The organism is Pseudomonas sp. SHLD1 (assembly GCF_028640935.1).
GTDB lineage: Bacteria > Pseudomonadota > Gammaproteobacteria > Pseudomonadales > Pseudomonadaceae > Chryseomonas > Chryseomonas aestiva.
Genome location: NZ_JAQZAD010000035.1, coordinates 224707 through 280533 on the forward strand (window position 1 = coordinate 224707; position 55827 = coordinate 280533).

A 55827-nucleotide genomic window follows, 5' to 3' on the forward strand; every position below is an offset into this window, starting at 1 on the left:
AGCGCGGTCGGCACATTGAAGCTGCTGGCGACCAGCGCGCAGAGTCGATCAAATTCCTCCGCCGGCGCCGAATCGAGCAGCTCCAGGGCGTGCAGGGCGTTGAGGCGGTCATCTTCGTACTTCAGTGAATCGGCCATCAGGCTATCTCGGGAATATCGATGAGCCTTGTGCGAGCAACAAGCACATCGTGGAAGAACTGCCGCCACCCGAGCCAGGCGGGCGCAGCAAACGAGAGGCAGGTCTGTGGAGGTATCGGCAAGAAATCGTAATACTTTAGCCGTTTCGTCTCGCCTGCCAGTCTGGAACCTTAGCGCGGCTGCACGTCGGGTGCGAGCCCTGGTCGAAAGGTATCCCTGCCGAGTAGCGACCATGACCCTGACCTGCCTGTTCGACATCAACGAAACCGTGCTCGACCTGTCCGCGCTGGACGGCCTGTTCACCGAGCTGTTCGGTGACCCCCAGAGCCGCACGCTGTGGTTCGCCCAGACCCTGCAGAACGCCATGACTGCGGAACTCTGTGGCCGGCACACGCCCTTCGAGGCCCAGGGCCAGGCGGCGCTGGAGATGATCGGCGCACGACTCGGACGGACGCTGACGACCGCTGGCAGACAGCGTGTGGCCAAGGCCCTGCAGGAGCTGCCCGCCCATGCCGATGTCCGAGCCGGGCTCGATTTCGCCCGGGCGCAAGGGGTGCGCTGCATCGCCTTTTCCAACAACGCGCGCGCCGCTACCCAGGCGCAGCTGGCGTACGCCGGCCTGAGCGACGCCTTCGCCGGCATCCTCTCGGCCGAAGACGCCGGTGCCAGCAAACCCGCCACGGCGGCCTATCGCCAGGCCGCCGCCAGCCTTGATCAGCCGGCCGAACAGTTGTGGCTGGTCGCCGTCCATGCCTGGGACATCGCCGGCGCCCAGGCGGCCGGCTTCAAGGGTGCCCTGCTGCAGCGGCAGGCCGAGCAGGTGGCCAATCCCCTGGCGCCGCCCGCGGTGACCGCCGGCACGCTGCAAGAGGCAGTGGCGCGCATTCTGGCGCACGAGGGCCGCAGCCAGCGGCCCGGCGTGCTAACGTCCGCGCCATCACCGGCGGGTGCCGGGTTTTCAAGACAGTGAGAGTCGCTTTCCCATGACGGATACCCTTGCCCGGCTGCGCGCCGGCGAACTGGCCGGGGCCACGCGCCTGACCCTGCGTGCCGACCTGACCGAATTCCCCGAAGAGATCTTTGGCCTGGCCGACAGCCTGGAAATCCTCGACCTGTCGGGCAATCGGCTGACCCGCCTGCCCGCCGACCTGGGCCGCTTGCACCAGCTGCGCATCCTCTTCTGCTCGGGCAATCCCTTCACCGAATTGCCCGAGGTGCTCGGCACGCTACCCAGGCTGGAAATGATCGGCTTCAAGGCCTGCCAGCTGGAGCGGGTGAGCGCTGCGGCCCTGCCGCCGCACCTGCGCTGGCTGATCCTCACCGACAACCGCATCGCCGAATTGCCTGCCGCCCTTGGCGAGCGGCCCGCCCTGCAAAAGCTGATGCTGGCCGGCAACCATCTGCAGAGCCTGCCGGCGTCCATGGCCGACCTGCACCAGCTGGAGCTGCTGCGGCTGTCGGCGAATCGCTTCGCGGCGCTGCCCCCGGCCGTCCTCGAGCTGCCGCGGCTGACCTGGCTGGCCTATGGCGACAATCCCCTGGGGGCCGAGCGCGAGCGTGCGGTGCGCACCCAGGCGGCGCGGCAACAACGCATCGCCTGGAGCGACCTGGTGCTGGGCGAGCGGCTGGGGGAGGGCGCCTCCGGCATCATCCACCAGGCGCGCTGGCAGTCGCCCACGGGGCCGCGCGAGGTCGCCGTCAAGCTGTTCAAGGGCAGCATGACCAGCGATGGCACCCCGGAAAGCGAAAGCGCCGCCAGCCTCAGCGCCGGCACCCATCCCTGGCTGATCGGCGCCCTCGGCGATCTGGCCGAGCATCCGGAGCAGCGCAGTGGCCTGGTCTTGGAGCTGGTGGAGCCGGCCTTCGGCAACCTGGCCGGTCCGCCGAGCTTCAGCACCTGCAGTCGCGACGTCTATCCCGAGGACACCCGCTTCACCGCTAGCGCCGTGCGCACCATGGCGGGCGGCATGGCCAGCGCCCTGGCGCACCTGCACGGGCATGGCCTGGTCCACGGCGACTTCTATGCCCACAACATCCTCTGGGACGGGGGCGCGCGCTGCCTGCTGGGCGACTTCGGCGGCGCCTCGCTGCTGCCCGAGGACCGGGCCCAGGCCGCGCGGCTGCAACGCTTCGAAAGTCGCGCCTTCGGCATCCTGCTGGAAGAATGGCTGACGCGTTGCAGCGAGCCCGTGGATCCGGCCCTGGCGGCCCTGGCCGCGCAGTGCCGGCAGCCCGCGCTCGATGCGCGCCCGCTGCTGGCCGAGGTGGCGCAACGGCTGCAGGGCTAGCCCTGAGCTTCGTCCAGCGCCCAGTCCACGGCGGCCAGGGCATGCAGTCGCGTGGTGTCGAACAGCGGCACCGCGCTGTCGCCCTGGTCCACCAGCAGCATGATCTCGGTGCAGCCGAGCACGATGCCCTCGGCGCCCTGGGCGACCAGCTCGGCGATGATCGCGCGATAGGCTGCCCGCGACTCGGGGCGCACCTCGCCACGTACCAGCTCGTCATAGATGATGCGGTGCACGATCTGGCGCGCGGCTGCGTCGGGCACCACCACTTCCAGACCGAAGCGGTCGTTCAGCCGCTCGCGATAGAAGGCCTGCTCCATGGTGAAGGCGGTGCCCAGCAGGCCGACGGTCCGCAGGCCCCGGGCGCGGATCGCCGCACCCGTGGGGTCGGCGATGTGCAGCAGCGGCAAGGTCGTGGCCGCCTCGATCTCCGCCGCCAGGCGGTGCATGGTGTTGGTACAGAGGACCAGCGCCTCGGCACCACCGGCGGCCAGTTGCCGCGCATGGTCTTGCAGACGCCGACCCAGCGCCGTCCAGTCGCCGGCATGCTGCAGCGCGGCGATCTCGGCGAAATCCACCGACAGCAGCAGGCAGGCTGCCGAATGACTGCCGCCCAGCCGGCACCGGACCTCTTCGTTGAGGATGCGATAGTAGTGAGCCGAGCTTTCCCAGCTCATGCCGCCCAGCAGGCCCAGGGTGCGCATGGAGTGTCTCCCCCTTGATTGCAAAGGCCTAGCTTGCCTGGCCGGCGCTGGCCTGGAGAGAGGCAGTCACGAGCGGATCGAGGGATACAGTGGAGCCGATCAGGGCGCTGGCGTAACGGGTGGCGGCTGCGCTGGCCTCCGCTATGCTTGCCAAAGGCCACTCCCGGCCCTTGGAGGTGCTCGCCATGCTCAAAGCTCTGTTCGCCGCGGTAGCCCTGACCCTCTTCGCATCCGCCAGCGTCCAGGCGGCACCCTGCCGGGATGCCCACGGCAAGTTCGTCAAATGCGACACGGCCAAGACCAAGGCCGCGCAATGCAAGGATGCCAAGGGCAAGTTCGCCAAGTGCGGTACGCCCGGGGCCACGCCGGTCAATTAGAGGCGGCCAGCCGGACGTCAGGCAGGGTCCTGGTCAAGACGCCTCGCCTGACGTCGCCACCTGCGCCTGCCAGCGCCCCGGCGCAAGGGCCGCTAGTCCTTTTCCGCCGACCCCGGCTCCGACCAGGCGCGATGACGCTCGGCCTTCTGGGCTTCGCTTTCCACCCGATTGAGCACCTCGCCCTCGTGCTGAACCTCCGGGCCGCCACCATAGACATGGTCCAGTCCCTCCATCAGCGCGGCGTAGCCTTGCGCGGCCACCTGCACCGGATCGTTCTTGGGCCCGGCGCCGACGCTGGTGTCGTCCTCGCCGGCGCGGTGGAAGAAGTTGGTGTCGGTCTGGCCGGGCATGAGCACCGTGAAGGTCACGCCACTGTCCTTGAGTTCATTGCGCAGGGCGAAGGCGAAGGAGTTGATGAAGGCCTTGGAGGCACCGTAGACGGCCTCGAAGGGAATCGGCGCCGTGGCCGAGATGGACGACGTGAAGAGCACCCGGCCACGGCCGGCGGCGACCATCTCCGGCAACACCAGCTTGGCCAGGTGCACGGTGGACATGACATTGAGCTGGATCAGCGCCATCTCGTCTTCCAGCCGCGTCTGGCCGACAAAGGCGCCGCCCAGGCCGACTCCGGCGTTGAGTACCACGACGTCCAGCGGCCGCCCTTGGCGGCGCAGGAATCTATAGGTCTCTTCCACGCCCACGGCGGTGCGCAGGTCGGCGGCATGACTCCAGACCTTGACCCCCAGGGCGCGCAATTCGCGCTCGGCGGCGTCAAGGCCGTCGCCGCGGGAAACCAGCAGCAGATCATGGCCATGGCGGGCCAGCTGCTTGGCCAGTTCGAAGCCGATGCCGCTGGAGGCACCGGTAACGGCGGCCAGTGGCCGGGTAACATTGCTCATGCTGAAATCCTCTGCAGACCTGGTGTAGCTGGGATCGTCGCGGAGGGCTGGTGCTCCCCGCGGCCGACGGTTGACCCCTGACGGCATGGCATAATCGCCAGGCCGTGTAGAGGAGACAAGCGATGCAACCCGCGGATCTGGACGCCCTGGTGACCTGGACCATGCCCTATGGCAAGTACGCCGGCCGCCTGCTGGCCGACCTGCCGGGCCACTACCTCAACTGGTTCGCCCGCAGCGGCTTTCCACCTGGCGAGCTGGGCCGGTTGCTGGCGCTGATGCAGGAGATCGACCACAACGGCCTCAAGCCGCTGCTCGATCCGCTGCGCCGCCGGCGCTAGTCCGCCAGGCGGCGCATGTCGATATGGGGAATCCCGTCCTCGTCGTACACCGCTGAGCAGGGCGTGAAGCCATAGCGGCCATAGTAGGCCTGCAGATGGGCCTGGGCGGAGAGGAACAGCGGGCGCCCGGGCCAGCGCTCGGCGCAGACGCGCAGGGCTTCCGCCAGCAGCAGATGCCCCAGGCCGCTGCCGCGGCCCTCGGGGGCGACGATCACCCGGCCGATCACCACGTCCTCGCGTACCGCCCCGAGCAGGCGGAGGTAGGCATGCAACTGGTCGTCACGCCAGCCGAACAGGTGCCAGACATCCGCTGCCAGATCCAGGCCATCGGCGTCGGGATAGATGCACTGCTGCTCCACCACGAACACCCGGGCGCGCAGCACCAGGGCGGCATAGAGCTCGGCGATGGTCAGCGCTGGCGCGGCACGGCAGCTCCACTGGAGGGTCATGGTTAGTCCTTGCGCCGGCCGGACAGCATGCGGAAGCGGTTGCGGTTGAGCAGCACGTAGCCGGTCAGCTGCAATCCGGCCGCGAACAGCAGGCTGCGCATGGTACCGGGTTCGGTGGGCCGCGGACCCTGGTAGAGGCCGTAGAGGGCGAAGGCCACGCCCAGCAGGCCAAGGATGAAGAAGACCAGGCCGATCTTGGTCAGGCGGGGGAGGTTGCGCAGATTCATGGGCATGTCGTCAGAGGCGAAGGCCGCCACGCTAACCGTCCGCGCCGGGCTTGTCGAGCCGATAGGCAGGCGTGGCGGACTGGTCTAACGTGGCCTGATGGCCCTGCCAGCGGGAGAGAATCCATGTTCAGCCATGTACAGCTAGGCGCGCGCGACCTGGAGCGCCTGACCGAATTCTACGACAGCGTCTTGCACGAACTCGGGCTGGTGCGCATGCCGGCGGAAGACGACGGCGGCCCGCCCGGCTGTGGCTGGCAGCGCCCGGGGCGGGCGTGGCCGCAATTCTATGTGCAGCTGCCCTTCAACGGCCTGCCGGCCTCCTGGGGCAATGGCGTCCAGGTGAGCTTTGCCGCGCCTAGCCCCGCGGCCGTGGAGGCGGCCTGGCATCGCGCCCTGCAACTGGGCGGCAGCGACGAGGGTGCGCCGGGCATACGACCGGGCTACGGACCGGACTTTTATGCCGCCTATTGCCGGGATCCGGAAGGCAACAAGCTGTGCTTCGTCCACGCCGAGGGCCTGGCCGCCGCCTGCGACTAGCGCGTGTTCCGGCGGTCCGGCGGTCCGGCGCTCAGACGTTGGCCGCCAGGGCGACCGCATCGGTGCGGGCGGCCATGATGAAGTCGTTGCGGTGCAGGCCGCCGATGTTGTGCGTCCACCAGCTCACCGTCACCGCGCCCCATTCGGTGAGCAGGGCCGGGTGATGGTCCTCGTCCTGGGCCTCGCGGCCGACGCGGTTGGTGAAGTCCAGGGCCTCGAGGAAGTTGCCGAAGGCATAGCGGCGTTCCAGCCGCGCAATCCCTCGCGTTCCACCAGTGTCCAGCCGGGGACGGCCTTGAGCAATTCGCTGCTGGCGGCCGCGCTCAGGGCCGGCTCGCTGGAGCGGCAGGGGACGCAATGGGAGTGGGCGAGATCGGCCATGGGGCGCTCCTTGGGGAAAGACAGTCACGAAAGGGCAAGGGTAACAGACCCGCGGTCAGCTCCCGGCGCCCCGTCCGACCATGGTCGAATGGTCCGAAACCGGTGCGCGCCGTACAACGGAAGGCAACAAGAACAACAGTTTCCCGCCGAGGAGATCATCCCATGAGTGCCGCCTTTTACCCGGTCCGCGCGGAAGTCGCTTCCCGGACCCTGACCGATGAAGTCACCTATCGCCGGCTGTACCAGCAGTCCATCCTCAACCCCGATGGCTTCTGGCGCGAGCAGGCCCAGCGCCTGGACTGGATCAAGCCCTTCAGCCGGGTCAAGCAGACCTCCTTCGACGATCATCGCGTCGACATCCAGTGGTTCGCCGATGGCACCCTGAACGCCTCCTACAACTGCCTGGATCGCCACCTGGAAACCCGCGGCGACCAGACCGCCATCATCTGGGAAGGCGACGATCCGGCCGACAGCCGCCACATCACCTACCGCGAACTGCATCGCGAGGTCTGCCAGCTGGCCAACGCCCTGCGCGGCCAGGACATCCACCGCGGCGACGTGGTGACCATCTACATGCCGATGATCCCCGAGGCCGTGGTGGCCATGCTGGCCTGTGCCCGCATCGGCGCGGTGCACTCGGTGGTATTCGGCGGCTTCTCCCCCGAATCCCTGGCCGGCCGCATCAGCGACTGCCAGTCCAAGCTGGTCATCACCGCCGACGAAGGCGTGCGCGGCGGGCGCAAGATCCCGCTCAAGGCCAACGTCGACGAAGCGCTGACCAATCCGGCCACCCATTCGGTGCACAAGGTGATCGTCTGCAAGCGCACCGGCGCCGACATCGCCTGGCACCGCCACCGCGACGTCTGGTACGAAGACATCACCTCGGTGGCTCCGGAACATTGCGAGCCCAAGGAGATGTCCGCCGAGGCACCGCTGTTCATCCTCTATACCTCCGGCTCCACCGGCAAGCCCAAGGGCATCCTGCACACCACCGGCGGCTACCTGACCTATGCCGCCCTGACCCACGAGCGGGTCTTCGACTATCGCCCCGGCGAGGTCTACTGGTGCACCGCCGACGTCGGCTGGATCACCGGCCACAGCTACATCGTCTACGGTCCCCTGGCCAATGGCGCCACCACCCTGCTGTTCGAGGGCGTGCCCAACTACCCGGACGTCACCCGCATGGGCCAGGTGGTGGACAAGCACCAGGTCAACGTCCTCTACACCGCCCCCACCGCCATCCGCGCCATGATGGCCCAGGGCGAGGCGGCCATGCGCGGTGTCGACGGCAGCAGCCTGCGCCTGCTCGGTTCGGTGGGCGAGCCGATCAACCCCGAGGCCTGGCACTGGTACTACAAGACTGTGGGCCAGGAGCGCTGCCCCATCGTCGACACCTGGTGGCAGACCGAGACCGGCGGCATCCTCATCAGCCCGCTGCCGGGCGCCATCGGCCAGAAGCCCGGTTCGGCGACCCGTCCCTTCTTCGGCATCCAGCCGGCGCTGGTGGATAACGAAGGCAACCTGCTCGACGGCGCCGTGGAAGGCAACCTGGTGATCCTCGATTCCTGGCCGGGCCAGTCGCGCTCCATCTATGGCGATCACGATCGCTTCGTCGACACCTACTTCAAGACCTTCAAGGGCATGTACTTCACCGGTGACGGCGCCCGCCGCGACGAGGATGGCTACTACTGGATCACCGGTCGCGTCGACGACGTGCTCAACGTCTCCGGCCACCGCATGGGCACCGCCGAGATCGAGAGCGCCCTGGTGGCCCATCCCAAGGTGGCCGAGGCCGCGGTGGTGGGCATGCCCCACGACCTCAAGGGCCAGGGCATCTATGTCTACGTCACCCTCAACCAGGGCGAGGAGGGCAACGAAGCCCTGCGCCAGGAGCTCAAGCAGTGGGTGCGCAAGGAGATCGGCCCCATCGCCACCCCCGACGTCATCCAGTGGGCGCCGGGTCTGCCCAAGACCCGCTCCGGCAAGATCATGCGGCGCATCCTGCGCAAGATCGCCGTGGGTGAATACGACTCGCTCGGTGACATCTCCACCCTGGCCGATCCGGGCGTGGTGCAGCATCTGGTCGGGACCCACCAGCAGATGAGCCAGGCCGTCGCCTGATCCAGCGCCCTCATCGACCGCCCGCTATCGTCCAGGTAGCGGGCGGTTTCTTTTTGGCGGTCCTGTAAGGACGTGTCGCCAGGCTAAAAGCCGCCGCCGTTGCGCTGGCGCTAGAATCGCGCCAGCCGGCGGGCCGCACGGCACTCCGGTCCGCTACCCGGGCAAAGGCCGGGACAGGGGCAGCGCTCCGGCGTACCATGCGTGCCACCCCACAAGGGTTTCATGGCGCGCGGGCCCCGGATCGGTCGCCCCCGCCGCTCTCGACAGGAAGCCAGACGTTAGATGACCATCCGCATCGCCTTTCTGCTGTGGCCCGACGTTCGTCCGCTGACCGTGGGCCTGGTCGAGGAAGCGCTGGAACTCGCCTCTCGCCATTCGAGCGATACGCCCTACGAGGTGCGCTTTCTGCAGGCCGGCAGCGAGTTTCAGCCGCGACTGCCGGGTGGCCATTGGGAAGGGCAGCTGGAACGCCTGGATCGGCTCTTCGTGCTGGCCGACGAACCCTCGCCGACGCTGCCGCCGCCGCTGGTCGCGGCCCTGCGCCAGACCGCCCGGGCCGGCGTGGTGATGGGAGGCTTTTCCGCCGGGGTGCACATCCTCGCCCAGCTCGGTCTGCTCGACGGTCATCGCGCCGCCGTGCACTGGCGCTGGCTGGAGGAATTCAGCGAGCAATTCCCCAAGGTCATCGCCACCCACCACCTCTACGAGTGGGACCGCGATCGCCTGACCGCCTGTGGCGGCCTGGCCATCCTCGATCTGCTGCTGGCCATGATCGGCCGCGACCGCGACGCCGAGCAGGCCGGCACCATCGCCGAGGAGCTGATCGTCGAGCGCCTGCGCGAAGGCAGCGAGCGGCAGCGCATTCCACTGAAGAATCGGCTGGGGTCGAGTCATCCCAAGTTGACCCAGGCGGTGATGCTGATGGAAGCCAACATCGAAGAGCCCCTCACCACCGACGAGATCGCCCAGCACGTCTGCGTTTCCCGCCGGCAGCTGGAGCGGATCTTCAAGCAATACCTGGCGCGGGTGCCCAGCCAGTACTACCTGGAACTGCGGCTGAACCGGGCGCGCAAGATGCTCACCCAGACCAGCAAGTCCATCATCCAGATCGGCCTGTCCTGCGGCTTCTCGTCGGGGCCGCACTTCTCCAGCGCCTATCGCAACTTCTTCGGCGTCACCCCCCGCGACGACCGCAACCAGCGGCGGGGTGCGGCGGGCGAGGGCAGCATGGTGGCCGAGCGCTAGGCGCCGAGGCCCTGCCGATTCAGCTCAGCGACTCGGCCGCCCGCTCGTCCAGCCAGGCGCCCAGCTGGTCGGCCGGCAGGGGCGCGCCGCAATGGAAGCCCTGGATCTCGTCCGCCGGCAGGTGCTGCAGCTGGCGCAGGTGCTCGGCGTCTTCCACCCCCTTGAGGGTTACCGTCAGCCCCAGCGAGCGGCCGAGATCGATCATGGCCCGCACCAGGGCGCTGTCTTCCGGCGCCTGATGGTGTCGGGCGATGAGGCTGCGATCCAGGCGGATGCCGTCCAGCGGATAGCGGCGCAGATAGGCCAGGGAGCAGAGGCCGGAACCGAAGTCGTCCAGGCACAGGCGTACGCCCAGGCCCTTGAGCGCGCCCAGGGTGTTGGCCACGTCGGCGGCCGGGTCCAGCAGGGTGCGTTCGGTGAGTTCCAGCTCCAGCCGCGACGCCGCCAGGCCGCTCTGGTAGAGGGCCTCGGCCACGGTCTGCACCGGGTCTTCGTTGGCGTGGAATTGCTGCGGCGACAGATTGACCGACACCGAGAGTCGTTCCGGCCAGCCCTGGGCATCGTGGCAGGCGGTCTCCAGCACCCAGCGCCCCAGGCGCTGGCCGAGGCCGGCGTCCTCAGCCAGGGTCAGGAAGTCCAGCGGCTCCAGCAGCCCCTGGGTCGGGTGCTCCCAGCGCACCAGCGCCTCGAAGCCACGCAGGCTGCCATCGGCCAGGCAACGGCGCGGCTGGTAGTAGAGGCTGAGACGGTCATCGCGCAGGGCCTGGCGCAGGTCCTGCTCCAGCTGCCGGCGCAACAGCACCTGCTCGTTCATGGCCGGCTCGTGAAAGCGCCAGGTGCTGCGGCCAGCGGCTTTGGCCTGGTAGAGGGCGATATCGGCCAGGCGCAGCAGTTCCGCCGGGATGCCGGTATCCCGCGGTGCCAGGGCCACGCCCAGGCTGCTGCCGATGAAGACCCGCTGCTCGCCGAGGCGGAAGGGTTGGCGCAACTGCTCCACCAGCCGTCGGCAGAGGTCGGCGATGGCGCCCGGGTCGCGGTCGCCGCTGAGCACCACGCAGAATTCATCGCCGCCCAGGCGCGCCACCAGGTCGGTGGCGGTCACGTTCTGCCGCAGACGCTGCGCCGCTTCCTGCAGGACCTGATCGCCGGCGGCATGGCCGAGGGCATCGTTGACCGTCTTGAATCTATCCAGGTCCAGGCTGATCAGCGCCAGGGGCCGCGGCTCCGGGCCTTCCAGGTGGGTGGCGAGGAACTGGTGCAGGCGATGGCGGTTGGGCAGGCCGGTCAGGGGGTCGTGCCAGGACAGGTGCTGGACCTGGGCCAGGGCCTCGATCTCGTCGGTGAGATCGGTGACGGTACCGCGATAGCCACCCTCGGGAATGGCCCGGGCGGCGACCCGGCAGGTGCGTTCGCGGCCGTTGCCGTCCAGGTAGTGACAGACCAGCGGCGGTCGCGGCTTGTGGTCGTGCGCCTGGCCGGCTAGCCAGTGCGCCAGGGTGTCTGCATGGGGCGTCAGGAGTTCGTTGAGCGGCCGCCCCAGCCAGCGGTTGGTGGCTTCCCCGGTGACTTCGGCGAAGCGATCCGAGACATAGACCAGGCGCAGGGTGGCGTCGACCTCCCACAGCCAGTCCGAGGTGGCCTCGGCGATGTCGCGGAAGCGTCGCTCGCCGATGGCCAGTTCGCTGCGACTGGCCAGCAGGTCATCGTACTGGGCATCCAGCTGGCGCATCGACAGCAGCGCCTGGCGAAACAGCCAGATCAGCCCCAGCAGCAGGATCAGCACCCCACCGCCGAACAGCGGCAGGGTCTGCTGCATCAGCCACAATCCCGGTCGCGGCGGGCGCCAGGTCAGCTGATAGCCGGAGCCCGGCAGTTGCCAGCTGGCGCGGCTGCCGGCCGGGTCGGTGGTGATGCTCAGCGGCGGCAGGTTGTTGGCTTCGCTCAGGGCGGCCAGTCGGGCGGGACTCAGCACATTGACGAAGACCAGTACCGAGGCAGGCGCCTCCTGGGGACGGACGCCGGCATGATCGCCCGGGGTGATGGCGGCGGCGGCCACCAGCGCCGGCATCCCGGCCACGGTCAGCACACCGGACACGCTGCCGGCGCGGGCGTCGGCGCTGCGTGCCGCGGCCAGCAGGCCGGCGATGTCGCCCTGCAGCCAGGGCGTAGCGGGATCGGCCCGCTGGCCATCGAGCAGGCGATAGCGGGGGCGGTCCTGGCCGTTGAATACCAGCACCCCTTCGTAGCCATAGACGCGGTACAGCGATTCGCCGAGGTTGCCCTGGTCGTAGGCCCAGTCGGAGTCCAGTTCCTGATGGAGGCGGCGATAGGCCTCGTCCCATTTGCTGTAGTCGATCAGGTTGCGGGCGACCTCTTCGTCGAGGCGGGTAAAGGTGCGACCGATGGCGCGCTCGGTGTGCTGGGCGACGGTGGCATCCTGGCGCACGGCATTGTCGACCAGCAGATAGCAACCCAGGCCGATAAGGCCGAGGAGCAGCACGCAGAGCGCCGGGAACAGCCGCAGGAGGACGGTATGGCCCCGCCGACGCGGTAAGGCGCTGCGGGACGCGGGAGATGTTGGCATGCCTGGACCCTGGCTGGATGAGCGTTCCTGTGGCTTCGCCCGGCGCGACCCGGAGGTGGCCAAGCGAAGCGGATGAAGCCTTGCCGTCGCTAGACTAGCCCCTGGGGGCGCGCGACGCTAAACGTAAAGCGGAAGATGCCAAGGGGATCGCGCTAAGCATCGCGCGAACGCCCGGGTTAGGTGGGGTTGCCGGCACCACCGTAGAAGGCGCAGCCCTGCCAGGTCTGGCCATTGATGCGCAGTTCGGCCTGCAGCGACTGCACGGTGCCGGTCCGGCCATCCACGCAGCGCCGGGGATTGATCCACAACTCGACCTTCTCGCCATTGGCCTCGGTGGACAGGGCGCGCATGCCGCCGGGCAATTCCTCCTGCACGAAGGGCAGGGCGCGGCGCTGTTGGCCGGCGGTACTGACCAGCATGCCCTGGTTGCTGACCTGGACGCTCCAGTCCGGTCCATGGCCACCGGCATTCATGGCGGTACGCTTGAAGTTCGGATCGCTGCAACCCGGACCGCTGTACTGCACGCGGTAGACGTCGGTGACGGCGAATACGCCCTGGGCGCCATCGCGGCCCCCGGACTTGAGCTTGCCGCGCAGATCGGCGAACAGCGAAGCGGCACCGCTGTCGGCGGCCAGTTCGTGGGCATCGCGCAGGATGGCGGTGTTGTTGGCGTCGGTGACGTCGAAGAAACGCTGTTCCTGGCAGGGGCGGAACAGCAGCTGGTCACCGCTCCAGCGCAGATCGCCCTGCAGGCGCTCGCCGCCCGGTGCACGCGGGGTGTCGTCGCTCTGGAACAGGCTGCAGCCGCCGAGGAGGCCGAGCAGGGCAAGGGGAAAGATGGCACGCGGCGCTGGCATCGCAGGACTCCGACTGAGGTGGGCACACGTTACTCAGACAGCGCCGCGAGCTCAAGGACTTACCAGACGCGATAAGTCTTGCCGGTTTCCCGCCCTTCCACGCTGCGTTCGTAGGCCAGGGCCGCCTCGGCACCCGATACCGCCTTGAAGCCGCGGAAGAAATCGCCGTAGTGTCCCAGCGATTCCTCCAGCACCGTCGGACTCACCGCGTTGAGCCGCTGACCCCGTGGCAACTCGATGGCCGCGCCGCGGACGAAGCCTTCCAGCGCCGCGTTGACCATGGCCGCCGAGCTGCCCTGCGCGATGGGCTGTTCGCTGAGGATGCCGGTGGAGAGGGTAAAGGAGGCGCCCTCGGCGGCCTGCGCCTGGCCCAGCAGCACCAGGTTGACCTGGCCCATCAGCTTGTCCTGCAGGCCTTTCCCGTAGGCTTCGGGCGTCATCTCGGTGAAGGGGGCGAAGGTCACCGAACCCACCGCGCTGACCAGGGCATCGAAACGACCCACCTGGGCGAACAGGGCACGGATGGACTCCGGTTGGGTGATGTCGACCTGCAGGTCGCCGGATTGGCGGCCGACGCGGATCAGCTCGTGGCGGCTGCCCAGGCGTTCGGCGATGGCGCTGCCCAGGGTACCGCTGGCACCGACGAGGATGATTTTCATGATGCGACTCCGTGAAGGGAAGGGAGTCTCCAGCCTAGAATGGCGCATTGCCCTGATAAATCACCTGAATGGCAATCCAGTGTTTCCTGGAGGAAACGATGCAGGACGATTTCGCTGATCTTGCGGCCTTCGCCATCCTCTGTGAAAGCGGCAGCTTCACCCGTGCAGCCGAGCGCCTGGGCTGCAGCAAGGGGCAACTGTCGAAGCGCATCCGGGCGCTGGAGGTGCGACTGGAGACCCGCCTGCTGCACCGCACCACCCGCCGTCTCGCTCCCACCGCCGCCGGGCGCACCCTGCTGCCCGAGGCCCAGGCCCTGGTGCGCCAGCGTGAGCGGGCCCTGCAGAGCGTGGCCCGCCTGCAGGAGGAGGCAGCCGGGCCGGTGCGCCTGACCGTTCCGGTATCCCTGGGCTACACCTTTTTCGAGGTACTGCTGGCCTGTCGCGCCACCCACCCCGCCATCCAGCTGGACCTGGTGCTGGACAACGGCTATCGCGACCTGGTCGCCGAGGGGTTCGACCTGGCGATTCGCGCCCGACTGGAGCCGGACGAGCGCCTGGTCGCGCGACCGCTGTTCGCCATGCAGGAGGTGACCTGCGCGGCACCCGCCTATCTGGCCGGGCACGAGGTCCCGCAGGCACCCGAGGCGCTGCTCGGCCACCGCTGCCTGGTCAACAGCCACTATGCCGAGGGCGAGGTCTGGCTCTATCACCGCGAGCACCGACTCGACCGCGTGCAGGTAACCCCCAGCCTGGCCTGCAATCACTACAGCCTGCTCAAGCAGGCGGCCCTGGCCGGGCAGGGCATCGCCCGGCTGCCCTCATTCATGGTGCACGAGGAGCTGGCCAGTGGTGCCCTGGTCTGGCTGCTCCGGGAATGGCGCACGCCCAGCCAGCCGCTGTTTCTGGTGCATCCCTACCAGGGTGGGTTGCCGAAGCGGACAAGGGTGGTGGCGGAAGCCCTGAGCGACTGGTTCGAGCGCAGTCGGCAGCGCCTGGAGGCGTTGGGGTAGCGGGGCCGATGGAGCTGGAGGCCTGCGGGGACAGTCCCTTCTCGCTGCGGGAGAGGGCTGGGGTGAGGGCACCCTTCGCCGGGAAGCCCCAGTGGAAAAGGCTGCGCCGTTTTCCACGCTACGGCACTGTTGGGCTTCGACGGTGGAGCCGTCTCGACCCGAAGCACGTGCTATCGCGGCCATGGGCCGCTCCTACGGGTGCCTGTAGGAGCGGCCCATGGCCGCGATAGGATCCACAGCAAAAGCGGTCGCATCGGCGAACCGACATCGTCGCGATAGAATAAACGGCTCAACCGCCCAGATAGGCCTTGCGCACGTCCGGGTTGGCCAGCAGTTCGGCGCCGCTGTCCTGCATGACGATGCGGCCGTTCTCCAGCACGTAGCCGCGGTCGGCCAGCTTGAGCGCCTGGTTGGCGTTCTGCTCGACCAGGAACACCGTCACCCCATCCTGGCGCAGCTGTTCGATGATCTCGAAGATCTGCTGGATGATGATGGGCGCAAGTCCCAGCGACGGCTCGTCGAGCAGCAGCAGGCGCGGCTCGCTCATCATCGCCCGGCCGATGGCGAGCATCTGTTGTTCGCCACCGGACATGGTACCGGCGCGCTGGGCATAGCGCTCCTTGAGGCGTGGAAAGAGGCCGAGAACCTTCTCCAGCTGGCGGTCGTAGGCCTGCTTGTCGGTGAAGAAGCCGCCCATGGCCAGGTTCTCTTCCACGGTCAGGCGGGCGAACACCCGGCGACCTTCCGGCACCACGGCGATGCCCTTGCGCATGATCTGCGCGGTTTCCTGGCCGACCAGCTCCTCGCCTTCATAGCGGATGCTGCCGCCGTGGGCCTGCGGGGTACCGCAGAGGGTCATCAGCAGGGTGGACTTGCCGGCCCCGTTGGCGCCGATCAGGGTGACGATCTCGCCCCGGTTCACCTGCACGCTGACGCCATGCAGCGCCTGGATCTTGCCGTAGAAGGTGGAGACGTTGTCGAACTGCAGCATGGTGGTCTCCATCAGGATTCGCCCAGGTAGGCCTTGATCACGTCGGGGTTGTTGCGGATCTGCTCCGGCGTCCCGTCGGCCAGGGGGGTGCCCTGGTTGATCACCACGATGTGGTCGGAAATGCTCATCACCAGGTGCATGTCGTGCTCGATCAGGAGCACGGTCACGCCGTGCTCGGCGCGCAGCAGGGCGATGAGCGCCTTGAGGTCCTCGGTCTCGCGCGGGTTGAGACCGGCGGCCGGCTCGTCGAGCATGAGGATCTGCGGGCGGGTCATCATGCAGCGAGCGATTTCCAGGCGGCGCTGCTGGCCGTAGGCAAGGTTGCCGGCGTTACGGTTGGCGAATTCGGTGAGGTTGACCTGCTCCAGCCAGAAGCGCGCATAGTCCATGGCCTCGGCCTCGCTCTTGCGAAAGGCCGGGGTCTTGAACAGCCCGGCCAGGAAGCCGGTGTTGAGGTGGCGGTGCTGGGCCACCAGCAGGTTCTCCACCGCGGTCATTTCCTTGAACAGGCGAACGTTCTGGAAGGTGCGCACCACGCCCTTGCGGGCGATCTTGTGGCCGGGCAGCCCCTGGATGGCTTCGCCATTGAGCAGGATCTCGCCGCCGCTGGGTCGGTAGAAGCCGGTCAGGCAGTTGAACACCGTGGTCTTGCCGGCGCCGTTGGGACCGATCAGCGAGACCACCTGGCCCTGTTCCACGCGGATGTTGACGCCGTTGACGGCCAGCAGGCCGCCGAACCTCATGGACAGGCCGGAGACATCGAGAAGGGCTTGGCTCATTTGCGCAACTCCAGGTGCGGGCGTTGCATCGGGAGCAGGCCTTGCGGACGCCAGATCATCATCACGACCATCAGCAGGCCGAACATCAACATGCGGTATTCGCTGAATTCGCGCATCAGCTCCGGCAGCAGGATCATCACGATGGCCGCGAGGATCACGCCGAGCTGGGAGCCCATGCCGCCCAGCACCACGATGGCCAGGATGATGGCCGATTCGATGAAGGTGAAGGATTCCGGCGACACCAGGCCCTGGCGAGCGGCGAAGAAGCTGCCGGCGAAACCGGCGAAGCAGGCGCCCAGGGTAAAGGCCGAGAGCTTGATCAGCGTGGGATTCAGGCCCAGGGCGCGGCAGGCGATCTCGTCTTCGCGCAGGGCTTCCCAGGCGCGGCCGATGGGCATGCGCAAGAGGCGGTTGATCACGAACAGGGTCAGCAGCACCAGCAACAGGGCGATCAGGTAGAGGAAGATCACCTTGTATTCGGAGTTGTAGGGGATGCCGAAATACTCGTGGAAGGGCGTCATGCCCTCGGGGGCCCGGCGTTCGAAGGTCAGGCCGAACAGGGTCGGTTTTTCGATGCCGCTGATGCCGTTGGGGCCGCCGGTCCACTGGGTGAGGTTGCGCAAGAGGATGCGGATGATCTCGCCGAAGCCCAGGGTGACGATGGCCAGGTAGTCGCCGCGCAGGCGCAGCACCGGGAAACCGAGCAGGAAGCCGAACAGCGCCGCCATCAGCCCCGCCAGCGGCAGGCAGACCCAGAAGCCCAGGCCGTAGTAGTGGGAGAGCATAGCGTAGGTGTAGGCGCCGACGGCATAGAAGCCGACGTAGCCCAGGTCGAGCAGACCGGCCAGACCCACCACGATGTTCAGGCCGAGGCCGAGCATCACGTAGATGAGGATCAGGGTGGCGATGTCCACCGCGCCGCGCGAGCCGTAGAAGGGCCATACCAGGGCGACCAGCACCAGGCCCAGGATCACCCAGCGCTGGGTCCTGGGTTCGGTGAGCTTGGTGCCCAGGCCGGTGGCCGGCAGGTGCAGGCCGCCACCGCGGCGCCAGCCGGCGGTGAGCGGGTCTCGCACCAGTTGCCAGACGAACATCAGCACCGCGGCCAGGGCCACGATCCAGAGGGTGCGCGGCGTGGCGCCGTGCACCTCGAGGTTGACGCCCACCGTCTCCAGCTTGAGGCCGAGGATGGGATAGGCGACGGCCAGCACCAGCAGGGCGCTGAAGAAGGCGGTTCGCAGACGGGCACTCATACCTTTTCCACCTCCGGGCGACCGAGGATGCCGGTGGGGCGGAACAGCAGCACCAGCACCAGCAGGCTGAAGGCCACCACGTCCTTGTACTGGTCGCCGAAGACGTCGGCGCCAAAGGCCTCGGCCACGCCCAGCACCAGGCCGCCGAGCATGGCGCCGGGGATGCTGCCGATGCCGCCGAGCACGGCGGCGGTGAAGGCCTTGATGCCGGCCAGGAAGCCCAGGCTCGGGTTGATCACGCCGTACTGGATGCCCAGCAGCACCGCGGCCACGGCGGCCAGGGTGGCGCCGATGACGAAGGTCAGGGCGATGATGCCGTTGGTGTTGATGCCCAGCAGGTTGGCCATCTTGATGTCCTCGGCGCAGGCGCGGCAGGCGCGGCCCAGGCGGGAGCGGGAGATGAACCAGGTGAGGCCGAACATGGTGAGCAGGGTGACGATGAAGATCAGCACCTGCACATAGGAGATCACCACGCCGTTCATGGCGTCGGTGCCGATGATGAAGTTGCCCGGCAGCAGGTTGGGGATCGACTTGTCCTTGGAGTCCTGGGCCAGCAGCACCCAGTTCTGCAGGAAGATCGACATGCCGATCGCCGAGATCAGCGGGATCAGCCGGTTACCGCCACGCAAGGGGCGATAGGCGATGCGTTCGATGCTGTAGCCGTAGGCACTGGCGATGATGATGCTGGCGCCAAAGGCGGCGAGCATGACGATGGGCAGGCTGTGGATACCCAGCATGGCCAGGCCGGCAATGGCGATGAAGGCCACATAGGAGCCGATCATGTACACCTCGCCATGGGCGAAGTTGATCATGCCGATGATGCCGTAGACCATGGTGTAGCCGATGGCGATCAACGCATAGGTGCTGCCGACCGTGAGGCCGTTCACCAGCTGTTGCAGGTAGTGGTAGAACTCGGGCATGGGTGTCTCCAGGGGACCTTGGTGCACTTCTGGTGCGGGTCCCAGGCCTCGGATGGAGGCGGATAAACGAAGCCCACCGCCGGTGGCGGTGGGCTTCGGTGTTACGGACTTCGAAGCTGTTCAGAACCTACTGCGCGTCGGCCAAACTGCGTTGAACACACCTTCGGAATGCTCATTTACCTCTTGTAAACTCCGCTTCCTCAGGTGTGTTCGCCTTGTTTGTCTCTAGCTCGCGAGGTCCTGAACAGCTTCTAGGGCTTACTTGGCTTCAGTCTTGGTGCCGTCGGCGTGCCATTCGTAGACCACGAACTCGAAGTTCTTCAGGTCGCCTTTCTCGTCGAACGCCAACTCACCGGTGGGGGTGTTGAAGGTGTTGCTGCGCAGTGCCTTGGCCACGTCCTCGGGCTTCTCGTCGCCCGCCTTCTCGATGCCTTCGGCGATGACCTGCACGGCGGCGTAGGAGGGGAACACGAAGGGACCGCTCGCATCCTGCTTCTTGTCCTTGAACGCCTGCACCAGGGCCTGGTTCTTGGGATCCTGGTCGAAGGAGCGCGGCAGGGTGACCAGCAGGCCTTCGGAGGCCTTGCCGGCAATGGCGGAGATGGAGCTGTTGCCCACGCCTTCCGGACCCATGAACTTGGCGGTCAGGCCCTTCTCGGCCGCCTGACGCAGGATCAGGCCCAGCTCGGGGTGGTAGCCGCCGTAGTAGACGAAGTCGACGTTGGCCTGCTTGAGCTTGGCGATCAGCGAGGAGAAATCCTTGTCGCCGGAGTTGATGCCCTCGAACACGGCAACCTTGACGCCGGCCTTGTCCAGGGTCTGCTTGACCGCGGTGGCGATGCCTTCGCCGTACTGCTGCTTGTCGTGGATGACCGCGACGATCTTCGGCTTGACGTGCTCGACGATGAACTTGCCGGCGGTCGGGCCCTGCATGTTGTCCAGGCCGATGGTGCGGAAGATCAGCTTGTAGCCACGGTTGGTGATGTCGGGGCTGGTGGCCGCCGGGGTCACCATCAGGATGCCTTCGTCCTCATAGATGTCGGAGGCGGGCTGGGTGGAGCTGGAGCAGAGGTGGCCGACGACGAACTTGACGCCATCGTTGACGATCTTGTTGGCAACCGCCACGGCTTGCTTGGGATCGCAGGCGTCGTCGTAGATCACGCCTTCGAGCTGCTTGCCCTTGACGCCGCCGGCCTTGTTGATCTGCTCGATGGCCATCTGGGCACCAATGAACTCCATGTCACCGTACTGGGCGACCGGGCCGGTCTTGGGGCCGGCCAGACCGATCTTCAGGGTGTCGGCTGCCAGGGTGTGGCTGGCCATGCCGGCCAGGGCCAGGGCCGCGACCAAGCGGGAGAAACGCAGAGTTGCCTTTTTCATGAGTGCTCCACTCGGAATGCTTTTATTAATGAGGCAGTTGGAAGCGAAAATGTGCCGATTTTGTTCTTTATGACGCGCCGCGCAGTTTAATCACCGTCTGTTCGTCTTGGAAAGCTGGCGACGACAACTTGTCGGATCTGTGGCCCGTGCGTCCGGCCGCTCGGCAATTGGGGAGGGCAACGGTAGAATCCGCCCTTTTCGCGAGGCCCGCACCATGACCGATCACGCAACGCGCTACGCCACCCTGCTCGGGCAGACCGCCGCCATCGGCTGGGAAGAATTGCAACCGCATTTTGCGCGGGGCGTGCTGCTGGAAGTGGCACCCGAGCTGGACCTAATCGAGGCGGCCATCGCCGTGACCCAGGACGATGCCGCCCGGGTGGGTCTGTGGCTGCAGCAGGGCCAACTGGCCAAGGTCGACGAAGACCGCGCGCGGCGCCGGCTGGAGGCGCCTGAGGTGGCCCTGTGGGCGGTGGTGGTGGCGCCCTGGGTGCTGATGCAGGAGCGTCCGGCCGAGCGCTGAAATACCAACGGCCCGCGCAAGGCGGGCCGCTGCTGGCGAGCGTGGCTCAGCGTTCGCTGTCGAGATCGCGGAGCTGGTGTTCGCCGTAGCGATCACCGGCCACGGCGTCCGGCGGCAGCAGCCGTTCCAGTTCGGCGCGATCCGCAGCGCTCAGGGCCACCTCCAGCGCACCGAGGGATTCGTCGAGCTGAACGCGGCGGCGGGCACCGACCAGCGGCACGATATCGTCGCCCTGGGCGGCGACCCAGGCCACCGCCAGCCGGGCCGGGGTGGTGCCCCGGTGTTCGGCGAACTGCTTCAGGCCTTCCACCAGCGCCAGGTTTTTCTCCACGTTGCCCGGCTGGAAGCGCGGACTATGGGCGCGGAAGTCGCCGCTGCCCGAGGGTTGGCGCCAGTGACCGCTGAGCAGGCCACGGGAGAGCACGCCATAGGCGGTGATGCCGATGCCCAGGTCGCGGCAGGTTGGTAGGATCTCCGCCTCGATGCCGCGCGAGACCAGCGAATACTCGATCTGCAGGTCGCAGACCGGATGCACCGCGGCCGCCCGCCGCAGGGTCTGTGCGCCCACCTCCGAAAGGCCGATATGGCGGATGTAGCCGGCCTGCACCAGCTCGGCGAGGGCGCCCATGGTGTCCTCGATGGGCACCTGGCGATCCAGCCGTGCAGGGCGATAGATGTCGATGTGGTCCACACCCAGGCGCTTGAGGCTGTAGGCGACGAAATTCTTGATCGCCGCCGGCCGGGTGTCGTAGCCCAGCCACTCGCCGCCCGGACCGCGCAGGGCGCCGAACTTGACGCTGATCAGTGCCTGGTCGCGCCGACCGCGCAGGGCTTCGCCCAGGAGCAGTTCGTTGTGGCCCATGCCATAGAAGTCACCGGTGTCGAACAGGGTGACGCCGCGTTCGAGGGCGGCCTGGACGGTGGCGATGGCCTCGCCCCGGTCGGCGGCGCCATAGAGGTCGGACATGCCCATGCAGCCCAGACCAAGGCTCGATACCAAGGGGCCCTGGCGGCCCAAGCGACGCTGTTGCATGAGGGATTCCTCTTCAGGTGGATGAGGCTTCACTCTAGCCAGGATGACGCTGTGCGATAATCCGGTCTCGACACAACGACCTGTTCGCTCAGCCGTACAATGGAGGCACCTTGAATCTGGATGACCTGGCGGCCTTCGCCGCCGTGGCCGAGGCCCGCAGCTTTCGTGGCGCCGCCTATGTGCGCGGCGTGGCGGCCTCTTCCCTGAGCGATGCCGTGCGGCGGCTGGAGCGGGAACTGGATGTCCGGCTGCTGCACCGCACCACCCGCAGCGTGACGCCCACCGCGGCCGGCCAGCGTCTGCTGGAGCGCCTCACCCCCGCGCTGCGCGAGGTGCGCGGCGCGCTGGACGCCATCAATGCCGAGGGCGAGAGTCCGGTGGGGAGCCTGAGACTCAATGTGCCCACCATCGTCGCCCGCGTGCTGCTGCCGCCATTGATCGGCCCCTTCCTCGCCCGGCATCCGGGCATTCGCCTGGAGGTGGTGGCCGAGGACCGGCTGATCGACGTGCTCGCCGCGAGTTTCGATGCCGGGGTGCGCTACGACGAGCACCTGGAGGCGGACATGATCAGCGTGCGGCTGGGCCCGGTCACCCAGAGATTCGCCGTGGCTGGAACCCCTGCCTACCTGGAACAGCACGGCGTACCGGCACACCCCGCCGACCTGGTCCGGCATTCCTGCATCGGGCATCGCTTCGCCAGCGGTCTGATGGCGCAGTGGAGCTTCGAGCGCGGCAGCGAGGTCATCAATGTCGCGCCGGGCAGTCGCCTGCTGGCCTCGGCGCTCGACCTGGAATTGCAGGCCGCCCTCGACGGCGTCGGCCTCATCTATTCCTTCGCCGACTATCTGGCCCAGCCCCTGGCCGACGGTCGCCTGGTGGAAGTGCTGGCGGACTGGTCCACGTCCTTTCCTGGTCCGCGGCTCTACTATGCGGATCGCCGCCAGCTGCCCGCGCCCCTGCGCGCCTTCGTGGCCTTCTTGCGCGAGCGTCACGGCTAGGCGAGCGCGCGGGGCGCCGCTACCCTGAGCGCCAGTCCGCCGCCTGGAGCCGCCATGACGTCCCTGTTCATCCGCCTGGTACCGTCCCCATGATCATCGGCACCGCCGGCCACATCGACCATGGCAAGACCGCGCTGATCCAGGCCCTCACCGGGGTCGCCGGTGACCGCCGCCGCGAAGAGCAGGCGCGCGGCATCACCATCGACCTGGGCTATGTCTATGCCGATCTGGGCGACGGCGGCCTCACCGGCTTCATCGACGTGCCCGGTCATGAGCGCTTCGTGCACAACATGCTGGCCGGCGCCAGCGGCCTGGACCTGGCCCTGCTGGTGGTGGCGGCCGACGACGGCGTCATGCCGCAGACCCGTGAGCACCTGGCGATCCTCGAATTGCTCGGCATTCCCCGGCTGCTGGTGGCCCTGACCAAGGCCGATCGGGTGGACGCCGAGCGCCTGGCCCAGGTGCGCCAGGACGTCAGTACGCTGCTGGCCGCCGGCCCCTTCGCCGGGGCGCCGCTGTATCCGGTGGCCAGTCCCGGCGGCGTGGGCATCCCCGCCTTACGCGCCGCCTTGCTCGCGACCCTGGACCAGGTGCGCCAGCGCAACGCCCGCGGCGGCTTTCGCCTGGCGGTGGACCGGGTGTTCAGTGTCGCCGGGGCCGGAGTGGTGGTCACCGGCACCGCCTTTGCCGGCCAGGTGGCCGTCGGCGACGAACTGCTGCTCACCCCACGCGGACAGCGCCTGCGGGTGCGGGGGCTGCACGCCCAGAACCGCGCGGCGGAAACCGCCCAGGCCGGTCAGCGGGTGTCGCTCAATCTTGCGGGCGAGCGGCTGAGCACCGACAGCCTCGCCCGCGGTGACTGGCTGGTGGCCGAGGCGCTGCATGCGCCCACCACCCGGATCGACGTGGAGCTACGACTGCTGCCCGGCGAGGCGCGCAACCTGGCGCACTGGACGCCGGTGCACGTGCACCTGGGCGCCCAGGATCTCACCGGTCGCGTCGCCCTGCTGGAAGGCGACAACCTCGCCCCTGGCGCCATGACCCTGGCACAGCTGGTGCTCAATGCGCCGCTGCACGGGGTGCATGGCGATCGCCTGGTGCTACGTGACCAGTCCGCCCAGCGCACCCTGGGCGGGGCCCGGCTGCTCGATCCCTTTGCCCCGGCGCGCCATCGCCGCACGCCGCAGCGCCTGGCACAACTCCAGGCACTGCGTCGGGGCGGTCTGGAGGAGGCGCTGCCTGAACTCCTGGCCCAGGCCGACGGCGGTCTCGATCCACGGCTGCTGGCGCGTCAGTTCAACCGCCCCGAAGGCGACTGGCACGTGCCCGCCGACACCCTGAGGGTGGACACGCGGGTTGGCCCGCGGCTGTTTGCAGCCTCCTTGTGGCAGGCGGCGCTCGAGCGCCTGGGCGCGGCGCTGGCGACCTTTCACCAGGAACAACCCGACGAACTGGGTCCCGATCGGGATCGCCTCCGCCGCATCGCCGCGCCGGAGCTGGAGCGGGCAGTCTATCTGGCGCTGCTGGAGACGGCCCTGGCCGAGGGGCGATTGCAGAGCAGCGGTCCCTGGCTGCACATGCCCGATCACCGGGTTCGCCTCACCGAGGCGGAGGAGGGGCTCAAGACCCGCCTCTGGCCGCTGCTGGAGGCACAGCGTTTCGATCCGCCCTGGACCCGCGATCTGGCCAGGAGTCTGGATCAGCCCGAGGCCGAGGTGCGGCTGCTGCTGCGCAAGCTGGCCCGGCTGGGGGAACTGACCCAGGTGGTCAGGGATCTCTTCTATCCCCAGGCGAGTCTGGAAGCCGCGGCCGGCGAGGCATTGCGCCTGGAGCGCGAAGCAGGGATCATTCGCGCCGCGGCCTTTCGCGATGCCCTTGGCATCGGTCGCAAGCGCAGCATCCAGATCCTCGAATGCCTGGATCGCATCGGTTTCACCCGTCGCTTCGGCGACGAGCGCCGGGTCCGCCCGGACAGCGCCTGGGCCCGCGCGGCCGAGGGCTAGCGCAACAGAGGAAGGCAATCACGCCCGGTGGCGTGGCCGGGCTTCAAACCCGGTTGGGGACGGCAGCCGTTCCCGGGTGGGTTCGACTCCCACTGCCTTCCGCCATTTCCTGAGCTCAGTGCCCGTCCACCGGGTGATGCAGCACCGCGCCCTCCCGTTGCAACTCCTGCAGAAACCAGTCGGCTGCCCAGAGCTGTTCGGGCATATAGAGACCCGCCGGCAAGGGTTCACCGCCCGCCAGGCCCAGCACCTGCTCCAGCGACAGCACCAGCCCGAGGGCGGTCAGCGAGGCCTGCCCCTGGCTGAATTCCAGCACGGACCGTGCGGTGGTGGTCTGGCCGTCTCTTTCACCGGTCACCCTGACCGCGATCTCGGCCGCCGTTTCCGCGCCCCGCCGCCGGCTGGAAGACTCGCCCAGGGCGATGTCGAAGCGCAGCTCCGGCGCGGCGGTGGTGGCCCAGAGGCTGAGCAGATCGATGGAGCCGAAGGCCGTGGCGGCCAGCGTGCGACCGTCCAGCGCCGTGACGCTGCCCTGCAGGTCGGCCACGCTCAGCCAGGCGCGGCGTCCATGGCGGAACGCCAGGGCCGCGGGAGCGGCGCTGTGCACTCGCTCCATATCTTCCCAGGCCAGCGGGCCGGCCGGGTCCGCCTCATCCAGCAAGACCTCCACCCCGATGGCCGCGACCCGGGTGAAGCGGCGGGCGAGATCGAGTGCCAGCGCCAGGGCGGCGCCCGAAGCCCAGTGGCTGGACAGCACCAGGGCATGGGCGCCGGGGCGCTGCATGAACTGGGCGACCTCCGGCCCCAGTTCGGTGACGCCGGTGTTGGCATTGAGATAGGGGATGCCCAGCCGCTGGGCGAGGCGCAGGCCGTGCAGGGCCTGATCCGGTGCCAGCATGATCATGGCTGCCGGGACGAGGGTGGGATCGAGTCCCAGCCCCGGCCGGTCGAGGTCCAGGCGCACCGCCCGGGCCTGCTCGGTGGCCTGGGCGACGTCCTCGGCAGCGGCGAGGTTGCGGCCACCCACCAGCAGGGGCCAGTCAGGCTGGCGCTGGCGGAACCAGTGGACGGCCTGGCGGCCTACCGTGCCCGAACCGCCGGCAAAGAGTATGGGTTGCAGTGGCATGATGCTGTCCTCTTCGTTGCAGTGCTGAGGTTCCGGAGACCGCACAGCCAATTGCCACGGGCTGTTCTCCGCATTAACCTACCAGAAGTAGGTTCTGGTTCAGGATTAACCTACCTTTAGTAGGTTTGCAAGAAGAGTTGACCAATGGCAGCACGATCCACCCCTGAAAAACCGCTCTCCGAAGTCGCCGGGCGGCGTCTCTCAAAGGCAGCCCGGCGTCGGCAACTGCTGGAAACGGCGCGGGTCATCGTTCGGGAAGAAGGCGCGGATCGCCTGACCCTGGGCTATCTGGCCGTGCAGGCGGGCGTTTCCAAGCCGGTCGTCTACGAGCATTTCGGTACCCGCTCGGGACTGCTCATCGAGCTCTATCGCTGGCTCGATCTGGCGCAGATGGATGCCTTTCGCCAGGCCATGACCGCGCGGCAGCAGAGCGCCGAAGAAGCCACCACGGCGCTGGCCGAAGGCTACATCCGCTGCGTGACCGACATGCAGGGTGAGGTTGGCGTGCTGGCGGCGGCCCTGGCGGGAAGTGAGGAAAAGACGGCGGTGTACCAGGAACTGCTGGAACATGGCACCCAGATGGTGGCGGCGGTGCTCACGCCGCACAGCCAAAGACCCGCCGCGGAGTTGCAGGTGTCCTGCATCGGTCTGGTCGGCGCCGGCGAGGCCCTGGCCGCGGCCGTGGTGCGTGGGGCACTGGGCGAGCGCGAGGCCATCGAGGCCTTCACCCGCCTGGTGCGCGCGGTGCTGTAGCCGGCGGCGCTAGTAGACGTCCTTCAGATAGCGCTTCTGCTCGCTCATCCCGCGCAGGTACTCGCTGGCGGCCTCGTCGCTGAGATGGCCATGGGTCGCCACCACCTGGCGCAGGGTCTGGTCGACGTCCTTGGCCATGCGGCTGGCGTCGCCGCAGACATAGACGCGGGCGCCGTCCTGCAGCCAGCGCCAGACGTCGGCACCGCGTTCGCGCAGCCGATCCTGCACATAGATCTTCTCGGCCTGGTCGCGGGAGAAGGCCAGGCTCAGTTCGTTCAACAGGCCACCGCGCTGGAAGGCTTCCAGTTCGTCGCGGTAGTAGAAGTCATGGGCGGCGTGCTGCTCGCCAAAGAACAGCCAGTTGCGGCCCCCGTCGCCCCGGGCGCGACGCTCATGGAGAAAGCCGCGGAAGGGCGCGATGCCGGTGCCGGGGCCAATCATGATCAGCGGGACGTCGCCCTGGTCCGGCAGGCGGAAATGGCGCGAAGGCTGGATATGCACCTCGGTGGTGGCCTCGCCCAGGCGGTCGGCGAGAAAGCTGGAGGCCACGCCCTTGCGCTTACCGTAGCGCACCGCCGAGACGGTGAGGTGCACCTGGCCGGCATGGGCCAGGGGGCTGGAGGCGATGGAGTAGAGGCGTGGCTGCAGGCGCTTGAGGCTGCCGAGCAATTCGCCGGCGTCGTGGCGGGCGGGAAAGCGGGCCAGTACATCGGCCAGTTGCCGGCCCCAGAGCCAGGTCTTGAGTTCGTCGCGAGCGGCCAGCAGGGCGCGGCAATCGGCACTGTCGCTGCGCTCGGCGATCAGCGCCAGGGTCTCGGGGTTGGGGCGGGCGATCTCATAGTGTTCGCTCAGCGCCTGGCGCAGCGACAGCTCGCCGACCTTGGCCACGGCGACCGACTGTTCGCCGTCCAGTCCGGCGAGGGCGAGGACTTCCTCGACCAGCTCCGGGCAGTTGCGCGCTCTCACGCTCAAGGCGTCGCCGGCCTGGTAGGCCAGGGGCTGATCGGATTCGAAACCGAACAGCCGGACCTCCTTGTTGGACCCGGCACTGTTGAGTCTTTGGTTGATGACCAGTCGCGCAGGCACCGCCGTCGGGCGGCTGGTTGCGGTCGGGAGGGTGACGGGCACGTGCTCGGCCTGGGGCGCCAGCTGCCCTTGCAGGGCGGCCAGCCAGGCGTCGGCGCCGTCGAGGTCATCGGCGTCGCAGTCCAGGCGCGGGCAGAGGCGCCGGGCGCCAAGCTGAGCCAGGCGGGCGTCGAGGCGCTGGCCATGGCCGCAGAATTGCTCGTAGGTGGAATCGCCCAGGGCCAGCACGGCGTAGTCCAGTTCGGCCAGGGAGGCGTCGAGCCGATTGAGGCCCTGCCAGAAGGCCTGGCCATTGTCCGGCGCCTCGCCATCGCCAAAGGTGCTGCTCACCAGCAGGACGCGACGGGCTCCGGTCAGGCGTTCCACGGCATAGGCGGCCATGTCGTGCAGCTCCACGCTGAGACCGGCCTGGCACAGGCGGGCAACGCAGCGCTCGGCCAGGGCTTCGGCGTTGCCGGTCTGGGAGGCCCAGAGCACCACCAGATCGGCCGGCGCGGTGGGGGCCATGGCCAGGCCGGCGGCCCGGCTTTCCGGCAGGCGGCTGAACAACCCGGCGAGCAGGCCGTCGAGCCAGAGGCGGGTGTCGGCGGCCAGCGGCGCCTGGGCCGGCAGGCAGGGCACGCCCTGGGCACCACCGTCGCGCAGACCGTCCATGAAGCCGGCCAGGTAGGTGCGTTCGGCCGCGCTGAGCTGGGGCCGTACCGCGGTCGCGACCCCGGTGAGCTCGGCCAGCCGCGCCAGGGCGGGCAGCTGGATGCTCTCCGCGACAGGCTCGTCGGCCGGCAGCTGGCGATGGGGAATGGTGGCGACCCGGGTCAGGCGCACGGCGCAGACCTTGAGTTCCGGTTGCAGCGAGAGCGGATCGACGGCGTCGCTGGTGACGGCGTTGATGGCCAGGTCGCTGCCCTGCACGTCGGCCCAGTGAAAGGGCGCGAAGCAGTTGCCGGGCTGGACCCGGTCGCTGACGGTCACCGGCAGCACCGCGCGGCCGCGGCGGGAGGTGATCTCCAGGCGGTCGCCCTCCGCCAGGCCCAGGGCCTCGGCATCCCGGGGATGCACTTCCACGAAGGGCGCCGGATTGAGGCGGTTCAGGGCGGCGATCTTGCCGGTCTTGGTGAGCGTATGCCACTGGTGCTGCAGACGCCCGGTGTTGAGCACGAAGGGGTAGTCGGCATCGGGCAGCTCGGCCGGGTCCAGGTGCGGACGGGCGAAGAAGTGGGCCTTGCCACTGGGCGTGGCGAAGTTGAGCGCGGTCGGTTCGCCGGTTTCGTCCAGGCGCAGGGTCTGGCTGCGGCCGTCGTTGCGATAGCGGATCGGCTGGCGCGGATCGCTCTCCGCGCTGCGGCAGGGCCATTGCAGCGGCGTCTCGCGCAGCCGGGCATGGCTGGCGCCGCGGAGGTCGTAGCCGGTCTGGGGGTTGTGGAATTGCTTGATCTCGTCGAACACCTCGGCGGCCGAGGCGTAGCTGAAGTGTTCGCCATAGCCCAGGGCACAGGCCACGTCGGCGATGATCCGCCAGTCGGCGCGGGCCTCGCCGGGCGGGGTGACGGCCTGGGGCGCCAGGGTCAGGTTGCGCTCGGAATTGATCATGACCCCGTCGGCCTCGGCCCAGAGCGCGGCGGGCAGGAGGATGTCGGCGTAGCTGTTGGTCTCGGTGTCGAGAAAGGCGTCCTGGGTGATCACCAGTTCGGCGGCCTGCAACCCGCGGATGACCGTCTCGCGATTGGCCACGCTGGCCACCGGGTTGGTGCAGATGATCCAGCAGGCCTTGACGGTGCCGGCGGCCAGCTCCTCGAACAGGGCGACGGTGCCCTGGCCCAGGCGGGTGTGCAGGGTGCCCTCCGGAATCCGCCAGGCGCGCTCGACGAAGGCGCGGTCGGCGGCGGACAGCAGGCTGCGCTGGCCGGGCAGGCCGGGCCCCATGTAGCCCATCTCGCGCCCGCCCATGGCATTGGGCTGTCCGGTCAGGGAAAAGGGACCGCTGCCGGGGCGGCAGATCTTGCCGGTGGCCAGGTGCAGGTTGCACAGGGCATTGGTGCTCCAGGTGCCGTGGGTGCTCTGGTTCAGGCCCATGGTCCAGAGGCTGGTCCATTCGCCGGCCTCGCCGATCCAGCGCGCCGCGGTGCGGATATCCGCCTCGGTCAGCCCGGTCCCCGCGGCCACCCGTGCCGGGGTGTAGTCGGCGAGAAAATCGGGCATGGCCGCCCAACCTTCGGTATGGGCGGCGATAAAGGCTTCGTCTATATGGCCCTCGGCGTGCAGCAGGTGCAGCAGGCCGTTGAGCAGCAGCAGATCGGTGCCCGGACGCAGTTGCAGGAAGAGATCGGCCTTCTCGGCGGTGGCGGTGCGCCGCGGATCTATCACGATCAGCTTGGCGCCGCGCTTGACCCGATCCAGCAGCCGCAGAAAGAGGATGGGATGACAGTCGGCCATGTTGGCGCCGCTGACCAGGAAGAGGTCGGCGCGGTCGAGGTCGTCATAGGAACCGGGCGGGCCGTCGGCGCCGAGGGACAGCTTGTAACCGGTGCCGGCGCTGGCCATGCACAGGCGGGAATTGGATTCGAGCTGGTTGGTGCCGATGAAGCCCCGCGCCAGCTTGCTCGCCAGGTACTGGGCCTCCAGCGACATCTGGCCGGACACATAGAAGGCGATGGCGTCGGGTCCGTCGCGATCGAGGATGGCGCGCAGGCGTTCGGCGGTGGCGGCGATGGCCTGGTCCAGCCCGGTCTGCACCGGTTCGTGGGAGCGGTCATGGCGGACATAGGCCTGCTCCATGCGCCCGCTGTCCACCAGCGCCTGGTGGCTGGTGCTGCCCTTGGTGCAGAGCCGGCCGCGATTGGCGGGATGATCGCGATCGCCGCCGACCTTGGTGATCCGGCCGTCTTCCACCTGCATGACGATCCCGCAGCCGACGCCGCAGTAGGGGCAGACGCTCTTGATGTGGGTAGTGGCCATGGCAAGGATCCTTCGAAAACCAGAAAGCGAAAAGGCGCCGGTCGCGCTCCCCGGAGGGAGGCGAACACGGCGCCTTTGTCGTGAAAGGAAGCGATCGGCGTTGACCGCTCCAGGCCAGGGATTTAGCAAGGCCCGCGCCAGCTTGGCCCGGCGCGCGCGGGGAGCGCATTCCTACTGGTCTGGCGGGGTGCCGGCGGCGCCGGCCGAGGTCGCGGCGATGGCGGTCGCGATGCGCCGTGACGGGGCAGGCCGGCCACGTCTTGCACCGTTGTGGTTCTGCTCGGCGGACGTGCGGACAGCCGTCGGCAGGGCACTCGGCAGGCCGCAGCCCGCGCCAGCGGCGGATCTTCAGGCGATCAGGCGGAACTGGCACAGCCGATGCAAAAGCCCTGGCAGACCCGCACATTCGGGTCGCCCGGTCGATCAACGGTGATCGACAGCCACCGCAGGCGACGGGCACGGAGCAGAGCCTAGGGCTCCTCCCTACCAGAACAGGCAAAGGCGCCTGAGACCGCAAGGTTTCAGGCGCCTTTTTATTTGCCGCGAATCAACCTGATTGGCCTCGGCCGGGGGATAGCCTCCATGAACAGCATCGTGACCCGCAAAGAACGTCTGATCGTCGTCGGCAACGGCATGGTCGGCCATCACCTCGTCGAGCAGCTGCTGGCCGCTGGCGCCCTGGACCACTACGAGATCCATGTCTTTGGCGAAGAGCGCCAGCGCGCCTATGACCGGGTCCACCTCTCCGAGTACTTCGCCGGTCGCGATGCCGAATCCCTGGCCATGAGCGAAGCCGGCCTCTATGCCGTGCCCGGCCTGGTGCTGCACCTGGGCTGCGCGGTGACCGCCATCGACCGCGAACAGCGCGAGGTGCTGACCCCTGAGGGCGCCTTTGGCTACGACCGCCTGGTACTGGCCACCGGCTCCTATCCCTTCGTACCGCCCATCGAGGGCGCCGAAGGAGACTCGCGCCTGGTCTATCGCACCCTGGACGACCTGGACACCATCCGCCTGGCCGCCGCCAGGGCGCGCCGCGGCGTGGTGGTGGGCGGCGGCCTGCTCGGCCTGGAGGCGGCCAATGCGCTGAAATCCCTGGGCCTGGAGGCCCATGTGGTGGAATTCGCGCCGCGCTTGATGCCGGTGCAGCTGGACGACCTCGGTGGCGCCGCGCTCAGGCAGCGCATCGAGGACCTGGGCGTGGGCGTGCATCTGTCCAAGGCCACCCAGAACATCACCGCCGGCAGCGAGTATCGCTACCGCATGAACTTCGCCGGCGAGGATTTCCTCGAGACCGACCTGATCCTGTTTTCCGCCGGCATCCGTCCCCAGGACGCCCTGGCCCGCAGCTGCGGCCTGGAACTCGGCGCCCGCGGTGGGGTGGCGGTGGACAACGGCTGCCTGACCAGCGATCCCTTCATCCATGCCATCGGCGAATGCGCCGCCTGGAACGGCAGCATCTTCGGCCTGGTCGCCCCGGGCTACCAGATGGCGCGCCTGGTGGCCGCCACCCTCTGCCATGGCCAGGCCACGCCCTTCACCGGCGCCGACATGTCCACCAAGCTCAAGCTGCTGGGCGTGGACGTGGGTTCCATCGGCGATGCCCACGGCGCCACCCCGGGCGCGCGCAGCTATCGCTACATCGACGAGGCCAGCGCCAGCTACCGCCGCCTGGTGGTCTCCGCCGACGGCAAGCACGTGCTGGGCGCCGTGCTGGTGGGCGACAACAGCTACTACGACACCCTGCTGCAATACGCCCAGAATGGCATCCCGCTGCCCCAGGATCCGGCCAGCCTGATCATGCCGGTGGGCGAGGGCGCCCCGACCCTGGGCGCCGATGCCCTGCCGGCCACCGCTACCCTGTGCTCCTGCCACAACGTCACCAAGGGCGCGCTCTGCGCCGCCATCGACGCCGGCTGCACCGACCTCGCCGGCATCAAGAGCTGCACCAAGGCCGCCACCGGTTGCGGCGGCTGCGCGGCGCTGGTCAAGCAGGTGTTCGAGCACGAGCTGATCGCCCGGGGCGTGGAAGTCGACAAGAGTCTCTGCGAGCACTTCGCCCATACCCGCCAGGAGCTCTACCACCTGGTCCGGGTGGGAGGCATCCAGAGCTTCGACGAGCTGCTGGCCCGCCATGGTCGTGGTCATCACGGCTGCGACATCTGCAAGCCAGCGGTGGCCAACGTCCTGGCTTCCTGCTGGAACGCCCCCATTACCGATCCGCACCTGGTGCCCCTGCAGGACACCAACGACACCTTCATGGCCAACATGCAGAAGAACGGTACCTATTCGGTGGTGCCGCGCATCCCGGGCGGCGAGATCAGCCCGGAAGGCCTGATCGCCATCGGCCAGGTCGCGAAGAAGTACGATCTCTACACCAAGATCACCGGCGGCCAGCGCATCGACCTCTTTGGGGCCCAGTTGCACGAGCTGCCGGACATCTGGGGCGAGCTGATCGCCGCCGGCTTCGAGACCGGTCATGCCTACGGCAAGTCCACCCGCACGGTGAAGAGCTGCGTGGGCAGTACCTGGTGCCGCTACGGGGTACAGGACAGCGTCAAGATGGCGCTGGACATCGAGCACCGCTACAAGGGCCTGCGCGCACCCCACAAGCTCAAGTTCGCCGTGAGCGGCTGTACCCGCGAATGCGCCGAGGCACAGAGCAAGGACATCGGCGTGATCGCCACCGAGAACGGCTGGAATCTCTATGTCTGCGGCAATGGCGGCATGCGCCCGCGCCACGCCGAGCTGTTCGCCACCGACCTGGATGACGAAACCCTGATCCGCTACATCGACCGGCTGCTGATGTTCTACATCCGCACCGCCGACCGCCTGCAGCGCACCTCGGTGTGGCGCGAGTCGCTGGAGGGCGGGCTGGACTACCTCAAGCAGGTGATCATCGACGACAGCTTGGGCCTGGGCGCCGAGCTGGAAGCCCAGATGCAACTGGTGGTGGATCGCTACGAATGCGAATGGGCCAATGCCCTGAACGATCCCGACAAGCTCAAGCGCTTCCGTACCTTCGTCAACCAGCGCGGCAACGACCCGGACATCCACTTCGTCAAGGAACGCGGCCAGCGCCGGCCGGCACGCCATGGCGAACTGCACCTGATCAACCTGACCGAGGAAGCCTGACCATGACCCAGACCAATACCGCCCGCACCCTGGAGCCCCGCTGGCAACCCCTGTGCAGCCTGGCCGACCTGGTGCCCCAGTCCGGCGTGGTGGCCCTGCACGAGGGTGAGCAGGTGGCGCTGTTCTACCTGCCGGAGACCGAGCAGAAGGTCTTTGCCGTGGGCAACCGCGATCCCAAGTCCGGCGCCAACGTCATCGGCCGTGGCATCGTCGGCCAGCTGGGCCCGGATCTGGTGATCGCCTCGCCGCTGTACAAGCAGCACTTCCGCCTGGCGGACGGCGGCTGCCTGGAGTATCCCGAGCAGGCCTTGCCCACCTGGGCGGTGCGGCTGAATGGAGAGCGGGTGGAGATCGCCTGAGGCCTTTGCGTCCGGCCTTCCCTCACCCCAGCCCTCTCCCGGGGGGGAGGGGGCGGTACGGAGTGGGGCGGGGCTTCGTGCGTAGCCTGGACAACGGCGCAGCCTTGTCCGGGTCTCTCGCCGTGCGATGCGACCCCACTGTTGCGCCTGCCGCAGTGCAGCGTTGCGCAATCGGGAGCTGACTAGGGCGGCGAAATGACCGCCCCGGGTCGATACTCAAGGAGTGGGGACGCTGTCTGCCGATCCTGGCAATCGTCCCGTGGGAGGTCACCATGCGCCTGACAAGAACAATTCGCTCCGCGCTGTTCATCGCCCTGCTCTCGGCCCTGGCCGCTATCGCCCTGCTGGAGGGCTGGCGCGCGCAACCGGTGGGCGAACTCACCCTGCGCGCCGATCCGGTCTGTACCCATGGGTATGCCCCCTATGGCTGCTATCCGGTTCCGGCCCGAGGGGGCGATCTGGGCTGGCTGGAGCGCCTCTAGGTCGTCAACCCGCCGGCAGGTCGGTTGCCAGCAGCGCTGCCAGCTCGCGACCCGTCAGGGAGGGACCGAACAGGGCCCCCAGGACCTCGTCGCAGTGCCGTGCCTGGAGCCAGGCCAACTGGCCAGGCGTCTCCACGCCCGTCGCCGTCACCCTGAGGCCCAGGGTTCGTCCCAGGCCAATCAGAGCCTGGGCAATGGCGGCATCGACCTGCTGATCCTCCAGGCGCGCGACCAGACGGCTATCCAGGCTGATGCCATCCAGCACGGGGTGGCGCAGCGAGTCGAGGGCGCCTGAGCCAGTGCCAAGGTCGGCCAGGCCCAGGCGCACGCCCAGGGCCTTGAGCGCCTGCAGCGGCGGCGCCAGAGCGCTGTCTGCCTGCAACAGCGCCTCGGGCAGCTGCAGCTCCAGGCGTTCCGCTGCCAGGCCGCTCGTCTGCAAGGCGCGGGCGACCGTCGCGACCAGGGCCTCGCCATCCGCGCGCGGGCGAGCGGACAGGCCGACGACCAGCTGCAGCGGCGCGGGCCAGGCCGCGGCAGCGTGACAGGCGTTGTCCAGCAACCAGAATTCCAGGGGAACGCTGAGTCCGGTTTCTTCGGCCAGGGGCAGGAAAGCCTCCGGCGGCAGCAGGCCGCGCCGCGGATGGGCCCAGTGCAGCCGCACCTCGATGCCGCTCAGCCTGCCCTCGGCGGCGCTCCGACGGGGCAGGTAACCCAGGCGCAGCTGGTCGAGCGCCAGCGCCTGGCGCAGCTCCTGTTCCAGGTCACGCCGCTGGCTGAGCTGGGCGTCCATCGCCGGAGCATGAAAGCACCAGCCGTTGCGGCCCGCGGCCTTGGCCTGATACAGCGCGATATCCGCCAGGCGCAGCAGGTCCTCGACCTGGCTGGCCTGCTCCGGCGCCTGGGCGATGCCGATGCTGGTCCCGACGCTGACCGACTGTTCCTCCAGTAGGATGGGTCGGCCGATGGCGTTCACCAGGCGCGCACAGATCTGGTCGACGGTCGCCCCATCCAGGTGACCGAGCAGCACCACGATGAATTCGTCACCGCCCAGGCGCGCCACCAGGCCGCCAGGTCTCAGACTGGCCTGCAGACGCCGGGCGATTTCCTGCAGCACCCGATCGCCGGCGGCGTGGCCGAGACTGTCGTTGACCGGTTTGAAACGATCCAGATCCAGGCTGAGCAGCGTCAGCGGGGTCCTGGCTTGCGTCAGCTTGCGCGCCAGGTAGTGCTGCAGTTGCAGGCGATTGGCCAGGCCGGTCAGGCTGTCGTGTTGCGACAGGTGTTCGATTTCCGCCTGGGCATTGACCGCGGCGGTGATGTCACTGGCGGTGCCGCGAAAGCCCGCGTCCTTGGGCAGCGGCCGGGCGGTGATCTCGCAGACCCGGGAGTGACCCAGGCGGTCGCGATAATGGCAGCGCAGCACCTGGCGCTCGTCGAGGTGTCGAGCATTGCCCTGCAGCCAGGCAGCCAGCGGGGTCGTCCCGCTGCTGAACAGCTCCGCCAGCGGCCGCCCGAGCCAACTGCCGGGTGCATGCCCGGTGATGCGGGCGAAGCGTTCGGAGAGATAGGTGATGCGGCCCGCGGCATCGCTTTCCCACAGCCAGTCGGAGGCGGCCTCGGCGAGTTCGCGAAAGCGCCTTTCGCTGCGACTCAGCTCGGCCTGGCTGGCGACCAGGGCATCGAACTGCTGGTCGAGCTGCCGCGCCGAATTCAGCGCATGGCGGATCAGCAGGGCCAGCACCAGCCCGAGCAGCAGCACCCCGGCCAGGAAGACCGGCAGGGTGCGGCGCAGGAGCTGGGCGCCGGGTTGCGGCGGTTGCCAGTTGAGCAACAGCGGTGAATCCAGCAAGCGCAGATATTCGTGATCGACCAGGGGCACCCGCGACGCTGCGAGTCGCGGCAAGCCATAGGTATCGCTGAGATGGGCCAGGGTGTCCGGATCGAGCACGTTGACGAACAGCATCACCGAGGGCGCGCCGGGACCCGGGGCCACGCTGTAGCTCGCGCCGGGCGTGATGGTGGCCGCGGCGACCAGCGCCGGGACACCGCCCACGCTCAGCACCCGTACCAGACTCTCGGTCTCGCCAGGGCGCTGGCGGGTGGCCGCCAGCAGGCCGGCCAGGTCGCCTTCGAGCCACTGCGCCGCCGCGCGCTCCGTCGGCCGGCCATCGATCACCGCATAGACGGTACGATCCTGCGGATCCAGCACGAAGACCCCGTTGTAGCCATAGAGCTCATAGGGGATGTCGCCGACGTTGCGCTCGTCGTTGGCCCAGAAGAGGTCGACCGTCAGGTGCAGGTGCTTGTAGGCCTCGCCCCACTTGGCGTAGTTGATGATGTTGTGGCCGATCTCGTTTTCGACCTGCACCAGGGTGCGGTCGATATAGGTCCGGGCGCGTTGCTGGACGTCGGCGTCCTGGCTGGTGGCGGTCCTGATCAGCAGGTAGCAGCCGAGGCCGAGCAGGATCGGCAGGGCGCAGATGACCGGAAAGAGGCGCAGCAGCAGATTGTGGCTGCGGCGGGTGGCGATGGGCGTGGACGGCATGGCGAACCTGGGCGGTGCTGGACGACAGTCAGGATTCCCACGCGGTGGCCAAGAAGGGCGCGAGGGGTGCCTGGCCAGCGGCCATTATCCGCCACCGCCCCCCAGCCGTCTGCTCGCGGTCTGACCAGGGGCAGCGCTGAGCTGCCCGGACGGTCGACCGCTCAAGGCCGCGGTGGATAGCTGACGAGCAGCTCGTTGATCAGGCGGCTGGAGGCGGCGCTGCGTTGGGCGGGTGTGGCGTTCTGGTCGTCCAGCAGGCGCTCTTCGCTGGCGCGCCAGACCAGCTTGCCGTCACGGCCATCGAGCATGTCGAGCTGGACCGTCATCACCGGGTAGGTGACGGTCTGGGTGCGCACATAGCTAGGCCCCCAGGGGCCGGGACCCCAGGCGGAGCCCCAGGGACCGCCCCAGCCCGGGCCCCAGTAGGGGTCGGCATAGCTGTAGCTCTGCTGGCGCTGATCGAGGATCACATAGAGCTTGATCTTCAGATCCGGGCGCGTGCCTGCCACCGCGGGGCGCAGCCCGCGCTGGTCGAGGCCGCTGCTGACCGAATCGCGCAGGCGCTGCTCGGTCAGATCGCTGCGCACCCGCGGATCGTTGGGGCGGTACTCGATGGCCGGATCCGCCCAGCCCCAGCTGCGATAGGCGGCGAAGTCGCGGCTGGCGTCATAGTCCAGATTGCGCGGGCCACGCTCGGCGCAGGCCGCCAGCAGGAGGACCGCGAGCAGCAAGAGGCAACGTTTCATGGGCGATCCTCTGAGGTGAGCGCGCTAGTCTGCTTGGACTGGCTTAAGGGCCACTTATCCCTTCAGCTCGGCGGATAGTTGGCCAGCAGGCGGCGGGTGGTGTCTCTCAGGGTACGCGCGCGTTCGCCGCTGTTGCCGCCGCTGGCCTGCTCGGCGGCCGAGTGCCAGAGCACCCGGCCGGTGGCGGGATCGAGCAGTTCCACCTCCAGCACGTCGACCAGAAAGGTCCGGGTGCGGGTCCGCGCCTGACCGACGCTGGCACCATAGCCGGGGCCGTAGCCATAGGGTCCGTAGCCATAGCCGGTGTCGTAGTAGTCGGTGTATTGCTCGCTGCGCTGTTGCTGGGTGAGGCGGGCTCGCACCTGCAGATCGGCGCGGGCACCGCCGATGGCCGGTCGCAAGCCGCGCTGGTCGAGGCCATCGGCCACTGCCTGCTGCACCGTCTGGCCATCCAGGCCGCCGCTGACCACCGCGGCGCCCGGTGCCCAGCTCCAGGTGCGATAGCGACTCCAGTCACGCGGGGTGGGCGGATAGGCCGCCGGATCCTGCTGCGGCAGCACCGGCACCGAGGCTTCGGGCAGGCTGCTGGCGACATAGGGATTGGGCGTCTGGCAACCGGCCAGGGCGAGCAGCGCGAGCGACAGGCAGAACAGGGGGCGACGCATGACCGGTTCCTCGAAGGAATGCTGGCCAGAGCATACCGCGCCCGGGGTCATCCTGCCTCAGGTTGGCAGAGCCAATGCAGATAGCGCCCCAGGCCCGCGAAAGCCGGGTGCCTCCGGTGGGCCAGTTCCATGGCCACCAGCGCTTCGCCGTCGGCACGGGTCTGGAATTCCGGCGGCATGTAGTCGTGAAAGACCCGGACGCCACTGCGCGCTCGGATCCGCCAGTCCGGCGCTAGCCAGGCCTCGACCTCGCGCGGATCGAGGGGCTGTTGCGGCGTCAGGCCGCGTTGGCCCGCGCCCGCGTAGTCACGCTGCCTGAGTTTGCGAAAATGCCCCTTGAGCAGATTGCGATAGATCAGGGCGTCACGGTTGTAGAAGGCCAGGGACAGCCAGCCGTCCGGCGCCAGGCAGCGCTGCAGGGTCGGCAGGATCGCCGGGGGCGTTTCCAGCCATTCCAGCACCGCGTGGCAGAGCACCAGGTCGAAGGGCTCGGCGAAAGCGGGCAATTCCTGCCAGGGCAGCGCCAGCCAGTCGGCGTCGAGTCCGGCGGCGGCGAAGGCCTCCCGGGCCCCGGCCAGCATGGGCGCCGAGGGTTCGGCCAGGGTCACGGCATGGCCCTGCTGCGCCAGCCAGAGACTCATGTGGCCGAGCCCGGCACCGATGTCCAGCACCCGCAGCGGGCGGTGCGGCAGCACTTCGGTCAGGTCCGCCTGCAGCACGGCCAGGCGGATGGCGCCCTTGGTGCCGCCATAGATGTTGGCCGCGAAACGGGTGGCGCGGTCGTCGAAAAAGGTATCGCTCACGGCAGGAAGCGCCTCTCGTTGTCGGCCAGCTTGGCCAGTACCGCCTGCTCCACGTCCAGCTCCAGCTCGCTGCCCAGTTGCAGCAGATAGAGCAGCACGTCGGCGATTTCCTGGCCGGCGTGCTCGCGCTCGGTGGCGCTCAAGGTGCGGGCTTCGGCATCGCTCTTCCACTGGAAGATCTCCACCAGCTCGGCCATCTCGACGCTGGCGGCCATCGCCAGATTCTTGGGGTTGTGATAGCGCCGCCAGGCGTTGGCCTCGCGGATCGCGTGCAGGCGGGTGAGCAGGGCAGGGAGGTCCATGGGCGTCCGAGGGTCGACAAAACGCCATTCTCCCATGGCGAGACGGCTGTCGTCCGCCGGCCTGCGCGACAGCCTGGCGCTGTTGTTCTACCCTGGGCCCATCACCGCTATGCTGGCTGCTGGAGCCCTGATGAAATCTCGCCTGTCCGGACTGGGCTTGGCCCTGCTGCTGATCACCGGCGTCGCCCATGCCGAAAAGCTGCTGCTGGAAGGCACCCTGGGCCAGGCCCGGGTGGTGGTGGAGGTCGATCCCACCGCCAACGACGAAAGCTATGGCCGCTATTTCTACGACCGCTATCGTCGCGACCTGCGCCTGAGCGGTCCGGCGCAACCGGGCGACCGGCTGAAGCTGGAGGAGGGTGCGCCCTGGCAGGACGGCCCCAAGGCCAGCTGGGTGCTGACGCGCGGCCAGGACGGCTCCTGGACCGGCACCTGGAGCGGTGCCGGCAAGACCCTGCCGCTCGCCCTGGCGCCGTTGCAGCTGGAGCCGCCGGACGCTACCGATCGCTACCGGCAGACCCTGCGCCAGGACGATCCCTATGAATATCGCCGCCTGCAGGGACTCACGCTGGAACAGGGCGAGCGCCAGACCTTCATGGGTCGTGGCCTGCGCTGGTGGCGCGAGCCGGTCTCGGGCATGCGGCTGTTCACCGTGGAGGGCGCCAGCGAGGCGGCCAATGCCGTGCTGCGCGAACGACTCTGGGCGGAGGTCGATGCCCATCTGAGCTGCATCGGCCCTGACGGCGAGCACCGCCTGCAGGTGACCCCGCAACTGCTCAGCGAGCGGGTGCTCAGCGTCAATCTGTTCAGCCAGTACAGCTGCAGCGGCGCGGCCCACCCGGATTTCGGCAGCGCGCCCCTGACCCTGGATCTCCAGACCGGCCAGGAGTTGGCGCTGGAAGACTTTCTCTGGCTGGGCCACGGCCAGCCGATCCGTCCGCAGCCGGAGGATCGCTATTCCCAGGCCCTGGCGGACTATCGGCAACGGACCCTGGCGCCCTGGGTGATCCGGCTGTTCACCCGCCTCTATCCGCCGCTGATGCAGGCGCCCGCCGACGGTGAGGGCTGCGACTATCGCAGCGCCGACGTCTGGCAATTCGCGCCCTGGTACCTGACGTCCAAGGGCCTCTATCTCGGCCCGACCTTTTTCCGCGCCGCCCGCAACTGCGACGAACCCGGCGGCACCCTGGTGCCCTACGCCGAGGTCCGCAAGCATCCGGGGCCGCTGGCGGGATTGCTGCCCCGCTAGGGCACAGGCGGGTGCCGGGTAAGGTTGGGCTTCGACGATGGAGCCGTCTCGACCCAACCTACAAGACCAGTCGTAGCGCGGCGAATTGCATGGCGTTTTCACCGGGAAGCAAGGTCCCGCGTGGGTAAGGCTGCGCCGTTACCCACCCTACAGTCAGCTGTCAGTCCGTAGGGTGGAAAACCGCGAAGCGTTTTCCACTGGGCATTGAGTATCGGCAGCGGACAGGGCTTTGCCTCCTTCGACTCTAGTCGTCGGCGATCAGCCGTTTGCCCAGGGTGACGACCTCGGCCTCCACATAACCCAAGGCCGCATAGAAGCCGATGATCGCCGCGTTATCCCGCCGTACCATCAGTTGCAACTTGGGACAGCCGCGTTCGGTGAGCAGGTGTTCGGCGGTCTCCACCAGACGCCGCGCATGGCCGCGGCGCTGATGCCCCGGGGCCACTGCGAGGTAATAGAGCCAGCCGCGATGGCCGTCGGTGCCGACCATGGCGCTGGCCATGAGGGTACCGTCCACTTCGCCCACCAGGAACAACTCGGGTTGCTCGACGAGCTTGCGCTGGATGTCGCGGTAGGGATCGTTCCAGGGGCGGGTAAGGCCGCAGGCCTGCCAGAGGCTGACCACGGGCTCGGTGTCGGCGGATTGAAAGGGGCGGATGTGCATGGGGAGGCAGCCTGTAGCGGGGCAGGGGTGTGTCGGGCTTCGACGATGGGGCCGTCTCAACCCAACCTACAGGACTTCCGTAGGTTGGGTTGAGCGCCAGCGAAGCCCAACATTACCGCGCCAGGCCAAAGATGTAGGGCTTCGACGATACAGCCGTCTCAACCCAACCTACAGGGCTTGCGTAGGTTGGGTTGAGCGCCAGCGAAGCCCAACAGCCCAATGCCAAGTCCGGAACCTTGGGCTTCGACGATGGAGCCGTCTCGACCCAACCTACAGGGCCTGCGTAGGTTGGGTTGAGCGTAGCGAAGCCCAACAGCCTCAACGCCCTAGAGAAAGTTCTCCGCATAGTGGCAGGCCACCTGGCGGGCTTCCACGTTGCGCAGCGCCGGGACCTCGGTCTTGCACTTTTCCGTCGCATAGGGGCAACGGCGATGGAAGACGCAACCGGGTGGCGGATCCAGCGGGTTGGGCAGCTCGCCCTGGATACGGATGCGCGGCTTGCTCGGGTCCGGGTGCAGACTCGGGGTAGCCGACAGCAGCATCTGGGTATAGGGATGCAGGGGCCGCTCGAACAGCAGGTCGCGGCTGGTCTTTTCGACGATGCAGCCGAGGTACATCACCATCACCTCGTCGGCGATGTGGCGCACCACCGAGAGGTTGTGGGAGATGAACACATAGGCGGTCCGGTACTGCTGCTGCAGATCCATGAACAGGTTGAGCACCTGCGCCTGGATGGACACGTCCAGCGCCGAGGTCGGCTCGTCCGCCACCAGCACCTTGGGCTGCAGCATCATGGCGCGGGCCACAGCGATGCGCTGGCGCTGGCCACCGGAGAACATGTGCGGATAGCGTTGGTAGTGCTCGGGTCGCAGACCGACCTGCTGCATCATCGCCTGCACCTTCTCGCGCCTTTCGCTGCGGGAGAGGTCGGTGTTGATCTGCAGCGGCTCGGCCAGTTGGTCACCGATCTTGCGCCGCGGGTTGAGCGAGGCGTAAGGATTCTGGAACACCATCTGCACCTCGCGGCGCAGCTCCTTGCGGCGGGCGGCATCGGCCTGGGCGACGTCCTGGCCGCCTATGACCAGGCTGCCGGCGGTGGGCTGCTCGATCAGGGTCAGGGAACGCGCCAGGGTGGACTTGCCACAACCGGACTCGCCCACCACGGCCAGGGTGCGCCCGGCCTGGAGGTCGAAGGAGACGCCGTTGAGCGCCTTGACCGTGGCGCTGTCCTTGAACAGGCCGCGGGAGAGGTGGTAGTGCTGGGTCAGGTTCTTGGCTTCGAGCACGAGGCGCTCGGATGCCTGCCCCTGGGTAGCGGGACTAGCGAGGACGGTGGCTTCAGACGGCGCCATGGCGATCCTCCGGCAACTGGCTGGGTCGTTGATGTTCGGGCAGTACCTCGGGCGCCTCGCCCGGGGCTACATTGCGCGGGAAGAAGCAGCGCACCGCGCCGCGGTCATAGGGCTCCAGCGCCGGACGTTCCGCGCAGCGCGGCTGCACATAGGGGCAGCGCGGGCTGAGCAGGCAACCGGCGGGACGGTCGTAGCGGCCGGGAACGATGCCCGGCAGGGTGTGCAGGCGATCCGTCTGGCTGTGCTCGGGAATGGCCGCCAGCAGGGCTTCGGTATAGGGATGGGCGGGGGCGTCGAACAGGGTCGGCACCACGCCTTTCTCCACCGCTTGCCCGGCATACATCACCACCACGCGCTGGGCGGTCTCGGCCACCACGGCGAGATCGTGGGTGATGAGGATCAGCCCCATGCCCTCGTCGCGTTGCAGGTTAACCAGCAGTTCCATGATCTGCGCCTGGATGGTCACGTCCAGGGCCGTGGTGGGCTCGTCGGCGATCAGCAGGCGCGGCTCGGCGGCGATGGCCATGGCGATGGCCACGCGCTGGCTCATGCCCCCCGAGAGCTGGTGCGGATAGGCACTCAGGCGGCTGGCGGCGGCCGGGATCTCGACCTTCTCCAGCAATTCCACGGCGCGCTGGCGGGCGGCGCGGCCCTTGAGGCCCAGGTGCTGGCGCAGCACCTCCTCGATCTGGAAGCCCACCGTGTAGCTGGGATTCAGCGCCGTCATCGGGTCCTGGAAGACCATCGACAGCTCCTTGCCGATCAGGTGGCGGCGACGGCTACCCTTGAGGCTGAGCAGGTCCTGGCCGTCGAAGTGCAGGCGGTCGGCGGTGATGCGGCCGGGGTGATCGATCAGGCCCATCACGGCCATCATGGTCACCGACTTGCCGGAGCCGGATTCACCGACGATGGCGACGATCTCGCCCTGATCCACGGTGAGATCGAGGCCTTCCACCACCGGCGGGGCGTCGGCGCCGCCGAAGCGCACCGAGAGGTTCTGGATTTCGAGGAGGCTCATGACTGCACCTTCAGACGCGGATCGAGGGCATCGCGCAGGCCGTCGCCCATCAGGTTGATGGCCAGCACGGTGAAGAGGATGGCGAGACCCGGCAGGGTCACCACCCACCAGGCGCGCTCGATGTAGTCGCGGGCCGAGGCCAGCATGGTGCCCCACTCGGGGGTGGGCGGCTGGACGCCGAGGCCGAGGAAGCCCAGGGCGGCGGCATCGAGGATCGCCGAGGAAAAGCTCAGGGTGGCCTGGACGATCAGGGGGGCCATGCAGTTGGGCAGCACGCTGACGAACATCAGGCGCAGGGTGCCGGCGCCCGCCAGCCGCGAGGCCGTGACGTAGTCGCGATGCAGTTCACCCATCACCGCGGCGCGGGTCAGGCGCACATAGGAGGGCAGCGAGACGATGGCGATGGCCACCACGGTGTTGGTCAGGCCTGGGCCGAGGATGGCGACGATGGCCACCGCCAGCAGCAGCGAGGGCAGCGCCAGCATGATGTCCATCAGGCGCATGATCACCGGACCCGCGCGATTGGGCGAGAAGCCGGCGATCAGCCCGAGCAGGATGCCGGGGATCAGCGAGAAGACCACCGAGGCCAGGCCGATCAGCAGCGACAGCCGGGCGCCATGGATCAGCCGGCTGAGCAGGTCACGTCCCAGCTCGTCGGTGCCCAGGGGGAACTGGCTGTTGCCACCGTCCAGCCACAGCGGCGGGGTGAGCATGAAGTCGCGGAACTGCTCGCTGGGCGCATGGGGCGCGACCCAGGGCGCGAAGAGCGCGCAGAACACCACGATGACCATGAAGATCAGTCCGCCGAGGGCGCCCTTGTTGCGGGCGAAGGCGTGCCAGAACTCCTTGAAGGGAGAAGGGTAGAGGGCGCTCGGGTCTTGAGCGGCCGGGGTGTTTACCGTTGTCATAGGCTCTGTCCGTATGGGCGCATCAACGCTAGTGGCGGATGCGCGGATTGACCAGGCCGTAGAGGATGTCCACGACGAAATTGACCAGGATGACCAGGGTGGCGATCAGCAGGATGCCGTTCTGCACCACCGGATAGTCCCGGGCGCCGATGGCCTCGATCAGCCACTTGCCGATGCCGGGCCAGGAAAAGATGGTCTCGGTGAGCACCGCGCCGGAGAGCAGGCTGCCGACCTGCAGGCCGAGCACCGTCAGCACCGGGATCAGGGCGTTGCGCAGGGCGTGGACGAAGACCACCCGTCCCGGCGACAGGCCCTTGGCGCGGGCGGTGCGCACATAGTCCTCGCGCAGGACCTCGAGCATGGCCGAGCGGGTCATGCGGGCGATCACCGCCAGGGGAATGGTGCCCACCACGATGGCCGGCAGGATCAGGTGCTTGAGGGCATCGACGAAGGCGCCGGGCTCGTCGGAGAGCAGGGTGTCGATGAGCATGAAGCCGGTGCGCGGCGGGATGTCGTAGAGCAGGTCCAGGCGGCCGGAAACCGGGGTCCAGCCGAGCTGCACGGAGAACAGCATGATCAGCAGCAGGCCCCACCAGAAGATCGGCATCGAATAGCCGGTCAGGGCCACGCCCATCACCCCGTGGTCCACCGTGGTGCCGCGCCTGAGGGCGGCGATGATGCCGGCCAGCACGCCGAAGACGGTGGCGAACAGCATGGCCGCCACCGAGAGTTCCAGGGTGGCCGGGAACAGGGTCAGGAATTCGTCCCAGACCCCGACGCGACTGCGCAGGGATTCGCCGAGGTTGCCCTGGGCAAGGTTGCCGATGTAGTCGAAATACTGCTGGTACAGGGGCTTGTCGAGGCCCAGGCGGTGCATGGCTTCGGCGTGCATCTGCGGATCGACGCGGCGTTCGCCCATCATGACCTCCACCGGATCGCCGGGGATGAGGCGGATCAGGGCGAAGGTCAGCAGGGTGACGCCAAAGAACGTCGGTATCAGCAGCCCGAAGCGACGGGCGATGAAGGCGAGCATCGGAGGGGGTATCTCCTCTTGAGGCTGATCAAGACGGCGCGAGTACATGCCCGGCCGCGTTTTTAAGTGAGAGCCCGCTCAAAAGCTAATGAGCTTTTGATCTGACTCTCAGACCTTGTGGGTCTGGATTCATCCCTGAAGAGACCATCCTGGTCCGCAACGAACGACACCTGCGCGAGGCAGCCTCGTTCGGTCCTACGAATAGGTTCGAAGAGCGCTCTGGGCCAACGCTCCAAACCCGGCAGACTACCACGTTGCCACGGGCGTCGATATCCTCGACACGGCCAGGGCTTCGCCGGTGTTCGCGGCGCGATCCCGGCCAGATGCCGGACACTGCGTGGAAGCCGCCGGGGCCTGCCATTACAGCAGGTTGAACGGCAGGGTGGAGACCAGGCGCAATTCCTTGACGTTGCCGTCGACCTGGTTCTGGCTGGCGCGGTGATCGGTCAGCAGCAGGCGGAAGCGACTGTCCTTGAGCGCGCCCTGCTGCACCTTGTAGGTGGTGACCAGGCCGATCTCGTGGTGCTTCTCGCCATCCTGCTGCAGGACCTCGGCATAGTTGGCGTACTTGCCGGCGCCGGCATCGTAGTGGGTGCCGTCTATGTCCCAGCCCTTGGCGTACCAGACGCCGGTGCTCAGGCCGGGCACGCCGAAGTAGCTCCAGTCGGTCTCGTAGCGGATCTGCAGCGACTTCTCGTTGGGGCCGTTGTAGTCCGAGACCAGGGAGTTGGCCAGGTAGATGGCGGCGGTCTCGTGGGCGTAGTCGAAGTACTCGTTGCCGTCGATCTGCTGGTAGGCCAGGGTCAGGCTGTGGGCCTGGTGGCTGCCGGTGAACGCCAGGCTCCAGGCGGTGTTGTCGATGTCGCCAGCCTTGGCGCTGCCAGCGTCGACGGTGCGATAGGCGTTGGCCACCGCCTTCCAGGCGAAGGTGTCGAGAGTGCCGCCGGCCTGGGTGATGCTCAGGAAGTACTGATTCCAGACGTCTTCGAAGTTGGCGCCATAGACGCTGACCTCCCAGCCCTGGGGCAGCTTGTAGTTGCCGCCGAGAAAGCTCAGGCGGTCGGCGGTGACCTCGCGGGTACCGTACTCGGTGGTCCACTTCTCGTCGCCGGCACCGGTCCGCGGACTGACGCGGGTGAAGCTGCCACCTTGCAGCGAGAGGTTGTCCCATTCATCGCTGGTCAGGGCGAAACCGTCGAAACCGGACGGGAAGGGCCGGTTGTCGTTGTAGCTGATCACCGGGGTGTCGAGCATGAAACGACCGATCTTGAGCTCGGTGTTGGAGACGCGGAAGCGCGCATCGGCGATGCCCAGCTTGGACCACTCGGCATGGCCCTCGCCCTCGGCGTTGGCCAGGGTGCGATTGCCGCCGCCACCGATCTGGCCCTTGCCCCGCTCCAGGTTGGTGGCCTGATAGCCGGCCACGTCGATGCCGAAGCCCACTGGACCCTGGGTGTAGCCGGAGCTGTACTTGAGCGCCGTGGCCTGGACCCAGGTATTGCGCGAGTGGGTACGCACCCGGGTGCCGTTCTTGCTGTAGCTGAAGATCGGATCGGAGCTGGTCTCGCGGGCGAAGAAGTTGCGCGTGGTCAGGGTCAGGCTGTCGTCGGCGAAAAAGCCCTTGGCGCCTTCCTGGCCCTTCACCGGCTTCTGCACATTGGGCAGGGTCTGGACCTCGTTGGCGTAGCTGGGATCTTCCGGCGCCGGCGACTGGGCGTGGGCGGTCAGGGCCAGGGTGAGCAGGGAGAGGGCGAGGCCTCCACGGTGGACGTTGGTCATCGGGTGTGCTCCAAAGCGGTCGTTTTTTCTGTTATCTGGGCGTTTTCCGGCACGACCGAACCCATCGCGCCGAAACACGGCGCGAGGCGGGAAAGGTCGAGGGGACGGGCCGCCCGGGCCCGGTCGCTTACGGCATCAGAGGCCGATCAGTCGAGGGTCACCGTGGAGAAGTCGTAGACCCCCAGCGGACTCTGCACATAGCCCTGCACCTTGGGTTGCAGGACATCGGTGAACAGCGGGTGCGCCAGCGGAATCCAGGGCATCTGCTGGTGGAAGATCTGCTGGGCCTGCTCGTAGAGCGCGGTACGCTGGGCCGGGTCGTTGATGCGCTTGGCCTGCTCGATGGCGTCGTTGAAGGCCTTGTCGCACCAGAAGGCGCGGTTTTCGCCGCCCTGCACCGCGGCGCAGCTCAGGTTGTTGGTGAGGAAGTTGTCCGGATCGCCGTTGTCGCCGGTCCAGCTCATCATCATCAGGTCATGCTCGCCGGCCTTGGTGCGCTTGACGAACTCGCCCCACTCGAACTGGGTGATCTCGGCCTTGATGCCGATCTTGGCCAGGTCGCCCTGGATCAACTGGGCCACCAGCGCCGGACTGCCGCCAGGGCCGGTACCGGTGCTGATGTAGTACTTGAGGGTGAAGCCATCGGCGTAGCCGGCTTCCTTGAGCAGCGCCTTGGCCTTTTCCAGGTCATGGGGCCAGGGCTTGATGTCCTTGGCATAGCCGAGCAGCGAAGACGGATAGGGATTGATCGCCGCCTTGGCGCCGCCTTCGCCGAACACCGTCTTCAGGTAGTTCTGCTGATCGAAGGCCATGGCGATGGCCTGGCGTACGCGCACGTCGCTCAGCGCCTTGTGCTTGGTGTTCATCGCCAGGTAGGAGGTGGTCTGGCTTTCCACCTGGGCCAGCTTGAGGCTCTTGTCCTGCTTGAGCATCGGCACGTCCTGCGGTTTCACCGTCAGGCCGATCTGGCACTCGTTGTTGCGCACCCGCTGGATGCGCACATTGGGGTCCAGGGTCACCGCCAGCACCAGGCCATCCATCTGCGGCTTCTTGCCGAAGTAGTCCGGATTGACCTTGTAACGGGTGTTGGAATCCTTGGCATAGCGCTGGAAGACGAAGGGACCGGTGCCGATGGGCTTCTGGTTGATGTCGTCGGTCTTCTTGCTGGCCAGCAGGCTGTCGGCGTATTCCTTGGACAGGATCGAACCGAAGGCCATCGCCAGGTCGGCGAGGAAGGGCGCCTCGGGCTGGTTGAGGGTGAAGCGCACGTGGCTTGCGTCCACCTTGTCGATGGACTTGATCAGGGTGCCCATCTCCATGGCCGCCGCATAGGGATAGCCGCTGGGCGAGAGGTTGTACCAAGGATTGTTCTTGTCGAGCATGCGCTCGAAGCTGAACACCACGTCGTCGGCGTTGAAATCACGCGTTGGCTTGAAGTAGTCGGTGGTGTGGAATTTCACCCCCTGGCGCAGGGCGAAGGTGTACTGCAGGCCATCGGGGGAGACCTCCCAGCTTTCGGCCAGGCCCGGCTCCAGCTCGGCGGTGCCCTGCTTGAATTCCACCAGGCGGTTGTACAGTGGCGTGGCCGAGGCATTGAAGGTATAGCCGGAGGTGTAGCGACCCGGATCGAAGCCTTCCGGATTGGCCTCGGTGCAGACCACCAGGGGCCGGGCCAGGGCGGCATTGGCCGTCAGGCAGAGGAGGGCGGCGAGAGACAGCGAGAATAGCGGTTTGGACACGGAAGGCTCCTCGTGAAGGCCCGCGAGGCGGGCCGGACAGAATCAGCGGTCGAGGCTTACGCCATAGAAACCGGTGACGCCAAAGGGATTGATCTTGAAGCCCTGCACCTCTTTGCGCATGGGCTGGGACACCACCGAGTGGGCCATGGGGCTCACCGGCATCTGCTGGCGAATGAGCTGCTGCGCCTGCTCGTAGAGACGGGTGCGTTCGGCGCGATCGTTGCTGGTCTTGGCCTTCTGGATGAGGGCGTCGTAGTCCTTGTCGCACCAGCGCGCATAGTTGCTGCCGCCGATGGCGCTGCAGCCGTAGAGCACGCCCAGCCAGTTGTCCGGATCGCCGTTGTCGCCGGTCCAGCCATAGGTCAGCACATCGTGTTCGCCAGCCTTGGCGCGCTTGATGTACTCGCCCCATTCGTAGCTGACGATCTTGGCCTTGATGCCGACCTTGGCCCAGTCCTGCTGGATCATCTGCGCCGACTGGCGAGCATTCGGGTTGGAAGCACGCTGCACCGTCATGGCCCAGAGGGCGATCTCGGTGCCGTCCTTGATCCCCGCCTGCTTGAGCAGTGCGCGGGCCTTGGTCGGATCATAGGGCGCACCCTTGATGGCGGTGTCGTAGGACCACTGATTCGGCGGGATCACGTTCTGCGCGACCTGGCCGGCGCCCTGGAACACGGTGTCGACGATGGCCTGCTTGTTGATGGCCATGTCCAGGGCACGCCGCACCTCGGGCTTGTCCAGCGGCGGGTGCTGGACGTTGTAGGCGAGGAAGCCGACGTTGAAGCCCGGCTGCTGCAGGACCTTGAGGTTGGCATCCTGCTTCATCTCCACCAGGTCCGCCGGACGCGCATAGCCGCTGACCTGGCACTCGTTGGCCTTGAGCTTCTGCAGGCGGGTGGCGGCGTCGGGGGTGATGGCGAAGATCAGGTTGTCGAGCTTGACGTCCTCGGGCTTCCAGTAGTCCGGATTGCCCTTGAAGCGGATCACCGCATCCTTCTGGTAGCGGCCGAAGACGAAGGGGCCGGTGCCGATGGGCTGCTGGTTGAGCAGCTCCGGCTTGCCCTCCTTGAGCAGCTGCGCGGCGTACTCCGCCGACTGGATGGAGGCGAAGCTCATGGCCAGGTCGGCGGCGAAGGCGGCATCGACCTTGTTCAGGGTGAAGACCACGGTATGGTCGTCGACCTTGGCCACCTTGGCGATGTTCTGGTCCAGGCCCATGTCGGTGAAGTAGGGGAATTCCGTTGGGTAGGCCTTACGGAACGGCTGCTCCTTGTCGAGCATGCGCTGGAAGGTGAAGACCACGTCGTCGGCAGTGAAGTCGCGGGTGGGCTTGAAGTAGTCGGTGGTATGGAATTTCACGCCCTGGCGCAGGTGGAAGGTATAGGTCTTGCCATCCGCGCTCACGTCCCATTGGGTCGCCAGGCCCGGCTCCAGGGTGGTACCGCCACGCTGGAACTGCACCAGGCGGTTGAAGACGGTTTCCGCGGAGGCGTCGAATTCGGTGCCCGAGGTGTATTGCGCCGGATCGAAACCGGCCGGGCTGGCTTCCGAGCAATAGACGAGATTGCTCGCCGCCTGGGCGAGCGGAGCACAGGCGAGCAGGCTCGCCGCCAGCAACGAGTAGGCGTAGGGAAGGCGCATGGGTCTCACTCCATCAGTCAAATGAACGGCCAGTACCGGGAGTCTGGCTCCCGGCACTGGCCAAGAGGCTTCACTTGCTGACGCTGACGCCGTAGAACTCGTTCAACCCGAAGGGGCTGATCTTGTAGTCCTGGACTTCCTTGCGCATCGGCATGTAGACCGTGGAATGCGCGATGGGCGTCATGGGCACCTGCTGCTTGAGCGCCTGTTGGGCCTGTTCGTAGAGCTTGGTGCGCTCGCCCTGGTCGGTCACGCGCTTGGCCTTGACCACCAGATCGTCGAACGGCTTGTAGCACCAGCGGGAATAGTTGTTGCCGCCAATGGCGTTACAGCCGAAGAGGGTCGCCAGCCAGTTGTCCGGGTCACCGTTGTCGCCGCTCCAGCCGATCAGCATGATGTCGTGCTCGCCGGCCTTGGCGCGCTTGTTGTACTCGCCCCATTCGTAGCTGACGATCTTGGTCTTGACGCCGATCTTGGCCCAGTCCTGTTGCAGGATTTCCGCCATCAGACGGGCGTTTGGGTTGTAGGGACGCTGCACCGGCATGGCCCAGAGGGTGAATTCGGTGCCTTCCTTGAAGCCGGCTTCCTTGAGCAGGGCCTTGGCCTTTTCCGGATCGTAGGGCGCGTCCTTGATGGACTTGTCATAGGACCACTGGGTCGGCGGCATGGCGTTGACCGCCACCTGGCCGGCACCCTGGTAGACGGCGTTGATGATGGCCTGCTTGTTGACGGCCATGTCCAGTGCCTGACGCACCTTGAGGTTGCCCAGATCGCCGTGCTGGGTGTTGTAGGAGATGTAGCCCAGGTTGAAGCCCGGCTGCGACGGCAGCTTGAGATTCGGGTCCTTCTTCAGCCCGTCCAGGTCCGCCGGACGCGGATAGACGGTGATCTGGCACTCGCCGGCCTTGAGCTTCTGCATCCGTACCGAAGGATCGGTGTTGATGGAGAAGATCAGGTTGTCCACCTTGGGCCCATCGACCTTGTCCCAATAGTCCGGGTTGGCCTTGTAGCGGATCACCGCATCCTTCTGGTAGCGGCTGAAGACGAAGGGACCGGTGCCGATCGGCTTCTGGTTGATCTCGGCAGCCTTGCCGGCCTTGAGCAGCTTGTCGGCGTATTCGGCCGACTGGATCGACGGGAAGGGCATTGCCAGGTTCTGCAGGAACGCCGCATCCACTTCGTTGAGGGTCATGCGCACCGTGTAGTCGTCGACCTTTTCCACCTTGGCGATGTTCTGGTCGAGGCCCATGTCGGTGAAGTAGGGGAATTCGGTGGGGTAGGCCTTACGGAACGGATTGTCCTTGTCCAGCATGCGCTGGAAGGTGAAGAGGACGTCATCGGCATCGAAGTCGCGGGTCGGCTTGAAGTACTCCGTGGTGTGGAATTTCACGCCCTTGCGCAGGTGGAAGGTGTACACCTTGCCGTTTTCGCTGATGTCCCAGCTCTCCGCCAGACCTGGCTTGACCTGGGTACCGCCGCGCTCGAACTGGGTCAGCTTGTTGAAGATGGTTTCCGCCGACGCATCGAAGTCGGTGCCGGTGGTGTATTGCGCCGGATCGAAACCGGCCGGGCTACCTTCGGAGCAGAACACCAGGTTGGTTGCCTGGGCCAGGGGTGCGCCGGCCAGCAGACCGGAAGCGAAGAGGGCAGCGAGTACGTTCTTGTGCATGGAGACCTCATGTCGGGGACGGCGCAACACGATGTGGCGTTGCGAAACAGAATGCCGATGTCTTGTGGACAGATGAGCCCACATGCACAGCTTATGCCCATGTCCATAGCTCAGGCGAGCTATTGACCCTGAGCGACCCAAACAGGAAACAGATGTCGCAAAGATGTAAGACGAGGTATCGCGGCAGGAAGGCGGTGCGCACCAAAAGTGCGCACCGAAACAGCGTTGTTACTTTTCTGCACTAGATCAGGGCATCTGTACTTCGATGGTACCGCCCGCGGTCACTTCGACGGTGGTGGTGCCGGGGGCGACGTCCGGGGTCACGGCATCGCTGGCGGCCTTCATCGCCGACATGCGCAGCATCGGCAGCGGCTGGGGTACGCCACTGGTGCCGAGGTCCAGGTTGACGATGCGATAGCCCGAGCCACCCAGGGCTTCGGTGGCCAGTTGGGCGCGCGCCTTGAAGGCGGCCACGGCGTCCTTGAACAGGGCATCCTCCTGCTGCTTGCGGGTGCCATCGGCGATGGTGAACTGCAGGTTGCTCATCTTCAGGTTGCCCAGCAACTCGCCGGTCAGCTTGGACAGGGCGGCGAAATCGGCGCTTTCCAGGCGCAGTTCGCCGCGCTCGCGCCAGGCATTGATGGCGCGGCCCTGGTCTTCGTAGACCGGGTAGGTGTTGCGATTGCCCAGGGAAACGTCCACTCCGGCGACCTTGCGCGCCTGTTCCAGCGCGGCGTTGAGGGTCTTGGTGGTGTCGCTGGCCAGGGCCGCCGGATCCTGCCCCTGGCTTTCGGTATAGAGCATGACCTGCATGCGGTCGCGCGGCACCTCACGACTGACCTCGGCTCTCAGGCTGATCTGGTTGTAGCGCGCTTCGTCGGCCTGGACGCCAGTGGCGAGCAGGGTACTGAACAGGGCGGCGCCCAGCACGAGTGGACGTAGGGAAGGGGTCATGGTGTTCTCCTGAGTGGCAGTACGAAAGCGGTGTGACCGCGGACCCGGCGGATGGTGCGTCGCTTTGCCGCGTCGGCGGCTGCGGGCGGATACCCATCGCTATAATGCCAAGTCTGCTCTGACCGGCAGGTCCCTCGGGGCTGCCGTCTCGATCGTTTCTTGCGCCTGGAACCTCGCATGTTCTCCTTGCCCGTTCAATGGTTGTCCGCCAATCGCCAGAATCTCGGGCGCCTGGTCCTTATCCGCGTGCTGGTACTGGCCGCCCAGGCCGGCTCGGTGGGGATCGCCCGGCTGTCGGGCATCGTCCAGCTGCCCTGGACGGCCCTGGCCATCACCCTGGGCGTCTCGGCGGTGCTCTGCCTGTTCGCCGCCCTGCGGCTGACCCGCCCCTGGCCGGTCACCGAGCAGGAGTACGCGGCGCACCTGGGTTGCGACCTGGCCATCCACAGCGCCCTGCTGTATTTCGCCGGCGGTCCGACCAACCCCTTCGCCTCCTATTACCTGGTGCCCCTGACCATCGCCGCGGCCACGCTGCCCTGGCTCTATACCCTGGTACTGGCGGCCCTGACCCTGGCGGTCTTCTCGCTGATGCTGCTGTCCTACGAGCCGCTGCATCTGCTGGTGGCCAATGACGGCGCGGTGCTCAGCTACGGCATGTGGCTGAGCTTCGCCCTGTCCGCCGCTGTCATCACCCTGTTCGTCGCGCGCATGGCCACCGCCCTGCGCGAGCAGGAAAGCCTGCAGGCCCAGCGCCGCGAGCAGGCCATGCGCGATCAGCAACTGCTGGCCGTGGCCACTCAGGCCGCCGGCGCCGCCCACGAGTTGAGTACGCCGCTGTCCACCATGAGCGTGCTGCTCAAGGAGCTGCAGCAGGAGTACGCCGGCCAGCCGACCCTGAGCGAAGACCTGGCGCTGTTGCAGGCCCAGGTCGGGCAGTGCAAGCAGACCCTGCAGCAACTGGTACGCGCCGCCGAAGCGGACCGCCGCCAGACGGTGCAGGAGCAGACCGCCGTGGAGTGGCTGGAGGCGACCATGGATCGCTGGCACCTGATGCGACCGGAAGCCACCTACAGCTTCGAGGTGGTCAGTCTGGGCACGCCGCCGCGCCTGACGCCGCCGGTCGAACTTACCCAGGCACTGCTGAATCTACTCAACAACGCCGCCGACGCCTGCCCGGAAAACCTGGCCATCCGTCTGCACTGGGACGCCCGCGAACTGTGCCTGTCGATTCGCGACCATGGTGCCGGGGTGCCCCTGGCCATCGCCGAGCAGCTCGGCAAGCCCTTCTTTACCACCAAGGGCAAGGGCTTCGGCCTGGGCCTGTTTCTCAGCCAGGCCAGCGTCACCCGCGCCGGCGGCACGGTGAAGCTCTACAATCACGAAGAAGGCGGCACCCTGACCGAATTGCGCCTGCCGCGGCACTACGCCCTGGCGTGAATGCCTGGAGAATTCTATGACTGACGACCTCAACAGCGGTTTCGACGACCAGCCCCATATCCTGCTGGTCGACGACGATCCCACCTTTACCCGGGTGATGGCCCGCGCCATGGACCGCCGCGGTCTGCGCGTGTCCATCGCCGACAGCGCCGAGGAAGGCCTGCAACTGGCCAAGGAAGACCTGCCGGACTACGCCGTGCTCGACCTGAAGATGGAAGGCGACTCGGGGCTGGTGCTGCTGCCCCAGCTGCTGGAGCTGCACCCGGAGATGCGCGTGGTGATCCTCACCGGCTATTCCAGCATCGCCACCGCGGTGGAAGCCATCAAGCGCGGCGCCACCAACTACCTGTGCAAGCCGGCCGATGCCGACGACGTCCTGGCCGGCCTGCTCGCCCAGCACGCCGATCTCGACACCCTGGTGCCGGACAATCCCATGTCGGTGGACCGCCTGCAGTGGGAACACATCCAGCGGGTGCTGTCCGAGCACGAAGGCAACATCTCGGCGACCGCGCGCGCCCTGGGCATGCACCGCCGTACCCTGCAGCGCAAGCTGCAGAAGCGTCCGGTACGTCGCTGAGAACCTGTTCAAAGTCGGCTGCGCGTCGGCCAACCGGCGTTGAAAAGACCTTCGGAATGCTCATTTACCACTCGTAAACCCGAGCGCGGGTCCGATCCGCTTCCTCAGGTGTTTTCGCGGGGCCGCCCAGGCCTTGTTTGGCTCTAGCTCGCGCGACTTTGAA

The 55827-nt window shown here is 67.5% G+C and carries 49 protein-coding genes, 1 tRNA gene and 1 pseudogene (1 of these 51 only partly in view); 19 read left to right on the forward strand and 32 right to left on the reverse strand.

Annotated elements, in window-relative coordinates:
• Positions 1–137 carry the 5' end (the start) of a putative bifunctional diguanylate cyclase/phosphodiesterase gene (locus PVZ77_RS24620; protein WP_273808661.1) on the reverse strand. It extends 1621 nt beyond the left edge of the window, so 137 of the gene's 1758 nt are visible here — the first part of the coding sequence; it begins with the start codon at positions 135–137; its stop codon lies off the left edge, out of view.
• Positions 138–369: 232 nt separating this feature from the next.
• Between PVZ77_RS24620 and PVZ77_RS24625 the strand changes: the two genes are divergently transcribed.
• Both PVZ77_RS24625 and PVZ77_RS24630 read left to right on the forward strand, forming a co-directional pair.
• Entirely contained in the window at positions 370–1107 is a 738-nt protein-coding gene (locus PVZ77_RS24625) for a haloacid dehalogenase type II (RefSeq protein ID WP_273808663.1), read from the forward strand.
• A gap of 13 nt (positions 1108–1120) precedes the next feature.
• Positions 1121–2425, forward strand: a complete 1305-nt coding sequence (locus PVZ77_RS24630; protein ID WP_273808665.1) for a leucine-rich repeat-containing protein kinase family protein — start codon at positions 1121–1123, stop codon at positions 2423–2425.
• On the opposite strand, the gene PVZ77_RS24635 is transcribed toward PVZ77_RS24630, so the two are convergent.
• Positions 2422–3126, reverse strand: a complete 705-nt coding sequence (locus PVZ77_RS24635) for an aspartate/glutamate racemase family protein (RefSeq protein WP_273808666.1) — start codon at positions 3124–3126, stop codon at positions 2422–2424. The two genes, PVZ77_RS24630 and PVZ77_RS24635, sit on opposite strands and share 4 nt — an antisense overlap.
• Before the next feature lie 185 nt (positions 3127–3311).
• Here PVZ77_RS24635 and PVZ77_RS24640 point away from each other — a divergent pair, with 185 nt between their 5' ends.
• Positions 3312–3503 carry a hypothetical protein gene (locus PVZ77_RS24640; protein ID WP_273808667.1) on the forward strand — a complete coding sequence of 64 codons (192 nt, stop codon included), beginning with the start codon at positions 3312–3314 and terminating at the stop codon, positions 3501–3503.
• Positions 3504–3595: 92 nt separating this feature from the next.
• Here the strand turns inward: PVZ77_RS24640 and PVZ77_RS24645 are convergent, their stop codons facing one another.
• Positions 3596–4402, reverse strand: a complete 807-nt coding sequence (locus PVZ77_RS24645) for an SDR family NAD(P)-dependent oxidoreductase (protein WP_273808668.1) — start codon at positions 4400–4402, stop codon at positions 3596–3598.
• Between the two features lie 122 nt (positions 4403–4524).
• Here PVZ77_RS24645 and PVZ77_RS24650 point away from each other — a divergent pair, with 122 nt between their 5' ends.
• Complete coding sequence (locus PVZ77_RS24650) at positions 4525–4740, forward strand: DUF3820 family protein (protein ID WP_158892131.1); 216 nt, start codon at positions 4525–4527, stop codon at positions 4738–4740.
• Here PVZ77_RS24650 and PVZ77_RS24655 read toward each other — a convergent pair.
• Positions 4737–5189: a GNAT family N-acetyltransferase gene (locus tag PVZ77_RS24655; protein ID WP_273808669.1), complete on the reverse strand. Its 453-nt coding sequence runs from the start codon at positions 5187–5189 to the stop codon at positions 4737–4739. The genes PVZ77_RS24650 and PVZ77_RS24655 overlap by 4 nt on opposite strands.
• Positions 5190–5191: 2 nt before the next feature.
• On the reverse strand, positions 5192–5416 hold the full coding sequence (locus PVZ77_RS24660; protein ID WP_273808670.1) for a hypothetical protein: 225 nt from the start codon (positions 5414–5416) through the stop codon (positions 5192–5194).
• 123 nt (positions 5417–5539) lie between these two features.
• Here PVZ77_RS24660 and PVZ77_RS24665 point away from each other — a divergent pair, with 123 nt between their 5' ends.
• A complete protein-coding gene (locus tag PVZ77_RS24665; RefSeq protein WP_273808671.1) occupies positions 5540–5953 on the forward strand; it encodes a VOC family protein in 414 nt (137 codons plus the stop codon).
• Between the two features lie 31 nt (positions 5954–5984).
• Here PVZ77_RS24665 and PVZ77_RS24670 read toward each other — a convergent pair.
• Positions 5985–6334 (reverse strand): annotated as a pseudogene (locus PVZ77_RS24670) (4a-hydroxytetrahydrobiopterin dehydratase).
• 162 nt (positions 6335–6496) lie between these two features.
• Here PVZ77_RS24670 and acs point away from each other — a divergent pair.
• Positions 6497–8455, forward strand: coding sequence for an acetate--CoA ligase (acs, locus tag PVZ77_RS24675; RefSeq protein WP_273808672.1), 1959 nt, complete (start codon positions 6497–6499; stop codon positions 8453–8455).
• A 282-nt stretch (positions 8456–8737) separates the two neighbouring features.
• Positions 8738–9700 carry a GlxA family transcriptional regulator gene (locus PVZ77_RS24680; RefSeq protein ID WP_273808674.1) on the forward strand — a complete coding sequence of 321 codons (963 nt, stop codon included), beginning with the start codon at positions 8738–8740 and terminating at the stop codon, positions 9698–9700.
• A 19-nt stretch (positions 9701–9719) separates the two neighbouring features.
• Here PVZ77_RS24680 and PVZ77_RS24685 read toward each other — a convergent pair whose 3' ends face one another.
• The 3 genes from PVZ77_RS24685 to PVZ77_RS24695 all read right to left on the reverse strand — a co-directional run bounded on the left by PVZ77_RS24685 (position 9720) and on the right by PVZ77_RS24695 (position 13800).
• Entirely contained in the window at positions 9720–12284 is a 2565-nt protein-coding gene (locus PVZ77_RS24685) for a bifunctional diguanylate cyclase/phosphodiesterase (protein ID WP_273808675.1), read from the reverse strand.
• Positions 12285–12460: 176 nt separating this feature from the next.
• Positions 12461–13141 carry a lipoprotein gene (locus tag PVZ77_RS24690; RefSeq protein WP_007159577.1) on the reverse strand — a complete coding sequence of 227 codons (681 nt, stop codon included), beginning with the start codon at positions 13139–13141 and terminating at the stop codon, positions 12461–12463.
• Between the two features lie 59 nt (positions 13142–13200).
• Entirely contained in the window at positions 13201–13800 is a 600-nt protein-coding gene (locus tag PVZ77_RS24695; protein WP_273808676.1) for a short chain dehydrogenase, read from the reverse strand.
• 98 nt (positions 13801–13898) lie between these two features.
• On the opposite strand from PVZ77_RS24695, the gene PVZ77_RS24700 reads away from it, so the two are divergent.
• The gene (locus PVZ77_RS24700) at positions 13899–14810 is read left to right on the forward strand and encodes a LysR family transcriptional regulator (RefSeq protein ID WP_273808677.1); all 912 of its coding nucleotides are present in this window, start codon (positions 13899–13901) and stop codon (positions 14808–14810) included.
• 289 nt (positions 14811–15099) lie between these two features.
• Here the strand turns inward: PVZ77_RS24700 and PVZ77_RS24705 are convergent, their stop codons facing one another.
• From PVZ77_RS24705 to PVZ77_RS24725, 5 genes are all read right to left on the reverse strand, one after another.
• Entirely contained in the window at positions 15100–15801 is a 702-nt protein-coding gene (locus PVZ77_RS24705) for an ABC transporter ATP-binding protein (RefSeq protein ID WP_273808678.1), read from the reverse strand.
• Between the two features lie 11 nt (positions 15802–15812).
• The gene (livG, locus tag PVZ77_RS24710; protein WP_133859890.1) at positions 15813–16580 is read right to left on the reverse strand and encodes a high-affinity branched-chain amino acid ABC transporter ATP-binding protein LivG; all 768 of its coding nucleotides are present in this window, start codon (positions 16578–16580) and stop codon (positions 15813–15815) included.
• The gene (locus PVZ77_RS24715; protein ID WP_273808679.1) at positions 16577–17833 is read right to left on the reverse strand and encodes a high-affinity branched-chain amino acid ABC transporter permease LivM; all 1257 of its coding nucleotides are present in this window, start codon (positions 17831–17833) and stop codon (positions 16577–16579) included. The genes livG and PVZ77_RS24715 overlap by 4 nt, the downstream gene beginning before the upstream one ends.
• Positions 17830–18753, reverse strand: coding sequence for a high-affinity branched-chain amino acid ABC transporter permease LivH (gene livH, locus PVZ77_RS24720; protein WP_007159571.1), 924 nt, complete (start codon positions 18751–18753; stop codon positions 17830–17832). Before livH ends, PVZ77_RS24715 begins: the two co-directional genes overlap by 4 nt.
• 258 nt (positions 18754–19011) lie before the next feature.
• The gene (locus PVZ77_RS24725; RefSeq protein WP_133859888.1) at positions 19012–20133 is read right to left on the reverse strand and encodes a branched-chain amino acid ABC transporter substrate-binding protein; all 1122 of its coding nucleotides are present in this window, start codon (positions 20131–20133) and stop codon (positions 19012–19014) included.
• A 214-nt stretch (positions 20134–20347) separates the two neighbouring features.
• Between PVZ77_RS24725 and PVZ77_RS24730 the strand changes: the two genes are divergently transcribed.
• Entirely contained in the window at positions 20348–20656 is a 309-nt protein-coding gene (locus tag PVZ77_RS24730) for a DUF2288 domain-containing protein (RefSeq protein WP_133859887.1), read from the forward strand.
• 46 nt (positions 20657–20702) lie between these two features.
• On the opposite strand, the gene PVZ77_RS24735 is transcribed toward PVZ77_RS24730, so the two are convergent.
• Positions 20703–21689, reverse strand: coding sequence for an aldo/keto reductase (locus PVZ77_RS24735; RefSeq protein WP_273808680.1), 987 nt, complete (start codon positions 21687–21689; stop codon positions 20703–20705).
• A 110-nt stretch (positions 21690–21799) separates the two neighbouring features.
• Here PVZ77_RS24735 and PVZ77_RS24740 point away from each other — a divergent pair, with 110 nt between their 5' ends.
• From PVZ77_RS24740 to PVZ77_RS24750, 3 genes are all read left to right on the forward strand, one after another.
• Positions 21800–22687 carry a LysR family transcriptional regulator gene (locus PVZ77_RS24740; protein WP_273808681.1) on the forward strand — a complete coding sequence of 296 codons (888 nt, stop codon included), beginning with the start codon at positions 21800–21802 and terminating at the stop codon, positions 22685–22687.
• 89 nt (positions 22688–22776) lie between these two features.
• A complete protein-coding gene (gene selB, locus PVZ77_RS24745; RefSeq protein WP_273808683.1) occupies positions 22777–24690 on the forward strand; it encodes a selenocysteine-specific translation elongation factor in 1914 nt (637 codons plus the stop codon).
• 9 nt (positions 24691–24699) lie between these two features.
• Positions 24700–24795, forward strand: a tRNA-Sec gene (locus PVZ77_RS24750).
• Positions 24796–24805: 10 nt separating this feature from the next.
• Here PVZ77_RS24750 and PVZ77_RS24755 read toward each other — a convergent pair.
• Entirely contained in the window at positions 24806–25816 is a 1011-nt protein-coding gene (locus tag PVZ77_RS24755) for a hypothetical protein (RefSeq protein WP_273808684.1), read from the reverse strand.
• A 144-nt stretch (positions 25817–25960) separates the two neighbouring features.
• Between PVZ77_RS24755 and PVZ77_RS24760 the strand changes: the two genes are divergently transcribed.
• A complete protein-coding gene (locus PVZ77_RS24760; RefSeq protein WP_273808685.1) occupies positions 25961–26569 on the forward strand; it encodes a TetR/AcrR family transcriptional regulator in 609 nt (202 codons plus the stop codon).
• A 9-nt stretch (positions 26570–26578) separates the two neighbouring features.
• Here PVZ77_RS24760 and PVZ77_RS24765 read toward each other — a convergent pair whose 3' ends face one another.
• The gene (locus tag PVZ77_RS24765; protein ID WP_273808686.1) at positions 26579–30610 is read right to left on the reverse strand and encodes a bifunctional nitrate reductase/sulfite reductase flavoprotein subunit alpha; all 4032 of its coding nucleotides are present in this window, start codon (positions 30608–30610) and stop codon (positions 26579–26581) included.
• Between the two features lie 582 nt (positions 30611–31192).
• On the opposite strand from PVZ77_RS24765, the gene nirB reads away from it, so the two are divergent.
• The 3 genes from nirB (at position 31193) to PVZ77_RS24780 (ending at position 34583) form a co-directional block, all read left to right on the forward strand.
• A complete protein-coding gene (gene nirB, locus PVZ77_RS24770) occupies positions 31193–33742 on the forward strand; it encodes a nitrite reductase large subunit NirB (protein ID WP_273808687.1) in 2550 nt (849 codons plus the stop codon).
• Between the two features lie 2 nt (positions 33743–33744).
• Positions 33745–34101 (forward strand): nitrite reductase small subunit NirD, encoded by a 357-nt coding sequence (gene nirD / locus PVZ77_RS24775; protein WP_273808688.1) that lies wholly within the window; start codon positions 33745–33747, stop codon positions 34099–34101.
• A 272-nt stretch (positions 34102–34373) separates the two neighbouring features.
• Positions 34374–34583: a hypothetical protein gene (locus PVZ77_RS24780; RefSeq protein WP_133859878.1), complete on the forward strand. Its 210-nt coding sequence runs from the start codon at positions 34374–34376 to the stop codon at positions 34581–34583.
• A gap of 4 nt (positions 34584–34587) precedes the next feature.
• Here PVZ77_RS24780 and PVZ77_RS24785 read toward each other — a convergent pair whose 3' ends face one another.
• The 5 genes from PVZ77_RS24785 to PVZ77_RS24805 all read right to left on the reverse strand — a co-directional run bounded on the left by PVZ77_RS24785 (position 34588) and on the right by PVZ77_RS24805 (position 39644).
• Positions 34588–37128: a bifunctional diguanylate cyclase/phosphodiesterase gene (locus PVZ77_RS24785; RefSeq protein WP_273808689.1), complete on the reverse strand. Its 2541-nt coding sequence runs from the start codon at positions 37126–37128 to the stop codon at positions 34588–34590.
• 161 nt (positions 37129–37289) lie between these two features.
• Positions 37290–37874, reverse strand: coding sequence for a DUF4136 domain-containing protein (locus tag PVZ77_RS24790; RefSeq protein WP_273808690.1), 585 nt, complete (start codon positions 37872–37874; stop codon positions 37290–37292).
• Positions 37875–37936: 62 nt separating this feature from the next.
• A complete protein-coding gene (locus PVZ77_RS24795) occupies positions 37937–38539 on the reverse strand; it encodes a DUF4136 domain-containing protein (protein WP_273808691.1) in 603 nt (200 codons plus the stop codon).
• A gap of 47 nt (positions 38540–38586) precedes the next feature.
• A complete protein-coding gene (locus PVZ77_RS24800; RefSeq protein ID WP_273808693.1) occupies positions 38587–39342 on the reverse strand; it encodes a methyltransferase domain-containing protein in 756 nt (251 codons plus the stop codon).
• A complete protein-coding gene (locus PVZ77_RS24805; RefSeq protein WP_273808694.1) occupies positions 39339–39644 on the reverse strand; it encodes a nucleotide pyrophosphohydrolase in 306 nt (101 codons plus the stop codon). Before PVZ77_RS24805 ends, PVZ77_RS24800 begins: the two co-directional genes overlap by 4 nt.
• 130 nt (positions 39645–39774) lie before the next feature.
• Here PVZ77_RS24805 and PVZ77_RS24810 point away from each other — a divergent pair, with 130 nt between their 5' ends.
• Positions 39775–40893, forward strand: coding sequence for a hypothetical protein (locus PVZ77_RS24810; protein WP_273808695.1), 1119 nt, complete (start codon positions 39775–39777; stop codon positions 40891–40893).
• A 244-nt stretch (positions 40894–41137) separates the two neighbouring features.
• On the opposite strand, the gene PVZ77_RS24815 is transcribed toward PVZ77_RS24810, so the two are convergent.
• From PVZ77_RS24815 to PVZ77_RS24860, 10 genes are all read right to left on the reverse strand, one after another.
• Positions 41138–41557: a GNAT family acetyltransferase gene (locus PVZ77_RS24815; protein ID WP_273808696.1), complete on the reverse strand. Its 420-nt coding sequence runs from the start codon at positions 41555–41557 to the stop codon at positions 41138–41140.
• Between the two features lie 326 nt (positions 41558–41883).
• The gene (locus PVZ77_RS24820; RefSeq protein WP_273808697.1) at positions 41884–42909 is read right to left on the reverse strand and encodes a peptide ABC transporter ATP-binding protein; all 1026 of its coding nucleotides are present in this window, start codon (positions 42907–42909) and stop codon (positions 41884–41886) included.
• Positions 42896–43927 (reverse strand): ABC transporter ATP-binding protein, encoded by a 1032-nt coding sequence (locus tag PVZ77_RS24825; RefSeq protein ID WP_273808698.1) that lies wholly within the window; start codon positions 43925–43927, stop codon positions 42896–42898. The genes PVZ77_RS24820 and PVZ77_RS24825 overlap by 14 nt, the downstream gene beginning before the upstream one ends.
• A complete protein-coding gene (locus PVZ77_RS24830; RefSeq protein ID WP_273808699.1) occupies positions 43924–44835 on the reverse strand; it encodes an ABC transporter permease subunit in 912 nt (303 codons plus the stop codon). Before PVZ77_RS24830 ends, PVZ77_RS24825 begins: the two co-directional genes overlap by 4 nt.
• A gap of 28 nt (positions 44836–44863) precedes the next feature.
• The gene (locus tag PVZ77_RS24835) at positions 44864–45868 is read right to left on the reverse strand and encodes an ABC transporter permease subunit (RefSeq protein WP_273808700.1); all 1005 of its coding nucleotides are present in this window, start codon (positions 45866–45868) and stop codon (positions 44864–44866) included.
• A 360-nt stretch (positions 45869–46228) separates the two neighbouring features.
• Entirely contained in the window at positions 46229–47647 is a 1419-nt protein-coding gene (locus tag PVZ77_RS24840; RefSeq protein ID WP_273808701.1) for an OprD family outer membrane porin, read from the reverse strand.
• A gap of 146 nt (positions 47648–47793) precedes the next feature.
• Entirely contained in the window at positions 47794–49386 is a 1593-nt protein-coding gene (locus tag PVZ77_RS24845) for an ABC transporter substrate-binding protein (protein WP_273808702.1), read from the reverse strand.
• A 42-nt stretch (positions 49387–49428) separates the two neighbouring features.
• A complete protein-coding gene (locus PVZ77_RS24850; protein ID WP_273808703.1) occupies positions 49429–51027 on the reverse strand; it encodes an ABC transporter substrate-binding protein in 1599 nt (532 codons plus the stop codon).
• 70 nt (positions 51028–51097) lie between these two features.
• The gene (locus PVZ77_RS24855) at positions 51098–52696 is read right to left on the reverse strand and encodes an ABC transporter substrate-binding protein (RefSeq protein WP_273808704.1); all 1599 of its coding nucleotides are present in this window, start codon (positions 52694–52696) and stop codon (positions 51098–51100) included.
• 246 nt (positions 52697–52942) lie between these two features.
• On the reverse strand, positions 52943–53650 hold the full coding sequence (locus PVZ77_RS24860; RefSeq protein WP_273808705.1) for an SIMPL domain-containing protein: 708 nt from the start codon (positions 53648–53650) through the stop codon (positions 52943–52945).
• 177 nt (positions 53651–53827) lie between these two features.
• On the opposite strand from PVZ77_RS24860, the gene PVZ77_RS24865 reads away from it, so the two are divergent.
• Entirely contained in the window at positions 53828–55087 is a 1260-nt protein-coding gene (locus PVZ77_RS24865; protein ID WP_183631112.1) for an ATP-binding protein, read from the forward strand.
• Between the two features lie 16 nt (positions 55088–55103).
• Positions 55104–55664, forward strand: a complete 561-nt coding sequence (locus PVZ77_RS24870) for a response regulator transcription factor (RefSeq protein WP_007159542.1) — start codon at positions 55104–55106, stop codon at positions 55662–55664.
• Positions 55665–55827 lie beyond the last annotated feature (163 nt).

Excerpts from the sequence above, each read along its gene's own strand:
- PVZ77_RS24690 (WP_007159577.1), bottom strand. The coding sequence starts at position 13,141 with ATGCCAGCGCCGCGTGCCATCTTTCCCCTTGCCCTGCTCGGCCTCCTC.
- PVZ77_RS24635 (WP_273808666.1), bottom strand. The coding sequence starts at position 3,126 with ATGCGCACCCTGGGCCTGCTGGGCGGCATGAGCTGGGAAAGCTCGGCT.
- PVZ77_RS24650 (WP_158892131.1), top strand. The coding sequence starts at position 4,525 with ATGCAACCCGCGGATCTGGACGCCCTGGTGACCTGGACCATGCCCTAT.
- PVZ77_RS24820 (WP_273808697.1), bottom strand. The coding sequence starts at position 42,909 with ATGGCGCCGTCTGAAGCCACCGTCCTCGCTAGTCCCGCTACCCAGGGG.
- PVZ77_RS24715 (WP_273808679.1), bottom strand. The coding sequence starts at position 17,833 with ATGAGTGCCCGTCTGCGAACCGCCTTCTTCAGCGCCCTGCTGGTGCTG.
- selB (WP_273808683.1), top strand. The coding sequence starts at position 22,777 with ATGATCATCGGCACCGCCGGCCACATCGACCATGGCAAGACCGCGCTG.
- PVZ77_RS24790 (WP_273808690.1), bottom strand. The coding sequence starts at position 37,874 with ATGAAACGTTGCCTCTTGCTGCTCGCGGTCCTCCTGCTGGCGGCCTGC.
- PVZ77_RS24785 (WP_273808689.1), bottom strand. The coding sequence starts at position 37,128 with ATGCCGTCCACGCCCATCGCCACCCGCCGCAGCCACAATCTGCTGCTG.
- nirB (WP_273808687.1), top strand. The coding sequence starts at position 31,193 with ATGAACAGCATCGTGACCCGCAAAGAACGTCTGATCGTCGTCGGCAAC.
- livG (WP_133859890.1), bottom strand. The coding sequence starts at position 16,580 with ATGAGCCAAGCCCTTCTCGATGTCTCCGGCCTGTCCATGAGGTTCGGC.
- PVZ77_RS24835 (WP_273808700.1), bottom strand. The coding sequence starts at position 45,868 with ATGCTCGCCTTCATCGCCCGTCGCTTCGGGCTGCTGATACCGACGTTC.
- PVZ77_RS24830 (WP_273808699.1), bottom strand. The coding sequence starts at position 44,835 with ATGACAACGGTAAACACCCCGGCCGCTCAAGACCCGAGCGCCCTCTAC.
- PVZ77_RS24765 (WP_273808686.1), bottom strand. The coding sequence starts at position 30,610 with ATGGCCACTACCCACATCAAGAGCGTCTGCCCCTACTGCGGCGTCGGC.
- PVZ77_RS24780 (WP_133859878.1), top strand. The coding sequence starts at position 34,374 with ATGCGCCTGACAAGAACAATTCGCTCCGCGCTGTTCATCGCCCTGCTC.
- PVZ77_RS24760 (WP_273808685.1), top strand. The coding sequence starts at position 25,961 with ATGGCAGCACGATCCACCCCTGAAAAACCGCTCTCCGAAGTCGCCGGG.
- PVZ77_RS24625 (WP_273808663.1), top strand. The coding sequence starts at position 370 with ATGACCCTGACCTGCCTGTTCGACATCAACGAAACCGTGCTCGACCTG.
- PVZ77_RS24700 (WP_273808677.1), top strand. The coding sequence starts at position 13,899 with ATGCAGGACGATTTCGCTGATCTTGCGGCCTTCGCCATCCTCTGTGAA.
- PVZ77_RS24870 (WP_007159542.1), top strand. The coding sequence starts at position 55,104 with ATGACTGACGACCTCAACAGCGGTTTCGACGACCAGCCCCATATCCTG.
- PVZ77_RS24825 (WP_273808698.1), bottom strand. The coding sequence starts at position 43,927 with ATGAGCCTCCTCGAAATCCAGAACCTCTCGGTGCGCTTCGGCGGCGCC.
- PVZ77_RS24810 (WP_273808695.1), top strand. The coding sequence starts at position 39,775 with ATGAAATCTCGCCTGTCCGGACTGGGCTTGGCCCTGCTGCTGATCACC.
- PVZ77_RS24660 (WP_273808670.1), bottom strand. The coding sequence starts at position 5,416 with ATGAATCTGCGCAACCTCCCCCGCCTGACCAAGATCGGCCTGGTCTTC.
- nirD (WP_273808688.1), top strand. The coding sequence starts at position 33,745 with ATGACCCAGACCAATACCGCCCGCACCCTGGAGCCCCGCTGGCAACCC.
- PVZ77_RS24795 (WP_273808691.1), bottom strand. The coding sequence starts at position 38,539 with ATGCGTCGCCCCCTGTTCTGCCTGTCGCTCGCGCTGCTCGCCCTGGCC.
- PVZ77_RS24855 (WP_273808704.1), bottom strand. The coding sequence starts at position 52,696 with ATGCACAAGAACGTACTCGCTGCCCTCTTCGCTTCCGGTCTGCTGGCC.
- PVZ77_RS24645 (WP_273808668.1), bottom strand. The coding sequence starts at position 4,402 with ATGAGCAATGTTACCCGGCCACTGGCCGCCGTTACCGGTGCCTCCAGC.
- PVZ77_RS24685 (WP_273808675.1), bottom strand. The coding sequence starts at position 12,284 with ATGCCAACATCTCCCGCGTCCCGCAGCGCCTTACCGCGTCGGCGGGGC.
- PVZ77_RS24815 (WP_273808696.1), bottom strand. The coding sequence starts at position 41,557 with ATGCACATCCGCCCCTTTCAATCCGCCGACACCGAGCCCGTGGTCAGC.
- PVZ77_RS24725 (WP_133859888.1), bottom strand. The coding sequence starts at position 20,133 with ATGAAAAAGGCAACTCTGCGTTTCTCCCGCTTGGTCGCGGCCCTGGCC.
- PVZ77_RS24695 (WP_273808676.1), bottom strand. The coding sequence starts at position 13,800 with ATGAAAATCATCCTCGTCGGTGCCAGCGGTACCCTGGGCAGCGCCATC.
- PVZ77_RS24730 (WP_133859887.1), top strand. The coding sequence starts at position 20,348 with ATGACCGATCACGCAACGCGCTACGCCACCCTGCTCGGGCAGACCGCC.
- acs (WP_273808672.1), top strand. The coding sequence starts at position 6,497 with ATGAGTGCCGCCTTTTACCCGGTCCGCGCGGAAGTCGCTTCCCGGACC.
- PVZ77_RS24860 (WP_273808705.1), bottom strand. The coding sequence starts at position 53,650 with ATGACCCCTTCCCTACGTCCACTCGTGCTGGGCGCCGCCCTGTTCAGT.
- PVZ77_RS24630 (WP_273808665.1), top strand. The coding sequence starts at position 1,121 with ATGACGGATACCCTTGCCCGGCTGCGCGCCGGCGAACTGGCCGGGGCC.
- livH (WP_007159571.1), bottom strand. The coding sequence starts at position 18,753 with ATGCCCGAGTTCTACCACTACCTGCAACAGCTGGTGAACGGCCTCACG.
- PVZ77_RS24705 (WP_273808678.1), bottom strand. The coding sequence starts at position 15,801 with ATGCTGCAGTTCGACAACGTCTCCACCTTCTACGGCAAGATCCAGGCG.
- PVZ77_RS24840 (WP_273808701.1), bottom strand. The coding sequence starts at position 47,647 with ATGACCAACGTCCACCGTGGAGGCCTCGCCCTCTCCCTGCTCACCCTG.
- PVZ77_RS24680 (WP_273808674.1), top strand. The coding sequence starts at position 8,738 with ATGACCATCCGCATCGCCTTTCTGCTGTGGCCCGACGTTCGTCCGCTG.
- PVZ77_RS24735 (WP_273808680.1), bottom strand. The coding sequence starts at position 21,689 with ATGCAACAGCGTCGCTTGGGCCGCCAGGGCCCCTTGGTATCGAGCCTT.
- PVZ77_RS24640 (WP_273808667.1), top strand. The coding sequence starts at position 3,312 with ATGCTCAAAGCTCTGTTCGCCGCGGTAGCCCTGACCCTCTTCGCATCC.
- PVZ77_RS24755 (WP_273808684.1), bottom strand. The coding sequence starts at position 25,816 with ATGCCACTGCAACCCATACTCTTTGCCGGCGGTTCGGGCACGGTAGGC.
- PVZ77_RS24865 (WP_183631112.1), top strand. The coding sequence starts at position 53,828 with ATGTTCTCCTTGCCCGTTCAATGGTTGTCCGCCAATCGCCAGAATCTC.
- PVZ77_RS24665 (WP_273808671.1), top strand. The coding sequence starts at position 5,540 with ATGTTCAGCCATGTACAGCTAGGCGCGCGCGACCTGGAGCGCCTGACC.
- PVZ77_RS24805 (WP_273808694.1), bottom strand. The coding sequence starts at position 39,644 with ATGGACCTCCCTGCCCTGCTCACCCGCCTGCACGCGATCCGCGAGGCC.
- PVZ77_RS24850 (WP_273808703.1), bottom strand. The coding sequence starts at position 51,027 with ATGCGCCTTCCCTACGCCTACTCGTTGCTGGCGGCGAGCCTGCTCGCC.
- PVZ77_RS24655 (WP_273808669.1), bottom strand. The coding sequence starts at position 5,189 with ATGACCCTCCAGTGGAGCTGCCGTGCCGCGCCAGCGCTGACCATCGCC.